Here is a 57,110-nt window from a genome sequence, read left to right on the forward strand (position 1 = left end):
ACGCCTTGGTACTCCGGCAACGTATCGACGGTCTTGCCGATCGCCTTCGCGTACAGCGGCAGCATGTCGGACAGCCGCTTCACGATGTCCTGGCGGCGTGCGGTCGTGTACGGGTGTACATAGATAAAGCCCTGGTCGTGGTTGTTGCGCGTCGCGACGGCGAGCTTGTCCCACAGCGTGACGGCTGCACGCGGATCGTACCCGCTACGCGACGCGATCTCGCTGCCGATCACATCCGCTTCGGTTTCGTCGGCGCGTCCGTATTTCATCTCGAGCAGTTGCGAGCCGATGCCAAGCGGCGACTCGCCGAGGTCCGCGAGTCCGAACAGCTGCGGAATCGGCCCCGAGCCGAGTTGCGCGGCCTGCTGCTCGCCAAGCCGTTCGCGCGCATGCTCGCGTAGCGCGTGCGCGATTTCGTGGCCGATCAGCATGGCGAGCTCGTTGTCGTTGAGTTTGACGCGATCGAGCATCCCGCCATACACGACGAGCTTCCCACCCGGCAGACAGTACATGCGGATATCGGGCGAGCGGATCACCGCGATGTCCCACTTCCAGTGTTTGGTGCGGTCGCTCCACTTGAGCGAATAGGGGATGAGCTTGTCGGTGATCGTGCGCACGCGTTCCACGCGCGGGTCGGTCGGCGGATACAGGCGATGCGCGTGATTGGCGCCGCGCACGATCTCATTGAATTCGTCGGCGGCCTGGCCTTCGAGCATCGACGATGGAATCAGATTGCGAAATGCCGCGAAATTGCCGTAGCGCACTTGCTGGCTCGGCTGGAAGGGCGTCGACATGGCGAGCGTGCCGGAAGCGGCTGCAGCTGAAGCGGCGCTCGCGGGCGCCGTTGCGCCTGAGGGCGTTGCAGCGGCTTCGGATTTCGGTGCGGCCGGGGCGTTGGTGCTGCCTGCCGCGCCGGTGGCGCTGCCGTTCGGTGCATTCGCGGGCGCGGCGTTCGAAGCGTTACCCGTCGCGTTGCCTGCCGCATTTGCGGAGGGATTGTTCGGCGCATTCGCGGGCTTCGCGGCGGGCGACGCTGAAGTCGCATTCGACGTCGATCCGCCCGCGGCGCCGGCTGCCGGATTGCCTGGCGACGCCGCATTCGGAGCAGCATTGGCAGGTGCCGCGCCCGCGCCCGAACTCGCACCCGCGCCGGAACCCGCACTGCCCGCTTCCGCCGCGATCGCACCCGTCGCCGCCGCAAAGGCGCCAGCGCACACGAGCGCGAACAGCACACGCGCCGGATGCATCAGACGAAAACGGCTCCGGCGCGCGTCAGTCCAGGGCTTCAACCATCCTTGCAGCCCATCCGGCCGATCCGGTCGGCCCCTCGCGCATCGGCGAACCTTTTCCGTCACGACGGTCTCCTCCACGGCGCAATCCGGAACAAAAGTAACATACCGGGCACGGCGAGAAGCGTGCATGCGATGAAGTAATGGAACCAGCCGAACTGCGCGACGACGTAGCCGCTTGCGGCCGACGCGAGCGTGCGCGGCACCGAGGCGAGGCTCGTGAAAAGCGCGAACTGCGTGGCCGTATAGCGTGGGTCCGTGGTGCTCGCGATATACGCGGTGAATGCCGCGAGCGTCAGCCCTGTCGCGAAAGTTTCGAACCCGTAGACGATGGCGAGCGCAAAGAGCTTCGGATCGAGTTGCACGCTCCAGTTGGCGCCAAGCCACGACATCAACTGCGTCACGGTATGGCTGATCGACGCCGCGAGATGATAAGTCGGCGCATCGGGCCCGCCGTGGCCGAACTGCGCAAGCCACGCAAAGCCGAGCGTCGACACCATCTGCAGGAATCCGAAAATCCACAGCCCGCGGCCGATGCCGATCTTCATGAGCCAGATGCCGCCGATAATGCCGCCCGCGAGGCTTGCGCCGAAGGCGGTCGTCTTTGCGATCACGCCGATCTCGGTGCGCGAGAAACCGATGTCGAGGAAGAACGAAGTGGACAGCGTGGTCGCCATCACGTCGCCGAGCTTATAGAGAAAGATAAAGCCGAGCACGAACAGCGCGCCGATCCAGCCGTCGCGCAGAACGAATTCGCGGAACGGCTCGACGATCGCCTCGCGCAGGTTCTTCGGCGGCGCGCCGTGCACTTCGGGTTCGCGCACGACGAGCGTCATGATCATGCCCGGCAGCATGAATGCCGCGGTGAATGCAAACACGGTCGCCCACGGCAAATGGTCCGACAGAATCAGCGCGAGCGACCCGGGCACGAGCGCCGCGATCTTGTAGGCATTCACATGCACGGCGTTGCCGAGCCCCTGTTCGGTGTCGTGCAGCAGTTCGCGCCGATACGCGTCGATCACGATGTCCTGGCTCGCGCCGAAGAACGCAACGAGCGCGGTCAGCGCGGCGACGGTCCAGATCGAATCGCGCGGCGACACGATGCCGAGCGAGGCAATCGCGCCGGCCACGAGAATCTGCGTGACGAGCATCCAGCCGCGCCGCCGCCCCGGTCGCCAGCCAGGCAGACGCGGGATGAAGCGGTCCATCAGCGGCGCCCAGACGAATTTCCACGTATAGGGAAACTGGATCAGCGCAAAGAGGCCGATTTCCTTCAGATTGACGCCTTCGGAACGCAGCCAGGCCTGCACCAGGTAGACGAGCGTGAAAAGCGGCAGACCCGACGTAAAGCCGAGAAAGACGCAGATCAGCATGCGCGTGTTCAGGAACGCGCGCCAGCCGGGATGTTCTTCGTGAGCGTTTAGTGCGGGCGCCTCGTGTGGCGGGTTCGACATGAGCGGATGGCGTTAGATTTTCTTGACGCGATAGACCGCAAGACTACCACGCCAGTTCACGCCCCAACGCACGGTCTGGCCGCCGTGCAGCACGACGCGATCGAGAATTTCAATGCCGACTTCGGGCGCGAGCGCCTCGAAGTCCTTGATGGTCAGCACGCGCACGTTCGGCGTGTTGTGCCATTGATAAGGCAGCGATTTGGATACCGGCATCCGACCCTGTGCCACGGCCAGCCGATGCGGCCAGTAGCCGAAATTCGGGAATGACACGATGCACTGCTTGCCCACGCGCACCGTCTCGCGCAGGATCGCCGCGGTCTGGTGAATGGTCTGCAGCGTCTGCGAGAGGATCGCGAAATCGAAGCTGCCGTCTTCGAAAAGACGCAGACCGTCTTCGAGATTCTGCTGGATCACGTCGACGCCGTTCTTCGTCGCGGCCAGTACGCCCGCGTCGTTGATCTCGATGCCGTAGCCCTGCACCTCGAGTTCTTCGGTCAGGAGCGACAGCAGCGAGCCGTCGCCGCAGCCGAGGTCCAGCACCGTGGCGCGCGGCTCGACCCAGCGCGCGATCGCGCGGAAGTCGGCGCGCGTCGACAGGAGTTCGAAGGCTTGCTGGTTCATGCGTTCACCTCGAGCGCGATGCGTTCGTAGTAGGCGCGCATCAGGTTGTGATAACGCGCGTCGTCGAGCAGAAACGCGTCGTGGCCGTGCGGCGCGTCGATTTCGCCATATGTCACATGGCGCTTGTGATCGAGCAGCGCTTTGACGAGTTCGCGCGAACGCGCCGGCGCGAAGCGCCAGTCGGTCGTGAAGCTCGCGATCAGATACTTTGCCGTGGTGTGCGCGAGCGCCGCGGTCAGATCGCCGTCGAATGCCTTGGCGGGGTCGAAGTAGTCGAGCGCACGCGTGATCAGCAGATACGTATTCGCGTCGAAATACTCTGCGAACTTGTCGCCCTGGTAGCGCAGATAGGACTCCACTTCGAATTCGACGTCGAAGCTGAAGTTGTAGACGTCGAGCGCCCCTTCGGCGCGGCGCAGCGCACGGCCGAATTTCGCGGCCATGTCGTCGTCCGACAGATAGGTGATGTGGCCGATCATGCGCGCGACACGCAAGCCGCGTTTCGGCTTGACGCCGTGCGCATAGTAATTGCCGCCGTGGAAGTCCGGGTCCGACAGGATGGCCGAACGCGCGACTTCGTTGAACGCGATGTTCTGTGCGGACAGTTTCGGGGTGGACGCGACCACGATGCAGTGCGCGACGCGCTCGGGATACATCGTGCTCCACGCGAGCGCCTGCATGCCGCCGAGGCTGCCGCCCATGACCGCGGCGAAGCGCTCGATGCCGAACGCGTCCGCGACGCGCGCCTGCGCGTTCACCCAGTCTTCGACGGTAACCACGGGAAAGCTCGCGCCGTACGGGCGGCCGGTCGACGGATCGATGCTCATCGGCCCCGTCGACCCGAAGCACGAACCGAGGTTGTTCACGCCGATCACGAAGAAGCGGTTCGTATCGAGCGGCTTGCCGGGGCCGACCATGTTGTCCCACCAGCCGACGTCTTTCGGATTGTCGGCATAGACGCCGGCCACATGATGCGACGCGTTGAGCGCATGGCAGACGAGTACCGCGTTGCTGCGTTCGCTATTGAGCGTGCCGTAGGTTTCGACCATCAGGTCGTAGTCGGCGAGCGAGCTGCCGCTTTGCAGCTGCAGCGGCTCGGAGAAATGCATTTTCTGTGGAGCGACGATCCCGATCGATTCCATTTATGTCCGCCTGTAACGATTGCTGGGCGGCTAAACGGTGTCGGCGACGCGCAAGAGAGGCGATTTCGCGCTGACGACCTCTTTAGCCGCATTTATGTGAACCGGGACCGTGAGTCCGGCAGGTTCGCGCGCCCGCAATCGAGTCAGCAAATCGGCGCGCTACAACATGTATTCAGGGTACTGCAGAAGGCTTTGTCGCAGCGACGATCCGTCTGCCACCGCGTCAATCAGACGACGAGTATAGCGGAAAACGGGTGGTGGCAGAGTCGGTAGCCTGTAGCGTCGGCCGCCGCGGCACCGCATCGCCGCATGCAGGTCATTGCAGGATCAGCAGCAGTTGGGCGTCTGCGTGTTCGCCGGGTGCGCGCGCGAAGCCGCTTCGCACATAGCGGTGCCAGCGGCCGATGATATAGCTGAGCAACAGATTGGCGCGCACGGCAGGATCGTAGCCAGCCGGCAGGGGGACGGTGATGTCGGGCACCGCGGCGGCATCGGTCGAAACGGCTTGCGTCCCGAGACGGGCGGCGCGGTGCTCGCCGTCCGCACCATCGAGACCGTCTGCTTTGCCTTCTGCCTCGCCGTCTGCCTGGATTACGCCTAACGCGCCGGCGGCCTCTACCGCGCGCACGCTGTCGCCGTTGCGCTGCGCGTGCGCCTCCGTCAAGCCGATGCGCAGGCATTGCTTCAGCGACGTTTCGATGCGCTCCAGTATCTGGTTCACGCGCTCGGTGAGCCGCTCATGCTCGCCGACGAGCGCTTCGCAGGTCAGCACGCGCGTCATGCCGGGATTCTTCGCCGAGAAATTGAGCAGCGTGAGCGCGATCGCGCGCGCCTGCAGCACGCCGTTCGGCTCCTTCGCGACAATCTGGTTGATGAGGCCAAAGAGCGTCTGCTCGATAAACTCGATCAGCCCCTCGAACATCTGCGCCTTGCTCGCGAAGTGCCGATACAGCGCCGCTTCGGACACGCCTAGCCGGGCGGCCAGCGCGGCGGTGGTGATTTTTTCGTTTTTCGGCGCTTCGAGCATCGCCGCGAGCGTTTGCAGAATGTGCACGCGGCGCTCGCCCGGCTTCAGGCGCGTCGCGCGGCCGCCGTTGCCGACGGTATCGCCGTTGCCGCCATGGGCGGCGTCGGCGGCGATGCTGTGATTTCCAGGTTGGTCCGGCTGGTCTTCGGTTACGGCCTCGTCATGCTTGCGGATCGGCTGCATGTCTGTCGTCCCTTCAGTCGCGCCGAGCGGTTGCCCAGTCGTAGCGATTTTAACGAACGAATGCGGCGGTCGACATAATGCGGGCGCCCCGTACCCGGCAACCGCGCCGGAACACCGTTTGCGCCCGTGCGGCGCGGCAGATGTCCGACGATCCATACGGTGCGCAAGCCGAGCCGCTTGTAGCTTTTCAGGTGGCCGCGCGTGTCTTCGACGAGGATCGCATCGGCGGCGCTCACATGCGCGTCGCGCATCGCCTTGCGCAGCATGGCGGGGTCGGGTTTCGCGCGCCAGCCGCGGCGGTCGCGCATATGCTCGACCGCGATCACGCGCTCGAACAGGCGCTCGATGCGCAGTTCGGCGAGCACCGCGCGCGCATACGCCTGGGGGCCGTTCGTCAACACGATCTTGCGGCCCGGCAGCGCGGCGATCAAGCGCGCGAGGCCGCGTTCGCTGCGCAGCATCGAGCGCAGATCACCGGGGAACGTGTGGACGACTTTCAGAAAATCGTGAGGATCGATCGGGTGATGGCGCGCAAGGCCGAGCAGCGTCGCGCCGTAACGTTGCGTGTAGCCGACGCGCAGCCGGTCGGCCTCCTCGTGTTCGACTTGCAGCGCATCGATGATGTACTGCGTCATCGCGGTGTTGATCGCGGGAAAGATCGCGTGCGACGCGCGATGCAAGGTGTTGTCGAGGTCGAACAGCCAGACCGGGCTGCCGGCTTCGATCTTTGGGCGGCGTCTCTTTTGGGCGTGGCGCATTGTTGGAACAGGTGGGGCGGGCGGTCGGCGCCGGCCGGGCGCTGGCACGCGCAGCCTTCGCTCAATGCGAGCGGATCATCGTGCCGAACGGCTGCTCGGTCAGAATTTCGAGCAGCACCGAGTGCTCGATGCGCCCGTCGATGATGTGCACCGAGCGCACGCCGCTCTTCGCCGCGTCGAGCGCCGACGAGATTTTCGGCAGCATGCCGCCCGAAATCGTGCCGTCCGCGAACAGTGCGTCGATTTCGCGCGCGGAAAGATCGGTGAGCAGCGTGCCTTCCTTGTCCATCACGCCTGGGATATTCGTCATCATGACGAGCTTCTCGGCGTTCAGCACGACCGCGAGTTTGCCCGCGACGAGATCCGCGTTGATGTTGTACGACAGGCCGTCTTCGCCGAAGCCGATCGGCGAGATGACCGGAATGAACGCGTCGTCCTGCAATGCCTTGACGACGGCGGGATTGATCGCTTCGACCTCGCCGACCTGGCCGATGTCGATGTACTGCCCCGGGTTGTCCCGGTCGGGCATCATCAGCTTGCGCGCGTGGATGAGGCCGCCGTCCTTGCCTGTGAGGCCCACCGCGTGGCCGCCGAAGTGGTTGATCAGCGTGACGATGTCCTGCTGCACTTCGCCGCCGAGCACCCATTCGACGACTTCCATGGTTTCTTCGTCGGTGACGCGCATGCCCTGGATGAAGGTGCCCTGCTTGCCGATCTTCTTCAGCGCCTGGTCGATCTGCGGGCCGCCGCCGTGCACGATCACCGGGTTGATGCCGACCAGCTTCAGCAGAATCACGTCGCGCGCGAAGCCCTGCTTCAGACGTTCCTCGGTCATCGCGTTGCCGCCGTATTTGATGACCACGGTCTTGCCGTGGTACTGGCGGATATACGGCAACGCTTCGGCCAGAATCTCGGCCTTCAGCGTGGGCGCGATCTGGGACAGGTCGGAAAGCTCGGACATGGCGGCGGCTCGGCGGGGACAAGTGAAAACAAGGGCGAATTGTACAGGAGTGGCGCGCTGCAACAGCGTTTTTGGCAGGGCTGCCGCGCCGCGCGCAGCATGCCGGCAGCGCAAGTTTCGCGGCGCGCGAGGTGCCGCGCGACAGGCAATCCGGCGCTCGTTTTGCCATGCCGCCGCGCGCACCGGTTGCGGCGCAAAAACATGCGCGTCTTCACCGTCGCATGCTCAATACGAAATCGGCGGCATGCGTTCGCCGCCGGTTCTGCTGACCGGCCAGACGTGGCATCATTTCCTCGTCCCCCGACCGGTTTCATCTCGCCGTTTATGAATCCGCCCGTTCCCCGATCGCCTGGCTCGCTTCGCGCGGCCGAATCGCGTGGCCCGAAAAGCGCGCGCTGTCCGCGCTGCGGCCGCGCATTCGATTGCGGGCAGGAGGCGCGCACCGCCGACTGCTGGTGCCGCGCGATGCCGCCGCTGCCGGCCGACAAGCTCAAAGCGGGCAGCCGCTGCCTGTGTCCCGAGTGCCTCGCGGAGGAAATCGCCCGCGCGCAGAACGATCCGGCGGCCGCCGCCGCCGCGGACGACTGAGCGAAGCGAACGCCGCCGCCCGAGTCGTGCCAGCTATACGTGTTGCGCCGGCGACACAATGACGCGGCGCATCGTCAGTGGCCCGAACCGGCCCTTTCAGCGGTTAAACTGACACGATGCACCGCATCATGAACACCGGCCGGGTCAACCTCGAGCATCTTTTCTGGCTGCGCAGCCTCGCCATCATCGGCCAGTTGCTGACCATCGCGTTCGTCCAGACTTTCGTCGGCGTTACGCTGCCGCTGCCCGCGATGCTGCTCGTGATCGGCCTCGAAGTGATTTTCAACGGCTTTACATGGCTGCGCGTCTCGCTGCAGCGGCCCGAATCGAATCTCGAACTGTTCGGGCAGCTGTGGGTCGATCTCGGTGCGCTGTCGGCGCTGCTGTTTCTGTCGGGCGGCACGACCAACCCATTCGTTTCGCTCTACCTGCCATCGCTTGCAATCGCGGCGGCCGTGCTGCCGTGGCATCTGATGATCTGGCTCGCCGCGTTCGCGGTCGCATGCTACGCAGTGCTCGGTTTCGAATCGGTGCCGCTCAACCTCGATAATCCCGCGAATCTTTTCGATTACTACCGCGCCGGCATGTGGGTGAACTTCACGGTCAGCGTCGGGTTGATCGCGTGGTTCGTCGCGCGCATGTCCAAAGCGTTGCGCCAGCGCGATGCGGCGCTCGGCGACGCGCAGCAGCGGTTGTTGCGCGACGAGCGCGCGGTCGCGCTCGGCGTGCAGGCGGCGACCGTCGCGCACGAAATCGGCACGCCGCTGTCCACCATTGCCATGCTCACCGAAGAATTGCGCGATGCGGCGCGCACCGATACGGGGCTCAAACCGTACGCGGCCGACCTCGATCTGCTCGAGCAGCAGATGTCGATGTGCACCTCGGCACTCGCGCGCCTGCGCAGCCGGGCATCGGCGCCGGGCAGCCGCCAGACGGTCGGCGAGTGGCTCGATTCGTTCGTCCAGCAATGGCGGCTGCGGCATCCGCATGTCGAACTCGATACGCTCGCCGCGGCGCCGGCAGGCGCGGTGGTCGACGATACGGTCGCGGTGAGCCAGATTCTCACCATCCTGCTCGACAACGCGGCGCGTGCGAGCCGCGATCACGTCACGTTGAAGGCGTCGCTCGTCGAGCACGGCGGCGCGATCGAATTCGAGGTGTGCGACGCCGGGCCCGGCATTCCCGCGTCGCTGCGCGCGTCGCTCGGTACGGCGCCCGTCGACAGCACGCAGGGCGGTCACGGCGTCGGCCTCTATCTCGCATTTTCGGCGGCGGCGCGCCTGGGCGGCTCGATCGAGCTGACCGACGCGCGCGACACGCGGCCGCGCGAAGTGGCGCCGCGCGGCACGCGCGCGGTGCTGCGGCTGCCGGTCGCCGCTTACGATTCATCCGGCGCGGCCGATAAAGGCCTCGCGTCGTCCAACAAGGAGAAACAAGCATGAGCGATATGAATTTCCTCGTCATCGACGACGACGAGGTATTCTCCGGCATTCTCGCGCGCGGCCTGACGCGGCGCGGCTACACGGTGGCCGAGGCGCACAACGCCGACGACGCGATTCGCCTCGCGAACCAGCAGAAGTTCGGCCAGATCACGGTCGACCTGCATCTGGGCAAGGACTCGGGGCTCAATCTGGTCGCACCATTGCGCGAACTGCAGCCGAATGCACGGATGCTCGTGCTGACCGGTTACGCGAGCATCGCGACAGCGGTGCAGGCGGTGAAGGACGGGGCGGACAACTATCTGGCGAAGCCGGCGAATGTCGAGACGATACTTGCGGCGCTGCAAAGCGAAGCGAGCGCGGTGCAGGCCGAAGAAGCGATCGAGCACCCGACGCCGCTTTCGGTCGCGCGTCTCGAGTGGGAACATATCCAGCGCGTGCTGGCCGAGAACAACGGCAATATCTCGGCGACCGCACGCGCGCTGAACATGCATCGGCGCACCTTGCAGCGCAAGCTCGCAAAACGGCCGGTCAAGCAGTAGTCAGGGAGTAACGAGGCAGCACCGGGACCGTAGCGGGAGGCAGTGGCGCGGCCGGTTACCGGGCATGCGTGGCAAAGAAAACGGGCGGCTTCGCGGGAAGCCGCCCGTTTCGATTTCGCCTCGCTGCGCGACGCGGATGCGTGCTGGCGATTACAGCACGTAGCGCGACAGATCTTCGTCGTCGGCGACTTCGTTCAGCGCACGGTCGACATACGCGCCATCGATCACGACGTTCGTGCCCGCATGGTTGCCAGCCGAGAACGACACTTCCTCGAGCAGCTTTTCGATCACCGTATAAAGCCGGCGCGCGCCGATATTCTCGGTCTTCTCGTTCACCGAGAATGCGATCTCCGCGAGACGCCGGATGCCGTCGTCGGCGAAGTCGAGGTGCACGTCTTCGGTTTCGAGCAATGCCTGGTATTGCTTGACGAGGCTCGCATCGGTGGCGACGAGAATCGCTTCGAAGTCCTTCACCGACAGCGAATCGAGCTCGACGCGAATCGGAAAGCGCCCTTGCAGTTCGGGAATCAGATCGCTCGGCTTGGCCAGATGGAACGCGCCGCTCGCGATAAACAGGATGTGATCGGTTTTCACCATCCCGTACTTCGTGTTGATCGTCGTGCCTTCGACGAGCGGCAGCAAATCGCGCTGCACGCCCTGGCGCGACACCTCGCCGCCGCCCGCTTCGTTGCGCGATGCGATCTTGTCGATTTCGTCGAGGAACACGATGCCGTTCTGCTCGACGTTCTGCACCGAGCGTGTCTTGATTTCCTCGTCGTTGAGCATCTTCGCTGCTTCCTCGTCCGTCAGCAGCTTCAGCGCTTCCTTGACCTTGAGCTTGCGGCGCGATTTCTTGCCGCCGCCCAGATTCGCGAACATCGACCGGATCTGCTCGGTCATGTCTTCCATTCCGGGCGGGCCCATGATGTCCATGCCGGTCGCGGGCGCTTCGATGTCGAGTTCGATTTCCTTGTCGTCGAGCTGACCTTCGCGCAGACGCTTTCGGAATGTCTGACGCGTCGAGCTCGGTTCGTCGTGCGATTCTGAGCCGCCCGAACCGAAACCGACGGGGCGCGCCCCCGGCAACAGGATATCGAGGATGCGGTCTTCGGCCTGGTCCTGCGCTTTGGAGCGCACCTTGCGCATTTCGGTCTCGCGCGTCTGCTTGACCGAGATCTCCATCAGGTCGCGCACGATGCTGTCGACGTCGCGGCCCACGTAACCGACTTCGGTGAATTTGGTGGCTTCGATCTTGATGAACGGCGCGTCCGCGAGCTTCGCGAGACGTCGTGCGATTTCGGTTTTGCCGACGCCGGTCGGTCCGATCATCAGAATGTTCTTCGGCGTGATTTCCTGCCTGAGCGGCTCGGCGACCTGCTGACGGCGCCAGCGATTGCGTAGCGCGACGGCGACGGCCTTTTTCGCGCGGTCCTGACCGATGATGTGTTTGTCGAGTTCCGAGACGATCTCGGCGGGAGTCATGGTGCTCATCGTGGGTCCTTACTCGATCGTCTCGATGACGCGATTGTGGTTCGTATAGATGCACATGTCGCCGGCGATCTCGAGCGACTTTTCGACGATCTCGCGCGGCGACAGTTCAGTGTTGTCCGCCAGCGCCTTTGCCGCGGCTTGCGCATACGCGCCGCCGGAGCCGATCGCGCAGATGCCGCCTTCGGGATCGAGCACGTCCCCGTTGCCCGTGATGACGAGCGTGGCCTGTGCGTCGGCGGCGATCAGCATCGCTTCGAGACGGCGCAGCATGCGATCGGTGCGCCAGTCCTTCGCGAGTTCGACGGCGGCCCGGGTGAGATTGCCCTGGTGCTTTTCCAGTTTCGCTTCGAAGCGATCGAGCAGCGAGAAGGCGTCGGCCGTGCCGCCGGCGAATCCGACCAGCACCTTGCCGTTGTAGATGCGCCGGACCTTTTTGGCGCCGCCTTTCATGACGATGTTGCCGAGGGTGACCTGGCCGTCTCCGCCGAGCGCGACCTTATCGCCTCGGCGCACGGAGACGATCGTCGTGCCGTGAAATTGCTCCATGTGCGTTCCTTCCTTGTGCAAAACAGGTGGTACGCGGTGCTCGCGCTGCGTCACCGCGAAAATCCGTGACAGCGGACCGCGCGCGATGCCTCGACGACGCGCGCGTTCTACGCATTCGGTTTATTTTAGGGCTTACGAGGCCATATCAAGGGCCGTGGCGACGAGACGCACCACAAATGCCGTGCGCAATCGCTATGAATTTCGACAGAAGAATCTGAGTTGACCGGTAAATCGTGCGCGATTTTGCAAGACGATGCCGGTGAAGCTTACCTGTCGTGGGGGCTGCAGTGCGACGGCCATTGCTGGACCCGACACGCACCTGGGACGAAACGCCGGCGAGAACGCGGCGAAAGTGCGATGCACGCGCAAAAGAAAAGAGGCGCACGAACCCGTGCGCCTCTCAAGGAAGCAGCGATAAAGACGCGGACCCCGCGCCGCGCCTGTGACAGACGTTCAGTCGCCGAACAGCTTCTGGCGCAGCTCGCGGCGCTCCTGCGCTTCGAGCGACAGCGTAGCGGTCGGTCGCGCGATGAGGCGCGGAATACCGATCGGTTCGCCCGTTTCTTCGCACCAGCCGTAGTCGCCCGATTCGATCCGCGCGAGCGACTGCTGCACTTTCTTCAGCAGCTTGCGCTCGCGATCGCGCGTGCGCAATTCGAGCGCATGCTCTTCCTCGATCGTGGCGCGATCGGCCGGGTCCGGCACGATCACGGTTTCGCGCAGATTCTCAGTGGTCTGGCCGGCATTGCGGAGAATCTCCGCCTGCAACTGCTCGAGCCGGTTCTTGAAGAAAGCGAGCTGATCCTCGTTCATGTAATCCTTGTCGCTCATCTTCAGGATTTCGGCTTCAGTCAAGAGTCGTTTCGTCGTCATCTGGCTTGCTTCTTCAATGTGAGGCAAACGGTGAGATTTGCCCGCACTTTCGTGTTGCCCGCAAAGGCGCTCGCTTCAAGGCGCTTGAAGACGCTCAATTCTCGCGCCGGCGAACACGGACGGTGGGCTGTCGTGACGCCGAAGCGCCGGTGCGGGGCCGAACTCCTCTGGAAACCGATCTACAGATACAGCTACTCCCGAGGCAATGCTTCCCTGGCAGCGCGCGTTATGAGCCGGCGTGCCTGCCGGCATATCGGCGTATTGCCCGGATAAGGTCTTCCGGCGCCGTTGCTTGCCCGGCACGATTGCGCGCTGACCGGGCGATTCGTTCTCATTCTCCAGCGGGGTCGTATTGTAACTGAATCGCACTGCAGCCCCGCAATCGGGGGCAATCCCTGTCACGACCCCCGGATATCGACAAAATATAACGCGGCAACTGTCAAAAAGCGATGGTTCTACGTGCGTTAGACCGCAGGAATTGCCTGTGTTTCGCGCGGTCGCAACGGCCCGTTGCTCGCGGCCGCGGCGCGAGACGGGCAAGCGGGCTCATATAGCCCGATCAAAATACGATGCAGACGCGAGGCTGCAGACCCGGGCCGCCGAATTCAGTCCGCGAATCCGGGCGGCCTGTTCACACCAGACACGCGTCGAGGCCGTCGGTGATCAGATCCTGCGGCAGCTCGATGCCGATAAAGACCATCTTGCTGGTCTTCTTCTCGGCCGGCAGCCACTTGGCCGCGAGATCGCTGCCCATCATCTGATGAACGCCCTGGAACACCACCTTGCGATCGACACCCTTCATATACAGCACGCCCTTATAGCGCAACAGCCGCTCGCCGTAGATCTGCAGAATACCGCCGAGGAAGTCTTCGAGCCTGTTCGGATCGAACGGTCTATCGCTGCGATACACGAACGATTTGATCTTGTCGTCGTGATGCGCGTGATGGTGGTTGTGATGCGCGTGGTCGTGGCCTTCGTGATCGCAATGGCCGTGCTCGTGATCGCAGCTCGCGTGATCATGATCGTGGTCATGGTCGTGATGCGCGTGGTCGTGCTCGTCTTCGGCGAGGAAGTCGGGGTCGATCTCGAGCTTCGCGTTGAGGTTGAAGCCGCGCAGGTCGAAAATTTCCTTGATGTCGGCATCGCCGAAGTTCACGACCCTGATCGCCGCCTTCGGATTCATGTGCAGCAGACGGTGCCGCAGGTCGCCGAGCGCCGCTTCGTCGACGAGATCCGATTTCGTGACGAACAGACGGTCCGCGAAGCCGACCTGGCGCTGCACGACCTCGTGTTCGTCGAGCTGATGGTTCGCGTGCTTCGCATCGACGAGCGTGATGATCGCGTCGAGCAGGAATTCGTCGGCGATGCTGTCGTCCATGAAGAACGTCTGCGCGACCGGGCCCGGATTCGCGAGGCCGGTGGTCTCGATCACGACGCGGTCGAAATCGAGCTTGCCCGCCTGCCTCTGCGCGGCGAGATCGGCCAGCACGCGCGCGAGGTCGCCGCGGATCGTGCAGCAGATGCAGCCGTTGCTCATCTGGATGATCTGCTCGTCGGACTCCTGCACGAGGATCTCGTTGTCGATGTTCTCTTCGCCGAACTCGTTTTCGATCACGGCGATCTTCATGCCGTGCTGCTCGTTCAGGATGCGCTTGAGCAGCGTGGTTTTGCCGCTGCCCAGAAAGCCGGTGAGAATGGTCACGGGAATCATGTTGGTCGCCATATCGTGTCGCCTGTCCTGTGTGTGGTGAATTCGGTCGGACTCAATGAGCAGACTCAATGAAGAGACTCAATGAGCGGACTAATAAGACCCACGCGTGAATCGGGGGCGGGAACCGCCGGTTTTTGAGCCTTGTAAGCCTCGAGCCGGACGGATCAAGCCGGTTATTGAAACATATCTGCTGGGCCGCTGCCGGACGCCGGTCCCGGACGCTTACACCGGCGCCGTTCGCCCACGGGAAACAGCCAGAACTATGGGCGATCACGCGATTTGCAACAATAGGCCTTTCAGATATTCCCCTTCTGGAAAGGCCGTGAGCAGCGGATGGTCGACGCCGGCCCCGAGGCGCTTGAGGATACGCGCATCGACACGCGCATCGGCGGCCGCGCCGGCGACGATCTTCTGAAACAGCTCAGCATCGATCGCGCCCGAGCACGAATACGTGAACAGCAGGCCGCCCGGGCGCAGCAGCCTGAAGCCGCTCAGGTTGATGTCCTTGTACGCGCGCGCCGCCCGGTCGACGTGCTCGCGCGACGGCGCGAACTTCGGCGGGTCCAGCACGATGAGGTCGAAGCGCTCGCCGTCGTCGGCGAGGCGCCGCAGCGTCCTGAACGCATCGGCGTCGAGCCACGTCGCACGCGCGGCGTCGAAACCGTTTGCCGTGACGTTCTGCTGCGCGAGCGCGAGGGCGTCGCCCGACGAATCGATCGAGACGACGCGCTTCGCGCCGCCTTTGAGCGCCGCCAGCGAAAATCCGCCCGTATAGCAGAAGCAGTTCAGCACGTCGCGATCGTGCGCATACTGCTGGACGAGCGCGCGGTTGTCGCGTTGATCGATGTAGAAGCCTGTCTTGTGGCCGTTACGCACATCGACGTGATAGCGCACGCCGTTTTCGCTCGCGATCAGCGTCGCGGGCGGCGCGTCGCCGGCCATCACGCCGGTGATCGGCTCGAGCCCTTCCTTGTCGCGAATCGATACGTCCGAGCGCTCATACACGTTCGGGCAGCCGGTCGCGCCCGTCAGCGCGGCGACGATCGCGTCTTTCCACGCCTCGACGCCCGCCGCCATGAACTGGCAGACGAGCTGGCCGCGCGCGGCTTCGTCGTCGGCGACGTAGTAGTCGACGATCAGACCCGGCAGGCCGTCCGCTTCGCCGAAGATCAGCCGTACGGCGCCCGTGTCGCGCACCATGGCCTGCCGGTGCGCGAGCGCGCGCTGCACGCGGCGCTTGAAGAACGCGTGGTCGATCGGTTCGGCTTCGTCGAAGCTCCAGACGCGTGCGCGAATCTGCGAATGCGGGCTCCACGCGGCGCGTGCGAGAAAGCGGCCGTCGTGCGCGCGCACGAGCACGGTGGCGCCGGCGCCGGGTTTGCCGTCGACCCGGTCGATCGCGTTCGCGTAGACCCACGGGTGGCGGCGCAGCAGCGATTTTTCCTTCGACGGTTTCAGCGTGACGGTATTCATGAATGTCGTGTGTTTTCAGCAGAATAATGTGCGTTTCGGGGTGGGTTCGGGGCGGATGACGGGAAGCGCTGCGCCTGCTGCCTGCCTCGCCTGATCGAAGCCAGTCCACGGCCGTTGGCCGCCGATCCCGCCTCATAGCGCCTCATAGCGCTTCCTTGCGCGATTCGCGTGACCGGCGCTATCCGCGTTTCTTCGCCCGCGGATGCGCCTGATCGTAGACCCGTGCGAGGTGTTGAAAATCGAGCGCCGTATAGACCTGCGTCGCCGTGATGCTCGCGTGGCCGAGCAGTTCCTGCACCGCGCGCAGGTCGCCGCTCGACTGCAGCACGTGCGTCGCGAACGAATGGCGCAGCACGTGCGGGTGCACGTTGGCCGGAATGCCGGCCAGCATCGCCGCGCGCTTGACGCGCTCGCGCACGACATTGGGCGACATCCGTTTGCCGCGCGCGCTCAGAAAAAGCGGATGCGGATCGAGCTTGACGAACTCGCCGCGCACGCCGAGCCAGGCGCGCAACGCAACGAGCGCCTTGCTGCCGACCGGCACGACGCGCCGGCGGTTGCCCTTGCCGAGCACTTCGACTTCCGCCGCATCGAGCTTGAGCCAGCCCGCCGAGCGGTAGCCGTCGGCATCGGCGAAATGGACGTCGAGGCCGACCAGTTCCGCGAGCCGCAAGCCCGACGAATAGAACAGTTCGAGCATCGCGTGATCGCGCAGGCTTTCGGCGTTGTCGGCGACCGGCGCTTCCATGAGCCTGTGGGTGTCGTCGACCGAGAGCGCTTTCGGCAGCGTCTTCGCCTGCTTCGGCGCGCGCACCGTTGCGACCGGGTTGGCCGGCAGTTCGACACGCCCTGCGAGCCAGCGATAGAACGCGCGCCATGCCGATAGCCGGTGCGCGATCGAGCGCGCCGTGAGGCCGCCCGCATGCGCGCGCGCGACGGCGCCGCGAATGTCGGTGGCCGTCAGGCTTTCCAGCGCGCGGCCATTCGCGAGCTTCTTCAGCTCGTCGAGTTCGTGCGTGTAGCCGCGCAACGTATGCGCGGACAAGCGCCGCTCGTGTTCGAGACTTGCCAGATAGGCGGCGATCGGATCGGCGGGCGTCACGATGGGAACGTTCCGTCAGCGTGCGAGCCGCGGGCTGTCCGTGCCCGTCGAACGGAGCGGCGGCGCATGATCAGCGCGGCAGCAGCCGGCTCAATGCGGCGCTGGCGAGCGTGCCGATCTGCGTGAGAAAGTCGGTCGCCATGCCGTCGTGAAAGCGCCGCGGATCGGCCGAGCCCATCACGAGCAGGCCGAATACGTTGCCGGTTTCGTCGCGCTCCGGATCGCGCAGCGCGATCAGCGAGATCGATTCGATCGCTTCGCTGCCGTTTGCGCCATGCGTTGCGTTCGCACCGCTTGCGCCGTTTGCTCCGCTCGTTGCGTTCGCCGCTTCGGACGCGCCGGACCCTTCGCCCGGCGGCGCAGCCGATACGGCCGACACCGTCGATGCGAGCCATTGCGCGGCCTCGAACCCGGTGTTCGCCCCGCAGTACGGTGTGGCGAGGCTGCCCGCGAAGATGCGCACTTCCTCGCCGACCTGGCGCGTGAAATCGGCTTGCAGATACGGCTCGGCGACATCCCACACGCGCAGCGCCGCCTGCGGCACGTCGAACACCTCGCGCAAGCCGTGCGAGATCGTGCGCGGCAGTGCATACGGATCGCGTTCGGCCATCACACGGGCGGTCCAGCGATTGAATTTCGCCGAGATGCTGTCGTTCTCGTGGCCATAGCGCAGCAGTTCGGCGAGGCGCCGCTCGAGCAGCTTGTTCTTGTCGCGCAGCATTTCCATCTGCCGTTCCTGCAGCGACACCGCAGCCTTGCCGTGCGGGTTCGCAAGCCGGATGGTCGCGAGCAGTTCCGCGTGATCCGCGAAGAATTCGGGGTTGGCGAGCAGGTAGTCGGCGACTTCGCGATCGTTCATGTTTTCAGCCATAAAGCCGCGCAGGCAGTCGCGCCGCGCGGCGGTCAAGAGTCAGTCGGCGAGTTCGATCTCGCCCTCGAACACCGTGGCAGCCGGGCCCGCCATCAGCAGCGGCGCTGCGCCGCCCGCCCACGAGATGGTCAGCACGCCGCCGTGAGTGTGCACGGTGACGGGCGAGTCGAGCAAGCCGCGCCGCACGCCCGCCGCGACCGCCGCGCAGGCGCCTGTGCCGCACGCAAGCGTCTCGCCGGCGCCGCGCTCGTAGACGCGCAGCCGGATCTCGTGGCGCGAGACGATCTGCATGAAACCCGCGTTCACGCGCTGCGGAAAGCGCGGATGCGATTCGATGACCGGACCGTCGGTGGCCACCGGGAAAGCTTCGACATCGTCGACCACCTGGACCGCATGCGGATTGCCCATCGTGACCGCCGAGATCCAGCGTGTCGTGCCGCATACATCGAGCGGCCAGAGCGTGTCGGCGCCCTCAGCGTGTCCATCGAGGCCGCGCGCATCGAACGGCACGCGGGCCGGCTCGAATACGGGCGTACCCATATCGACGGTCACTTCGCCGTTTTCCTGCATCGTCAGCGTGATGACGCCGTTCGGCACCTGCACGCGCACGCTGCGCGCGTCGGTCAGGCCCGTGTCGCGCACGAACTTGACGAAACAGCGTGCGCCGTTGCCGCAATGCTCAACCTCGCCGCCGTCGCAGTTGAAGATGCGATAGCGGAAGTCCACGCCGTCGATGGTCGGCTTTTCGACGAGCAGCAACTGGTCCGCGCCAATGCCGAAATGCCGGTTCGCGAGCGCGCGCACGTGCGCGGCCGTCAGCTCGACGGGCCGCGTAAAGCCATCGAGCACGACGAAGTCGTTGCCTGCGCCGTGCATCTTGGTGAATTTGAGTTTCATGGCGCTATTGTAAGTGACCCGGAACCGCTGCCGTGCGGCGTGCGCGCGCGGCCTCGCGTCAATTCGCGTCAATAGAATCCCGGTTGCCCCGGCGGGCGCGTCTTGAACCGTTTGTGCACCCAGTAATACTGCTCGGGAATGCGCGGAATCTGCTCTTCGAGAAACGCGTTCATGCGGCGCGCGTCGGCTTCGTCGTCGCCGGTCGGGTAGTTGTCCCACGGCTTGAAGACCCGCAGCTTATAACCTTTGTAGTTCGGCAGCACTTCGCCGATAAACGGCACGACCTGCGCATGCCCGACCTTCGCGAGACGCCCGACGGCCGTCAGCGTGCACGTCGGCACGCCGAAAAACGGCACGAAGGTCGAATTGCGCATGCCGTAGTCCATATCGGCGCCGAGCATGACGGGCTTGCGATCGCGCAGCCAGCGCAGCACGATGCGCGCGCTGTCCGCACGGCTCGCCATTTCGGCGTCGAAGCGGCCGCGCGCCTGTTTCGCGACGGCTTCGAGCTCCGGATTCGACATCGGCTGATACAGCGACCCGCACGGCCGCCGCAGCGAGTAATTGAGGAAGATCGAACCCGCCTCGATGCCGACGAAATGAAAGCCGAGAAACAGCGTGGGCGGCAGGTTCGGGTCCGTCAGATCGATGTCGCTCTCGAGCTGCACGAGCTTTTCGAGCTTTTTCGCCGAGCCGAACCACTGGACGCTGCGCTCCAGATAGCTGCGGATCGCATGCCGGAAGTGCTTTTGCGCGACGTCTTCGCGAACCTCGTCGCTCCACTCGGGAAAGCACAGCTTCAGGTTGATATGGACGATGCGGCGGCGCCGGCTCGGAATCTGGTAGAGCAGCCAGCCGAGGCCGTCGCCGAGCCGTGCCACGAAGCCGTAAGGCAAGATCGCAAAGAACTTGAGGAGCCCGATGGCCAGCTTCGGCCCGAAGCGGCTCAGCATGCAGACACTCGGGGCAGATTCGCGGAAAAACGCGCGTGGCGCTGCGCTGCGCAAAACAGGATGCGCGGATCGACCGGGGGGACGAGGGGCGGATAGGAATGCGGCACGCGTGGTTACTCTGTGACGATTAGAAGAAGTCGCTATAATAAGGGCTTCGCCGAGTTAATAGACAACTTGCGGGGCGAAGCCGAAAGCGTTCTGTTTTCGTCAACCATGTGGCTCAAAAAGGCCATGCATGGTTTTCGAAGAGCGCGGCCGGTAAGGAAATCCGCTAAAGCGTCGCCGCTTCAGGCTCTAGAAGTTGGCTACGTGAAACTCAAACCCGTAACCACATAACAAGGAGTCTGCAACGTGGCAAACGATTTTCTTTTCACCTCCGAATCCGTTTCCGAAGGTCATCCGGACAAAGTCGCGGATCAGATTTCCGACGCGATTCTCGATGCGATCTTCACGCAGGACAAATACTCGCGCGTAGCGGCTGAAACGCTGTGCAATACGGGTCTCGTCGTGCTGGCGGGTGAAATTACAACCACGGCCAACGTCGACTACATCCAGGTCGCGCGCGAAACTATCAAGCGCATCGGCTACGACAACACCGATTACGGTATCGACTATCGCGGCTGCGCCGTGCTCGTCGCGTACGACAAGCAGTCGCCCGACATCGCGCAAGGCGTCGATCGCGCACACGACAACAACCTCGATCAGGGCGCGGGCGACCAGGGTCTGATGTTCGGCTATGCGTGCGACGAAACGCCGGAACTGATGCCGCTGCCGATCCACCTGTCGCACCGTCTCGTCGAGCGCCAGGCGAATCTGCGTCGCGACGGCCGCCTGCCGTGGCTGCGTCCCGACGCGAAGTCGCAGGTCACGATCCGTTACGTCGACGGCAAGCCGCATTCGATCGACACCGTCGTGCTGTCCACGCAGCATGCGCCGGAAATCGAACTGTCGACGCTGCGCGAAGCCGTGATCGAAGAAATCATCAAGCCGACGCTGCCGGCCGATCTGATCAAAGGCGACATCAAGTTCCTCGTGAACCCGACCGGCCGTTTCGTGATTGGCGGTCCGCAGGGCGATTGCGGTCTGACGGGTCGCAAGATCATCGTCGACACCTACGGCGGCGCGGCTCCGCACGGTGGCGGCGCGTTCTCGGGCAAGGATCCGTCGAAGGTCGACCGTTCCGCGGCTTATGCGGGCCGTTATGTGGCGAAGAATATCGTCGCGGCCGGTCTCGCCTCGCGTGCGCTGATTCAGGTTTCCTACGCGATCGGCGTGGCGCAACCCACGTCCGTGATGGTCAACACCTACGGCACGGGCCGCGTGTCCGATGCGACGATCCAGCGTCTCGTGCTCGAGCACTTCGACCTGCGTCCGAAAGGCATCGTGCAGATGCTCGATCTGCTGCGTCCGATCTACGAGAAGACGGCTGCGTATGGCCACTTCGGCCGCGAAGAGCCGGAATTTACGTGGGAAGCAACGGACAAGGCGCTCGCACTCGCCGAAGCGGCCGGCACGGAGCCGGTGGTCGCCATCGCCTGACGCAAACCAAACCGTTCGGTAAAGAGCGAGTTTCACGCACCCTGCCAGCGCAACGCGCTGGCAGGGTGCTTTCGTTTACGGGCGGGAATCCGCGGCGTGCGAACTAGCGGCGAACAAACTAGTGGGCGAACACGAACCAGCCCGTGCTCGTCGTCGACATACGGCGCGGACGGCGGCTTGGGCTGCTCGTTGCGCGTGCTGCTGCATCGAATCCGCGCACGACGTTGAGTCCGCCGGCGATGCCCGCGACGCGCAACGGCGTCGGGCGGCGCGAGAGCAGCGAGCGCAGCGAAAAACGACGCGATGTGCGCTGCATTTTCAGCGTCGAGAAGAACGTGCGAAACCACATGCGCACGCCGTCGACAGGGCGGGCGTCGCGCCACTGTTCGGCGAGCGCGCGCGTGCGCGCCGAATGATGACGCAGTGCGCGCACGACGCGGCGGCGCGCGGGGCGCGCTGCGTTGAATGCGGCGCGTGTGAGTCCAGAGTTAAGCAAGGTGTGCATGGCGTGTGTTTTTCAGGCGATATGATGCGCGCAGGGGAAGTGCAGTAACCGTGCCAGCTTCCATCCGAAATTGGACTGGCCGGTGCGCTTACGAATAGGCGTGTAAGCGTGCGCGTAAAAACGCGGGGCATGGCGCGTGAAAACGGCACCGGCGCGCTGCTCGCAAAAGCCTGATGAATGATGAAAGACCGCGCAGAGGGCCGCGAAAGGCCGCGCGCGCAAGAAAGAGCGGATGGTCGCAATCGACATGGACGCAGGCTACACGCGATCGATGACGCGAGGAAGTCGGGTTTTTACCCTTGCGGTCATCGCTTGTACGATGCGAAACCGGCGGTTGGTACGGCATGCTGCATATCGCGGGCGTCCCTTACGTCTGTCAGGTTCCGCGTCGGGTTCGAACGATGTGCATTGTTGCATCCGCAGCGTGCGGCGTGCCCTCATCCGATACTGCCCCATGTGATCGGCCGCGTTTTACAATCGTGATTTAGCAGTCGAACGCCATCGGAAATGTCCATGTCCGTCCATTCGAAAAAGGAACAGGTAGAACTGCTGCGCGAGCAGGGTTTCGTCATCGTTCCGGGTTTGATGTCGCCCGCGCGCTGCGGCGAACTGAAGCAGGTCGCGCAACAGCAACTGAACGAAGCGGCCGCGCCGCTCGAATTCGAAGCAGACTTGCGCTATCCGGGCGCGCCCGATTCGAAGCATGCGCCCGGCGGGCATACGGTGCGGCGCCTGCTCGACGCCTACGCGCGTCATGCGCTGTTTCGCGAAGCGGCCACATCGTCCGATATTCGCAGCTGGATGGAGCTGTACTTCGGCGAGGAGCCGCGTCTTTCGCGTGCACACCACAATTGCATGATGACCAAGCACCCCGCATACGGCAGCCTGACAGGCTGGCATCGCGACGTGCGCTACTGGTCCTTCGAGCGCGACGATCTCGTTTCCGTATGGTTTGCGCTCGGACGCGAGACCGTCGATAACGGCGCGCTGTGGTTAGTGCCGGGCTCGCATACCGCGGCGCTCACGTCCGGGCGTTTCGACGACGCGAAATTCTTCCGCTCGGACTTGCCGGAAAACCAGGCGTTGATTCAAACCGCGGTGTCGCCGGAGTTGAATGTCGGCGACGTGGTCTTTTTTCACTGCAACACGCTGCATTCGGCCGGCAAGAATCTGACGAACGACGTGAAATTTTCGCTCGTGTTCACGTATCACGGCGCGAGCAATGTGCCGCTGCCGGGTTCGCGTTCTGCGTCGAAGCCCGAAGTTGCGTTTTGAACTTGCGTTTTGAGACGTTGCGTTCTTTTGACCTTGCGGTTTGACGTGACGTTTCAAAGCGGCATTCGGACTCGACGGCGAGCACGCGGTTCACATGACCTAGCGTCTGCCGCCGAGCGTCAATCCGATCAATCCGGCAATCGTCGCAATCGCGCCGCCGGCGAGCAGATAGATGGTCTTGTTCGTCGGCGCGCCAGTGAACACGCGCGATACGTCGTTGCTGAACGAGTGAAACGACTGTCCGCCGAAGTACAGCAGCAGGACGCCGCCGACGAGCAATGCAATAGAAACCGCCTTCGTCATTTCCCAATCCTCCCTGATGTGTATCTGACGGGCGCCTGCGTGAAAGCGCAGCAATGCGTCCAGATCGGCGCCCATGGTCCAACCGGACGCGCTATTTTGCCCGATCCCGCAGTGTGGGCCATCGCAGGACGCCCGTGCAGCATACTGGCCGATTGGCTACCATAACGTATTCGTCGTACGAACCTTCGTACGAATGCGTGTAGCGCGTCGCACATGCGATGCCGCGTTCTCTTTCCAGCAGTCCCCCCGCGGTTTTCATCGAGAATTCAAGGATTCGAGCCATGGCTTACGAAGCAGCTTCAGCACGTTATTCCGACATGCAGTACCGCGTTTGCGGCAAGACCGGCCTCAAGCTGCCGGCGCTGTCGCTCGGTCTATGGCATAACTTCGGCGACACGACGCCGCTCTCCACGCAACGTGAAATTCTGCGCACGGCGTTCGACCTGGGCATCACGCACTTCGACCTCGCGAACAACTATGGGCCGCCGTACGGTAGCGCCGAAACCAACTTCGGCCGCCTCTTCAAGGAAGACTTCAAGCCGTATCGCGACGAGCTGCTGATCTCGTCGAAGGCCGGCTACGACATGTGGCCGGGTCCGTACGGCCAGGGCGGCGGCTCGCGCAAATACGTGCTCGCGAGTCTCGATCAGAGCCTCACGCGCATGGGCCTCGACTACGTCGACATCTTCTACTCGCATCGCTTCGACCCGGATACGCCGCTCGAAGAAACGGCTGGCGCGCTTGCGACCGCCGTGCAACAGGGCAAGGCGCTTTATATCGGCATCTCGTCGTATTCGGCGGGGAAGACGCGCGAGATGGTCGCGCTGCTGCGCGAATACAAGGTGCCGCTGCTGATTCACCAACCGGCGTACAACATGCTGAACCGCTGGATCGAACATGAACTGCTCGATGCGCTCGAAGAAGCGGGCGCCGGCACGATCGCGTTCACGCCGCTCGCGCAAGGACTGCTAACCGGCAAGTATCTGAATGGCGTCCCGGCGGATGCGCGCATGAACAAGGCCGGTGGCGATTCGTTCACGCAGCAGCATCTGAGCGCGCAAAACATCGAGCACGTACGCAAGCTCAACGACATCGCGCAGCGCCGCGGTCAGAGCCTCGCGCAGATGGCGCTTGCATGGGCGCTGCGCGATCCGCGCGTGACATCGGTGCTGATCGGGGCGAGCAAGCCCGAGCAGGTGCGCGAAAACGTCGGCGCGCTGCGCAATCTGTCGTTCACGAAAGATGAACTGGCGGAGATCGATCGCCACGCGACCGAAGGCGGGGTTAATCTGTGGGAGAAGCCGTCGACGGATCAGCAGGTCTGAGCGATATCCTGTCGCGAGACCCGTCGGATCGTCCGGTCATCGAAGCCGCCGTCATGCATTGCGATGCACGGCGGCTTTTTTTGATTGCTGTGGACCGCGAACGTTTGCTGCGCTACACGAGCGCCGGCAATCCCTCGACGAGCGCCACCGCGAACACAACGCCTAGCAGTGCGCCCATCACGCGTAGCGAGTTGCGCTTCAGCGCGCTGTTGCACGGCAGGGCGCTAAGAAAAAGCGCGCCGGCCAGCGCCATCGGAATCACCAGAATGAAGTCGCTGATGGTGAAGTAGCCCATATTCGTCTCCTTCTCTATTACTTGTGTCGAGCGGCCGCGCGGTCGTTCTGGTTCTTATGATGCGGCTGCGACGCTCGATTTGAGTATAGGTGACGATGCGGATGCCGAAGCTGGCGTTTTCGCACCGAAGGCACCGTGGCGCTACGGTCCGAGCCCCACGGGACGGGGCTTTCCGCGATTTCTGGCGGTTGTAGGCAACTTTTGAAAAACGTGTTGCTTGCTTACGCAGACCTTTCCGGATATGCGTATCGCAGACCGCGGGCCCAACGCTTAGGTCAACTGGCTTTACGCGCGCCGGCGCGCTCGCGCTGTTGCAGCCATGTTGCACCTGCGATGCCGATCGGTGGACGATGCAGACGAAGAAGGAGCAGCCGAGGCTGCGCCCCGCTTGCATTCCGGCGGTACGGCCACGAACAGGATGTCCCTGAATTCCGGCTGGAGGAAAACGATACGCCGAGCCACAGCCGCTATCGATACTGAGCGCGGCTAACCGCGCGGCGCTTGCACCGCGCTCGCCGGTTTGTCGTCGCCTTCCGGAGGATGAACGATCTGGTCGCCGGTCGGCAGTTGCGATACATCCCAGCCGCCGCCAAGCGCCTTGATCAGCGCGACGCTCGCGGCCATCCGGCGGCGCGCGATCGACACTGCCTGCACTTCGTTGTTCAATGCCGTGGTCTGCGCGACGACGACGTCGAGATACGTGATCGCACCGTTCCTGTACCGGTCATTCAGGATGGCGAGCGAGCGCTCGGCGGCGGACACCGCTTCGTCCTGCGCCTTCGCTTCATGTTCGAGCACGCGCAGCGCGGCGAGGTTGTCTTCGACCTGGCCGAATGCGTCCAGCACCGTTTGACGATACTGCGCGACGCTTTCGTCGTAGTTCGCCTGCGCCTGTTCCTTCTGCGCCGAGCGTCCGCCGAAGTCGAGCAGCGTGCCCGCGAGCGACGGTCCGAGCGACCAGAAACGGCTCGGCGCGAGCAGCCACTGGCTATAGTTGGTCGCTTCGAGGCCGCCCGTCACGGACAGGATCAGATCCGGGAAAAACGCCGCTGTCGCGACGCCGATCTGCGCATTCGTATTGACCATTTGCCGCTCGGCCGACGCGATATCGGGGCGTCGCTCGAGCAGCGACGACGGCACGCCGGCCGGCGCGACGACCGCCACCGCGTTCAGCGGGATGACCGGCAGCGAGAAGCCCGCGGGCGGCTGGCCCGTGAGGATCGCAATCGCGTGTTCGAGTTGCGCGCGCTGCACGCCGAGATCGATCTGCTGCGCCTCGGTCGTGCGCAACTGCGTTTGCGCCTGCGCAACATCGGCATCGGTTGCGATACCGCCGTTGAGCCGGTTCTGCGTGAGCTCGACAGCATCCTTGTATGCGCGAATCGTATCGTCGAGCAGTTGCTGTTCGCGATCGATGCCGCGCAGTTCGAAGTAATCGGTGGCGAGTTCGGCCTGCATCGACAGCAGCACGCTTTGCTCGTCGGCGGCACTGGCCTGCGCGTTGGCCTTCGCGCCCTCGACGGTCCGCGATATGCGGCCCCACAGGTCGGGTTCCCACGACGCGTCCGCACCGATCGAATAGTCGCTCAGCGTCCTGCCCGCGGCCGAGCGGAATTCGATGTTGCGCGACGAGCGCGCGCGCGAGTAGGTGCCCGAGTACGCGATGAGCGGGAAGAACTGCGAGCGGAACTGCGCAACGGCCGCGCGCGCCGAACGGAAGCGCGCTTCGGCTGCCTTCACGTTCTGGTTTGCCGTCGCGACCTGCTCTTCGAGCGCATTCAGTGCGGGATCCTGATAAACCTCCCACCACGCACCGCGCAATGCCGCGTCGGCGGGCTGGGCGGTCTTCCAGCCCGTGCCTTCGAGTTCCTTGTAGGTCGCGGGCGTCGGCGCGGCAGGGCGCACGTAGTCGGGCCCGACCGTGCACGCGGCGAGGAGCGCCGTCGCGGTCGCTGCCGCAAGCGTGGAAAGCGCTGTGGCAAGCGTGCGCCGGCGCGTACGAGCGTAATGACGCATCGGCACTACCCTGCCGCCGCTTGCGCGTTCGCGGAGCCGCTTGCCGCGCTCGCGCCGCTGGCGGGCTGCGCCGCACCCGCCTTCGTTTGCACGATGCGTACCGGCGCACCATCGGCGATCGAATCCTGCGGATTCAGAATGACCCGTTCGCCGCCCGTGAGGCCCGACGCAATCGCGACGCGCGTGCCGTAGTCGGTGCCGAGCTGCACCTTGACGAGCTTCACGCGTTGCTGGTTGTCGACGGTCGCGACGTTCACGCCGTTCGGACGGAACAGCAGCGCGTTGCCGGGCAGCGTGTACGGCGCGCCTTGCGCGCTCAGCGCGAAATGCACTTGCGCATAGGCGCCCGGCAGCAGCGCGCCGTTGCGATTGTCGACTGCGACTTCCACAAGCATCGTGCGCTGCGTCGGATCGACGGCGCCCGACGTGCGTGCGACGGTACCTAGATAGTGCTTGCCCGGCGTTTCGGTCAGCGTCAGATAAGCGGCTTCGTTCGCGTGAATCTGCTGCGAGTACGCTTGCGGCACATTCACGTAGACGCGCAGCCGGTCCGCCTGCGCGACGTGGAACAGTTCCTTCGCGGGGCCGCCCGAACTGCCCGCATCGATCAGCGCGCCGACGTCCACATTGCGCGCGGTCACGATGCCGTCGAACGGCGCATAGACCTTCTGGAACGACTGCGTCTTTTCGAGCCGCGCGACGTTGAAACGCGCCGCATCGAGCGTGCCTTTCTTCGCGAGCATGTCGCCGACCTTCTCGTCGGTTTCCTGCTTCGATACCGACTTGTTCTTCAGCATGTCGGTCCAGCGGTCGGCGGTCGTTTTCGCGAGCTCGTAGTTCGCCTGCGCATTGGTGACATCGGCGCGCGCCGCGCGCAGCTGGTCGTCCACTTCCGGCGTATCGATCTCGGCGAGCAGCTGTCCGGCCTTCACGTGACTGCCGATATCGGCGTACCACTTCTTCAGGTAGCCGTTCGTGCGCGCGTAGATCGGCGTATCGAGGTAAGCCTGCACGTTGCCGGGCAGCACGAGGTCGAGCGCGGCATTCGACTTTTGCGGATGCACGACCTCGACGCTGAGCTGTGCCGTGTGCGCGGCCTCGCGCTCGAGCGTCGCATGCGCTTCGCGGCGCGACCAGATGCCCTGCGCCGCCAGCGCCAGCACGACGACGACCGCGAGCACCGCAATCCAGCGTCCGCGCTTCGTGGCTGCCGCGGGCGGGGCGCCGCGGCCGACCGCGGATTCATCAAGTGGCTTCCCTTCCATCAACGCTCCATATCGAACGACCTCGCGCTCAACGCGCTTGCTGGCACTACGGTCTCTGCACGACATGTTCGGCGGCTTTATGCCGCCGGTCGGCAAGCCGCCGGTAAATCATCGAGAACAGCACCGGCACGAATACGAGCGTGGCGAGCGTGCCGATCGCGAGGCCGCCGATCACCGCGCGGCCAAGCGGCGCGTTCTGTTCGCCGCCTTCGCCGAGGCCGATCGCCATCGGCACCATGCCGATCACCATCGCCAGCGCCGTCATCAGCACCGGGCGGAAACGCGTGAAGCCCGCTTCGATCGCCGCGCGCACCGGGTCGCCGTGCTCGAGCAACTGTTCGCGCGCGAAGCTGACCACGAGAATCGAGTTCGCGGTCGCAATGCCGATACACATGATCGCGCCCGTCAGCGCTGGAATCGACAGCGTCGTATGGGTGAGGAACAGTATCCAGACGATGCCGGCGAGCGCACCGGGCAGCGCGGTGATGATGATGAACGGATCGAGCCATGACTGGAAGTTCACGACAATCAACAGGTACACGAGCACGATCGCAAAGATCAGGCCGGCGAACAGGCCGCTGAACGAGTCGTTCATCGTCTGCACCTGGCCGCGTACCCTGACCGTCGATGTCTGCGGCAGATCGGCCTTCGATTCCTCGATGATCCTGTTGATGTCGTCGGAAACGGCGCCGAGATCGCGGCCGTCGGCCGTACCGTAGATATCGATCGTGGTTTGCGCGTTGTAGTGCGTGAGCACCGCGTTGCCGGCTTCGCGGTGCATCGTCGAGAGCGCGCCGAGAATGTTCGTATGGCCGTTCGCGTTGAGCGGAATATTGGCGAGCGACTGCAGCGAGTCCATCGTGTACTGCGGCGCTTCGGTGATCACGTTGTAGCTCACGCCGTTGCGCGGATTGAGCCAGAACGTCGGCGTCGTCTGCTGGCTGCCCGACAGCGTGATCAGCAGGTTGCGCGCGACGTCGCTTTGCGTGAAGCCCGCCTGCTGTGCGCGCGTGCGGTCGACGTCGATAAAGATGCGCGGCAGGTCCGCCGGCTGCTGGATGCGCGCATCGGCGAGTCCCGGCACGCTGCGCAGCCTGCTCAGCAGCGTGGCTGCGTAGACCCGGTTCGCCTGCACGTTGCGTCCGACCACCTGGATGTCGATCGGCGACGGCATGCCGAAGTTCAGCGTCTGACTCACGATATCGGCGGGCAGGAACGAGAACTGAACGCCGGGGAATTCGTCCGTGAGCGTGCGCCGCAGTGTGCGCACGTAGTCGGCGGTCGGATGATGGTCTTCGTTGAGCGTGATCAGCACGTCCGCATCCGAGGTGCCGATCGTGCCGGTGTTGCTGTACGACAGGTTGATACCCGATACCGGCAGGCCGATGTTGTCGATGATCGAATGCAGTTCGCCGGGCGGAATCAGCTGGCGAATCCTTGAATCGACGCGATCGGTGATGACCGCGGTTTCCTCGACGCGCGTGCCCGTTTTCGCGCGCAGATGCAGTGCGATCGTGCCCGCGTCGACCGACGGGAAAAAGTCGCGTCCGAGAAACGGGATCAACAGCAGCGACAGCAGGCAGCAGACGAGAAAGCCGGCCGAAAACAGGCCGGGTTTGGCCACGCGCGCGACGAGGAACCGGCGATAGCGCTCGCGCAGGCTCGCAAAGCCGCGTTCGAACGCGTAATGCACGCGCATGAACGGATTGCGCGTTGGCGTGTGATGCGAACTGCCTGCCTGATGGTGATGGCGCAGCAGATACTTCGCGAGCGTCGGGACGAGCGTACGCGAGAAGAAGTACGACGCGAGCATCGCGAACACGACCGCTTCGGCGAGCGGAATGAACAGATAGTGCGCGACGCCGGAAAGCAGGAACATCGGCACGAACACGATACAGATCGACAGCGTCGACACGAGCGTCGGCACGGCGATCTGGTGTGCGCCGTCGAGAATCGCCTGTTCGAGATTCTTGCCCTGCTCGAGCTGATGGCTGATGTTTTCGATCGCGACCGTCGCATCGTCGACCAGGATGCCGACTGCGAGCGCGAGGCCACCGAGCGTCATGATGTTGATCGTCTCGCCGAGCGCCGATAACGCGATGATCGACGTGATCATCGAAAGCGGAATCGACACCGCGATGATCAGCGTGGCGCGCCAGTTGCCGAGAAAGAGCAGGATCATGAGGCCCGTCAGGCAGGCGGCGATCAGCGCTTCGCGCAGCACGCCCTGCACGGAGGCGCGCACGAACAGCGACTGGTCTGCGACGGGATCGATTTTCAGCGACGCGGGCACGAGATTGCGCAGCGTCGGCATCATGTTCTTGATGTCGTTGACGATCTCGAGCGTCGACGTATTGCCGCTCTTGTTGATGGTGAGCAGCGATGCGCGCTGGCCGTTCACGCGCACGATGTTGGTCTGCGGCTGGAAGCCGTCGCGCACGTGCGCGACGTCGCGAATATAGATCGTGCCATTCGCGGTGGTCTTGACCGGAATGTTGTTCAGGCCTGCGAGCGAATCGGGGCTCGCGTTCATTTCCACCGCGTATTCGGTCGAGCCGATTTTCGCGGTGCCGGTCGGCACGATCAGGTTTTGCGCGGTGATCGCGTTCACGACGTCGGTCGGCGACAGATTGCGCTCCTGCAGCTTGCGCGTATCGATGTCGATCATGATCTGGCGCTGCTTGCCGCCATACGGCAGCGGCACCGACGCACCGGGCACCGTCGCGAGCTGCGTCTTCAGGAAGTTATTGCCGAAGTCGTACAGTTCCTGCTCGGTCAGCGACGGCGACGACAGTGCAAGCCGCAGGATCGGCACCGTCGATGCGTTGTAGCGCAGGATGAATGGCGGCGTGATGCTGGGCGGCAACGAGCGCAATTGCGATTGCGAGAGTGCCGTGACTTGTGCGAGCGCTTCCTGAATGTTCGCGTGCGGCTGGAAGAAGATCTTGACCACCGCTACGCCGTACAGCGAAGTCGATTCGATGTGCTCGATATCGTTGACCGCCGTCGACAGGCCGCGCTCGTAGTTGAGCACGACGCGTTTTTCCATCTCGTCGGCCGGCAAACCCTGGAAGGTCCAGATGACCGATAGCACCGGAATATCGATGTTCGGGAAGATATCTGTCGGAGTGCGCAGGATCGTGAGCGGCCCGACGATCAGCAGCAGCAGGGCCAAAACGACAAACGTGTATGGGCGCCGCAGCGCGAGGCGAACAATCCACATGTACGGTGCGGTCCGATGAGGGCCGAAGGGGGACGGCGCCGCCGAAGCAGCGGGCGTGTGCGCATGCGTGACGAGCGAAACCCGACCAAAACCGGGCCGGAAACCCGTTGAAACCAGAATGGTGAGTGTCGCGCGCGACAGGAATATAACGCGTATCGTAGTCTACATGTCCAATTTGGAGGGTTCGTCGCCGAACGGTTTATGATGGGCTGTTTACTGCACGTTACAGTTAGCGTTTCGTAAGTCAAATCGACAGAAACAACGTGATATGTGCCGCTTTTTCCGCTATCGCCGCGGCACTCGATGTGGTAACAATGGCGTGGTAGTCATGCGTGTGTCGCTGCCGTTATCGATCGGTGCGCGCGCAACTTTTTCTGTCGAAGCGACGTTTTTCAATCGTCACATTGACCGGCGCAATCCTCCCAAGCCGGCAGACGCAGAACGGGGAAATATCATGCAAGTCGGTTCTATTGTCCGATCCGTTCATATCGCTGTGCCTGCGGGCGCACGCGGGATCGTCATGCGCATTCTGGGCGACATGGCCATGGTGGCGTGGTACGCGGGTGAGCCCGGCACGACGCAGCAGCTCAATACGGAACCCTTTTTCCTTGAAGATCTGATCGACACCGGCGAACTCGTGCGTCCGGCAGGCGCGCCGCTGCACTGAATCACGACGCGGTTTTCAGCGGGACGCGAGCGCGTCCCGGTGCGCCTCAGTGCGTCTTCGCGTCTCTCAGGCCTGCATGCTGCACCGCAAACGCTCGTCTTTGACGGCGGCACGGCGCACAATGCCGGCATGAACGAAGACACTGAGGACATCGGGGACGGCGCCGCCGTCCCCTTCGCCCGGCTTACGCCGGAACGCGTGCTCGACGCGATCGACAGCGTGCTGGCAGGCGCCGGCGCGCGTACCGACGGACGCATGCTGCCGCTCAACAGCTATGAGAACCGCGTCTATCAGATCGGCGTCGAAGACGGCGCGCCTATCGTCGCGAAGTTCTATCGGCCGCAGCGCTGGTCCGATGCGGCGATTCTCGAAGAACATGCGTTCGTTGCCGAACTCGCCGCGCGGGAAATTCCCGCGGTGCCGGCGCGCGCGTTCGAAGGCCGCACGCTGCATGCGTTCGAAGGCTTCCGCTTCGCGCTGTTCGAGCGGCGCGGCGGCCGCGCGCCCGAACTCGAGCAGCGCGACACGCTCGAATGGCTCGGGCGCTTCATCGGGCGCATTCACGCAGTGGGCCGAACGCAGCGCTATACGGAGCGGCCGACGCTCGACATCGGCACGTTCGGCTACGAGTCGCGCGATTTTCTTCTAGCGCAAGACTTCGTGCCTGGCGACCTGCGCGAGGCGTGGCTCACGGTCGTGAATCTCGCGCTCGAAGGCGTCGAACACGCGTTCGAGCGCGCGGGCGACATCGCAGCGTTGCGCATGCACGGCGACTGCCATCCGAGCAACGTGCTGTGGACCGATCGAGGCCCGCATTTCGTCGATTTCGACGACAGCCGCATGGGGCCCGCGGTGCAGGATTTGTGGCTGCTGCTGCCGGGCGAACGCGGCGATGCTTCGCGCGCATTGACGGATCTGCTGGCCGGTTACGAGGACTTCTGCGAATTCGAGCCACGCGAGCTGCACCTGATCGAGGCGCTTCGCACGCTGCGACTCATTCACTATTCGGCATGGCTCGCGCGGCGCTGGGACGACCCCGCGTTTCCGGTCGCGTTTCCATGGTTCAACACGCAGCGTTATTGGGAAGATCGCATTCTCGAGTTGCGTGAACAGATCGGTGCGATGCAGGAAGGACCGCTGTGGCCCGTTTGATGGTGGTTTGAGCGCGTTGGCCTCGGTGATCGATGGATTCGCGCGAAGCGTCTATGGGGTTGACGGACCCGCTTACGGCGTTTCAGCAATGACTTTCTGTGTGGACCGGGACGCACCGTTCGCGCTCCTTTCCGTACTTGCACTCGCGCCATCGCGCGCCACACCGGGTAGCGTCGATCTGACGATCACCTGGGCGCGCACGTCGCGCCCGATCGTTTCGATGCCCGCGCGCATTTGCGCAAACTCATCCGGCGAGCACACTTCGCTGCTGAACCGTGTGCTGCCGTCGCGTGCCATCGTCACGACGTTGGTTTTCGGATCGTACTGATATGTCGAGCGGAAATCGATAAAGCGGTCTTCGGCACGCGCGGCCTCCGGCATATCGAGCACGCGGAAATTCGCCGGCAGCACGATGCGCGCGCGCTCGTGCAACTCGACGTTACGGCAGACAAACGGTTGCGTGCGCTGCCGTTCGCCGAGCCAGTAGCGCGCATCCGACTGGAAGCCGCCGACGAAGCTCGTCAAGGCGGGAATCGATGCGGCCGCGCCCGGCAGCACGAAATCTTCGAGTGTGCCCTTCATCGTGACGATCAGCGGGCCTGCGGACGCATCGAGCGCGTTCGTCGAGAGCATCGCGTTGCCGGTCAGGTTGGCCGCGCGCAACTCGCCCTGAATCGCTTCTTCGCGCTGCGCGGGCGTTTGCAGCCGCAGCATCGCGCGGCCCTGCTCGGCGGCCCAGCCCGTTGCCTGCAAGCGGTAGACGAAGTTCGCGGAGCCGTCCGGCGCGACGGTGATCGTGAGGTCGCTGCTGCGCGCCATCGATGCGGTGGCCGGCGTGTGGCCGAGCACGCCCTCGTCGACGAGGACGGTCGGCCGGTCCATGTCGGTTGACGGCAGATAGCCGAACTCGACGTTCGGCGCGGTGGAATCCGCGTACATCTGCAGGTCGGGCAGATAGGTGATGACGTGATTCAACACGCCGAATCCGGGCACCGACGGCAATGAATAGACCGTACCGCTGTTGATCAACGCGGGTTCGTTGCGGATGCCGACGGCGCCGAGCAGCGCGCCGTAAAGCGCGACGTGATCCTTGCAGTCGCCGTAGCGCAACGCGAGAATCTCGGCCGCGCGATGCGGCACGACCGCGCCGCGCCCGACGTTGACCGCGACGTAGCGGATGTTCTTGCGCACCCAGTCGTAGAGCGTTTTCGCTTTCTCCCGCGGCGTGCTGTCGGCTTCGGTCAGCGTGCGCGCGAGACGGACGATTGCCGGGTCCGATACGCTCGGGTCGACCGCCGATGCCTTGTACGTCTCCGCAAACGCCGCATAGTCGCGATACGTCGACACCATGAGCCGGTCGCCATAGCTCACGTACGAGATCGAACCGTATTCGAGGCGCCCGAAGCGCGCCTTGTCGTAGCGGAACTCGTAGCGCGTGCGGCCGTTCTGCGTCACGGGCGCCGCTGCGCTGAAACCGCGCGCGTCCGCGTAGAGCGGCATATCGGCGGGCAAATCGTAGATAAGGCGGAAGTTGTGCGTCGGCGCGAGATCGGGCGGCGTGAAATCGCTGAAATGGCCGGGCACGATCGGGACCTGCTGTGTTTTCCGGTACTTCAAATGAATGCGTGCACCGGGTTCCACGGCGGGAAACACGATGACTTTTTCGAGGATGTCCTGGAACATCGGCGCGTCGAACGAACGCGCTTCCTGTACGTTGCGAATCTCGTCGGGCTGCACGTCATGCCGCACGCCATCGGCACTGGTCGTATATGCCTCGATCACGTCGACCTTCGCCATATTGCGATTGAACCAGATGTAGTGCTGCGCCACACGCGCGACGCCGGCCTCGGTGTTCACGCGCAACGTCATGTCGTCGAGCTTCGTGAACGAGCCGTCCGCGTTGACAGTGAAAGTTTGCGTTTCCTGTTCGTTCACGTATGGTTCGACAGGACGAGCCGGGCTGACGGTAGAAGCGGGCGCCGGGTCGTTTGCGATGGCCGGAATGTCGGTTGCCACGGTGCTTGCAGCACTGACGTGGCCGGACCAGCACGCAGCCGCGATGAAGACGGGCACAAGAGAACGCATGAGGTGGGGCACGCGCACGATGTCGGATTAAGCGTAGAAATAGACTGAACAGCGCGACTGCGCATGAGCGCGATGCATGCCGGAGCGCCGTACAAACCGGCATGCATCGCGCCAATTGCTATGCGTCGCTTTCCACCACTTCGAAGTTGGTGATCTTCACGTCCCCTTCGGGAAAGACTGCGATGATTTCCAGCTCGCCGCCGAGGCCGCGAATGTGATCGCGCAACGTGGACACATAGGTGTCCGCGCGTTGCTCGAACTTCGCAATGCTCGGCTGCTTCACATGCAGCACAAGGGCCAGGTCTTCCTGAGACATGCCGCGAGCCCGGCGCAGTTCGTGCAGCGCCATTTCCGCCATCAGACGGCGGGCTTTCTCTTCGGAGCGAGCCCGGGACTCGGGCGACATTCCTGCCCGCAGTTCAGTGAACTTCTTGACCATATACCGTTTCCTCCTCTTTCAATTGCTCGATATGCTCGCCGTAAAGCGTGTCTGCGCGCGGGACGTTCCGCTGATACCAGCGGTCGTCACCGCCCTTGTTGCCACCGAGCAGCAAGATGGCAATGCGCGACGGGTCGAACGCGTACAGCACCCGATACGGCTGCCCCTCGTGCTGCACCCGCAACTCTCGCATGTGGCCGCAACGCGAGCCGTGGATATGACTCGAATGCGGATATCGCAAATACGGACCGTATTCTTCAAGCAGCCGCACCGATGCCGCGACCGACTCCTGTTCGGACTCGTTCAAAACTTCCCACCAGTCACCGAAAGCGCTGGTGTATTCGACGTCCCAGTTCATGAGCAATATAACCTCCAAAGAATATTCCGTCAATGGAATAAGTTGCCGGAATGTCAGGGCGCGGCAGTACCGCGACACAGAGGTCATGCTAGGGAGATCGGGACGGTAGCGACAGTCGGCCAAACGGCCAACGCTAAGGAAAGCAGAGGAAATGCAAACGGACAGCGAGCGGCACCGTGCGGCCGCTCGCAGGACACCGAGGCTCGCTACGCGCGTCGCTCGCTGATTTCGTCGGGAATACCGCAGGCCGTGCCCGCGTTTGCGGCGATCTCGCGGGCGGCCTTCGCGCCTTCGACCTGCAGCAGCGTCGGCAGCGACACGCCGTTTTTAGCCGCCGTCACTTCCGCGAGAATCGAGACGGCGATCTCAGGCGGCGTGCGGCTGCCGATATAGATGCCGACCGGCCCGTGCAGGCGTGCGAGTTCCGTGTCGGTCAGATCGAATTCCTTGAGCCGCTCGCGGCGCGCCGCATTGTTGCGTCGCGACCCCAGGGCGCCGACGTAGAATGCCGGCGTTTTCAGCGCTTCCATCAGCGCGAGGTCATCGAGCTTCGGATCGTGCGTGAGCGCGATCACCGCGCAGCGCTCGTCGAGCTTCATCTCGAGCACGGTGTCGTCCGGCATCGTGCGCACGATTTTCGTGCCCGGCACATTCCACTCGTCCGTGTACTCTTCGCGCGGGTCGCAGACGGTGACCTGATAGTCGAGGCCGACCGCAATATTGCAGAGATACCGCGACAACTGCCCGGCGCCGATCACGAGCATCCGGTAGCGCGGGCCATGGATCGTGAGCAGGCGCCGCTCGTCGAAATCGACGCCGTCCGTTGCTTGCGCCGCGCCGTAGTGGACCGCGCCGCTCGCCATATCGAGCGTGCGCGCGACGAGCTTGCCGTCCTCCACCGACCGGCACAATTCCGCGATGCCGCTTTGCTTGCTCAGCGGTTCGAGCACGAGCTGGATCGTGCCGCCGCACGGCAGGCCAAAGCGGTGTGCTTCTTCGGCGCTGATGCCGTATTTCACCGCTTCCGGGTGGGTCTGTTCGATGCCGCGTTGGCGTACGCGATCGATCAGATCGTCTTCGATGCAGCCGCCCGATACCGAGCCGACCACGAGTCCATCGTCGCGTACTGCGAGCATCGCGCCCTCGGGACGCGGCGACGAGCCCCACGTCCTGACAACCGTGACCAGTAGCGCGCGGTGACCTTCGTCGAGCCAGCGTGCACTGGATTTCAGGACTTCGAGATCCACGCTGTCCATGATTTCTTCCTCTTCGGTTCGGCGCCTTCGGTGGTGGATTCCGTTGCGCCTGTCTGTTCTGCCGGGCTTTGCGCTTCAGGTGCGGCGCTGCTATCGACGTTTGCGTCGCTGGCCGTGCCGTCGCCGCCGCCCGTTACCTGCGCGCTGAAGCGCTTGAAAAATTCGCCCGCGATCTTGCGCGCGGCGCCATCGACGAGCCGCGAGCCGATTTGCGCGAGCTTGCCGCCGACCTGCGCACTCGCCGTGTACGCGAGCGTGGTGGCGTCGTCGCCGTCCGGCTCGAGCGTGACCTGTGCGTGGCCTTTGCCGAAGCCCGCCGCGCCGCCCTGGCCCTCGAACACAATCGTATACGTATGCGGCGCGTCGATGTCGGTCAGCAGCATACGCCCTTTGAAGCGCGCCTTAACGGGACCGACCGATGCGCTCATCGAGATCGCGTACGCATTCTCGCCGTCTGCGTCGATACTTTCGCAGCCCGGTATCGAGGCGCGCAGGATCTCGGTGTCGTTCAGCGCTTCCCACGCGCGCTGTTGCGAAACGGGAAGCTTATGGGTTTCGGTCAGGTCCATCGTGTGTCTCCTGCGGGTTTTGGGGTTCGCGCGGCGAGGTCGGCGGGTGCGGCCGGCCGCAGCGCTCGATGGGCCGGCTGCGTGGCGGGCGCAAGCGGCGCAAGCTGCGCGAGATCGCGGGCGAACGCGCTGAGGCTGTCGAGATTATGGACCGGCCGGTGCGCGTCCACATGCGGCAGGATCGCTTGCACGCCGCGCGCTTTCGGCGCGAATTCGCTGTAGCGCAGCAACGGATTGAGCCAGACGATGCGGTGCGCGAAGCGCCGCAGGCGGCTCATTTCAGCGGCCAGCAGATCGATCGCTTCATGATCGAGGCCATCGGTAACGAAGACCACGGTCGCCCTGCCGGTCAGCACGCGTCGTGCCCAGCGCCGGTTGAAGTCGGCCAGCGCCGCGCCGATGCGCGTGCCGCCGGACCAGTCGACCACCTGCTCCGCGAGCGCCGCAATCGCCACATCGGGGTCGCGCTCGCGCAGCGCGCGCGTCGCGTTCGTCAGCCGCGTGCCGAACAGGAACACCTGCAGGCGCTCGCGCGACTGCAGCAGCGCGTGGCAGAAGTACAGCACCGCGCGCGAATAGCTGCTCATCGAACCGGAGATATCGAGCAGCAGGACGAGCGGCGGCTTGCGCTCGACGGCCGCGCGATATTTCCAGACGGTCCAGTCGCCGCCCGCCCGCACCGCGTGCCGCGCGCTCGCACGCAGGTCCGCATGCGTGCCGCGCGATGCGGCTTTGAGGCGGCGTGTCGGTTCCATCGCGAGCGGCAGCCGGTGGCTGCGGATCACATGGCGCAGCGTGCGCCATTCGTCGGCGCTCAGCGTATCGAAGTCGCGGTGGCGCAGCCGTTCTTCCGCGCTGAAGGTGACGTGCGCGTGCAACTCGTGCTGTTCCATTCGCGGCGCGCGCGGCGCGTTGCGCGTGACCGGCGGACGCGCCGCGAGCGCGTCGGCGAGGCGGTTGTTGCGCTTCGGCGGCGGGATCGTGTTGCCGACTTTCGGCAGCAGCAGCGCGCGCATCTTGCCGGCCCAATCGGGATCGCGCCAGAAGAGCTCGAACGCCGCGTCGAACAGTTCGCGTTCGTCGGGCGCACGCACGAGCAGTGCGGCCAGCGCGGCTTGCACGTCGTCGCGGCGCGCGAGTCCGACGTGGCGCAATGCGTCGAGCGCGTCGACGGCCTGTGCCGGCGACATCGGCAGGCCAGCCGCGCGCAGCAGCCGCACGAAATGCACGACGTTGCGCGCGAATGCGGGAAAAGCGTGCGGTGCTTCGTCGGTATCCGGCGTGGCGTTCATCGCGCGTCACTCCGCCGCGGCGATGCACTCGGCGATCTGTTGCGCGTCCATGCGCGCGAGATCGTCCTGATACTTGAGCAGTACGCCCAGCGTATCCTGCACCGATTGTGGATCGAGCTCGGTCACGCAGAGCGCGTTGAGCGCGCGGCACCAGTCGATCGTTTCGGCGATGCCCGGCGCCTTGAACAGATCCATCCCGCGCAACTGATGCACGAAGCCGACCGCATGCCGTTGCAGCGCTTCGCTCGTTTCGGGCGCACGCGCGGCGACGATCGCGAGTTCGCGTTCGCGCTCCGGGTAGCCGATCCATTGATAGAGACAGCGCCGCTTCAACGCATCGTGCACTTCGCGCGTGCGGTTCGACGTCATCACGACAAGCGGCCGCTGCTGCGCGCGCACGGTGCCGTACTCGGGAATCGACACCTGAAAGTCCGAGAGCAGTTCGAGCAGGAACGCTTCGAACGGCTCGTCGGCGCGGTCGATTTCATCGATCAGCAGCACGCGGCGCGCGCCCGGGTTCCGTTCGTCGGGCATCAGCGCCTGCAGCAGCGGGCGCTTGAGCAGGAATTCGCTGCGATAGAGCGTGTCGCTGCCGGGCTTCTCGCCGGACGCTTCGGCGACACGCAGCGCCATGATCTGCCGCGGGTAGTCCCACTCGTACAGCGCGCTGGCCGTGTCGAGTCCTTCGTAGCACTGCAGCCGCAGCAGCGACGTGCCGAGCATGCCGGCCGCGGCCTTCGCGAGCTCGGTCTTGCCGACGCCGGGCTCGCCTTCGACGAACAGCGGCCGCTCCATCCGCAAGGCGAGAAAGAGCGCCGTCGCAAGCTCGCGGCTCGCGAAGTAGTCCTGTTCGGTCAGTCGCGCGAGCGTGTCGTCGATGGAGGCGGGTTGCATGCCGCGTCGACCCGCTGCTATGCCTTCGCGCGTTCGACCGCGCGCGCCGCGAGGATCGGAATCAGATGAGCGCGATATTCGGCGCTCGCGTGCAGATCCGTATTGAGGCCGTCGGCCGAAACCGTCACGGCGCGCGCCGCCGCCGGCGAGAAGTCGGCCGATAGCGCCTGTTCGAGCTCGGGCACGCGAAACACCGACGGCGCCGCGCCCGTCACCGCGACGCGCACGCCGCCTGCCTGCTTCGCGACGAACACGCCGACGAGCGCGAAATGCGACGCCGGATTCCTGAACTTCTCGTACGCGGCGCGCTCCGCGAACGGAAATTCGACCGACACGATCAGTTCGTCCGGGGCGAGCGCGGTCTCGTACATGCCGACGAAGAAGTCTTCGGCCGTGATGCGGCGGCGATCGGTCACGACCGTCGCGTCGAGGCCGAGCACGGCGGCCGGATAGCAGGCAGCCGGGTCGTCGTTCGCGAGCGAGCCGCCGATCGTGCCGAGCGCGCGCACCTGACGATCGCCGATGTGCGCAGCGAGATCGGCAAGCGCGGGCAGCGCGTGGCGCACGTCCTCGTTCGCCGCGACGTCTGCGTGACAGACGGCGGCGCCGATCGACAGCGTCCTGTCGCCTGCGCGGATCTGCTTGAGCTCGGGAATGCGCGTGACGTCGATCAGCTGCGAGGGCTGCGCGAGACGCAGGCGCATGGTCGGCAGCAGGCTTTGGCCGCCGGCCAGAAACTTCGCGTCGACGTCCGCGGCGAGCGCCGATACCGCGGCCTTCGGATCGGCCGCACGTTGATAGTCGAATGTGTACATGTGGGCTCCTCCGCTCAGGCCGGTTTGGACGACGTGCGTTGCGACGCTCCCGCGGCTTGCATCGCCGACCAGATCCGATGCGGCGTCGCCGGCATCTGCAGGTCGGTGACGCCGAGCGGCGCGAGCGCATCGATGATCGCGTTGATCACCGCCGGCGGCGAGCCGATCGCGCCCGCTTCGCCGCAGCCTTTCACGCCGAGCGGATTGTGCGTGCACGGCGTGCCTTTCGCGGTTTCGACCGTGAACTGCGGCAGATCGGACGCATGCGGCATCGCGTAGTCCATATACGAACCCGACAGCAGCTGGCCGCTTTCGGTGTCGTACACGCAGCGCTCGAGCATCGCCTGGCCGATGCCCTGGCCGAGGCCGCCGTGCACCTGTCCTTCGACGATCATCGGGTTGATCACGTTGCCGAAGTCGTCGATCGCGGTGAAGCGTTCGATGCGCGTTTCGCCCGTATCGACGTCGACTTCGACTTCGCAGATATAGGCGCCGGCCGGATAGGTGAAGTTGGTCGGATCGTAGAACGCGCTTTCGTCGAGGCCCGGTTCGAGCTTGTCGAGCGGATAGTTGTGCGGCACGTAGGCGGCGAGCGATATGTCCGTGAAGGTTTTCGTGCGATCGGTGCCGGCCACGCGGAACGTGCCGTCCTTGAACTCGATGTCGTCGGGCGACGCCTCGAGCAGATGCGCGGCGATCTTCTTCGCTTTCGCTTCGATCTTGTCGAGCGCCTTGACGATCGCCGAGCCGCCGACCGCAATCGAGCGCGAGCCGTATGTGCCCATGCCGAACGGAATGCGCCCGGTGTCGCCATGCACGACCTCGACGTTTTCGATCGGCACGCCGAGCCGGTCCGCCACCACTTGCGCGAAAGTCGTCTCGTGACCCTGGCCGTGGCTGTGCGAGCCTGTGAACACGGTCACGGAGCCGGTCGGATGCACGCGGATTTCGCCTGCTTCGAACAGACCCGCACGCGCGCCGAGCGCGCCGGCGACATTCGACGGCGCGAGTCCGCACGCTTCGATGTAGCACGAGTAGCCAAGGCCGCGCCGCTTGCCTTTCTGCTCCGAGGCCTGCCTGCGCGCAGCGAAGCCTTCGACGTCGGCCAGTTCGATGGCGCGCGCCAGAAGCGTTTCGTAGTCGCCGGTATCGTAGGTGAGGCCGACCGGCGTCGCGTACGGGAACGAACGGATGAAGTTGCGGCGGCGCAGTTCGGCCGGGTGAATGTTGAGTTCGCGCGCCGCGCTTTCGACGAGCCGCTCGACCACGTAAGTCGCTTCGGGGCGCCCGGCGCCGCGATACGCGTCGACGGGCACCGTGTTCGTGAAGACCGCTTTGACTTCCGCGTAGATCGCGGGCGTCGCGTACTGGCCCGCGAGCAGCGTCGCGTACAGCACGGTCGGTACGCTCGAGGCGAACGTCGACAGATACGCGCCCATATTGGCGATCGTGTGCACGCGCATCGCGAGGAACTTGCCGTCCTTGTCCATCGCAAGTTCGGCCTTCGTGACGTGGTCGCGGCCGTGCGCATCGCAGAGGAACGATTCGGAGCGCTCGGCGGTCCATTTGACGGGGCGCCGCACCTTCTTCGACGCCCACGTCACGGCGACGTCTTCGGCATACAGAAAGATCTTCGAGCCGAAACCGCCGCCGACGTCCGGTGCGATCACGCGCACCTTCGATTCGGGCAGCGCGAGGACGAACGCAGCCATCAGCAGCCGTTCGACGTGCGGGTTCTGATTCGCGACGTAGACGGTGTAGCTGTCGTCGTATGGCGACCAGGCGGCGTTCGCCGCGCGCGGCTCGATTGCGTTCGGCACGAGCCGGTTATTGACGATATCGAGGGTCGTCACATGCGCGGCGTTGGCGAAGGCGGCGTCGGTCGCAGCCTTGTCGCCGTGGCCCCACGTGAAGCAGGTATTGTTGGGCACTTCGTCGTGCACGGCGGGTTGGCCCGCGTCGGCTGCATGTGCGGTGTCGACGATCGCGGGCAGTTCGTCGTAATCGACTTCGATCAGTTCGAGCGCATTTTTCGCCGCGTTGACCGAGTCGGCGATCACGAGCGCGACCTGGTCGCCGACGTGCCTGACCTTCGTATGTGCGATCACCGGATGCGGCGGCTCGTGCATCGGCGTGCCGTCGATGCTGTGGATCAGCCAGCCGCATGGCAGGCCGCCGACGTTGTCCGCCGCGAGGTCCGCGCCGGTGAAGATCGCGACGACGCCCGGCGACTGCTTCGCCGCCGTCGTGTCGATGCGCTTGATGCGCGCATGCGCATGCGGCGAGCGCAGAAACACCGCGTACGACTGATTGGGCAGGACCACGTCGTCCGTGTACTGGCCGGTGCCGGTGAGGAAGCGGGCGTCTTCCTTACGTTTGACGGAAGCGCCAATGATGCGATGGGTTTCGGGTGCGTTCATTGTCGGGCTCCTCGGCATCGATCAGGCGGTGGCCTTCGCGGCGGTTTGCGTTTGCGCGTGTGCTTGTGCCGAACCCGCGTCCGACGCCATGGCCGCCGCGCCCTCGACGATCGCCTTGACGATGTTGTGATAGCCCGTACAGCGGCACAGGTTGCCGTCGAGCTGTGCACGCACGTCGGCTTCGCTGGGCTGCGGATGGGTCGCAACGAGTGCGGCGGCGCTCATTACCATGCCCGGTGTGCAGAAGCCGCACTGGAGCCCGTGGCACTCCTTGAACGCGGCTTGCATCGGATGCAGCTCGCCGTTCGGGGAGAGTCCTTCGATCGTGGTGATGTCCGCGCTATCGGCCTGCACGGCGAGCATATTGCACGACTTGATCGCGCGCCCGTTCAGATGGATCGTGCATGCGCCGCACTGTGCGGTATCGCAGCCGATATGCGTGCCGGTCAGGCGCAGCTGATCGCGCAAAAATTGAACAAGTAGCGTATTGGGCTCGACGTTAGCGGTGACGGGCGCGCCGTTCACCGTCAGGCTGATGCTGATCGTCATGAACTGTCTCCTTCGCTTTTGTGCGGGGATAGAGACCGGCTCGGGCCCACGTTCACTACCTACCGCCTGCCTGCTGTGAGGGTCCGGCTCGGTTGGTGCTGTTTGTGATTTGTGCCGGACAGTAAAGCACAAATCGGCGGGGGCGGCTATCGGGGGAAATCGTCGCGGCCGCGCATTGCCTTGCTGCGCGGCCATGCTCGATCAGTGCGGACGCACACCATGCGCGATCAGTGCGGATGCACACCATGCGCGAGCTTCGAGCGCCGGCGCGAATAACCGAAATAGATCGCCATGCCGAGCACGAGCCAGACGACGAACGCCATCCACGTGACGCCCGCGAGATTCACCATCAGGAACAGGCACGATGCGACCGCGAGCACCGGCACGACGGGCACGCCGGGACAGCGGAATGCTCGCGGCAGTTCGGGGTGCGTGCGGCGCAGGACCAGCACCGCGATCGAGACCATCGAGAACGCGGCGAGCGTGCCGATATTGATCAGTTCGGCGAGCACGTCGAGCGGCACGAGCGCACCGATCAGGCCGAAGAAGATGCCGCACAGCCAGGTGGTGAGAAACGGCGTCGCGAAGCGCGGATGCACGCGCGACAACGCGGCAGGCAGCAGGCCGTCGCGCGACATCGCGAAGATCACGCGCGTCTGGCCGTACGCCATCACGAGAATGACGGTCAGCATGCCGAGCACGGCGCCGAGATCGATCAGGCCGGCCACCCACGGCTGCCCCGCTACCTGCAATGCATAGGAAACCGGATGCGAGATATGGGCGAACTGCGCGTACGGCACGATGCCGGTCACGATCGCGGCGACCGCGACGTAGAGCACCGCGCAAACGACGAGCGACGCGATGATGCCGATCGGCAGGTCGCGCTTCGGATTCTTGACTTCCTCGGCCGCCGACGACACCGAATCGAAGCCGATAAACGCAAAGAACATGACGGCAGCCGCGCCGAACACGCCCGACCAGCCGTTCGGCATGAACGGCTGCCAGTTCGCCGGCGTTACGTGAAATACGCCGACGGCAATCACGAGCAGCACGACGGTCACCTTGATCGCAACCATCAGATTATTGACGCGCGTCGACTCGCGTACGCCGACCGACAGTAGCGTGGTGATCGCCATCATCACGAGGAAGGCGGGCAGGTTGAAGAGCGTGGCGTGGCCCGGCAGCGCGCCGGGTGCCGCGGTCAGCGCAACCGGCAATGACATGCCGAAACCCGCGAGCAGCGATTGCAGATAGCCGGACCAGCCGACCGACACCGCCGACGTCGCGAGCCCATATTCGAGCATCAGGTCCCAGCCGATGATCCACGCGGCGAGCTCGCCGAGCGTCGCGTACGAGTACGTGTAAATCGAGCCGGCGACCGGAATGGTCGATGCGAATTCGGCGTAGGCGAGCGCTGCGAAGCCGCACGCGATGGCGGCGATAACAAACGAAATGGTGAGCGCGGGACCGGCCTGTACTGCGCCCGTGCCGGTGAGAACGAAAATGCCGGTGCCGATGATGGCGCCGACGCCGAGAAACGTCAGATCGAGCGCGCCGAGCGCTTTCTTGAGGCCGGCGGCTTGCGCGCCGGCGATCATGTGTTCGACGTTTTTCTTTCGGAATACAGACATTGCCAGAAGGTCTCATGAGCGGCGCGTTGTGCATCGCGCGCCGGGTGCGGGAAACCTTCGATTTTATCCGATCGCCGAAAGGTAGCCGTCAGGCTGAAAGTCAGGCCGCAACTCAGGCGGCAAGTCAGGCCGTCATGGCCGGGTTCAGATCGACGAGCCGGTTCGTCATCACATAGAACGTGAGTTCCGCATTGTTGTGCAGCTTCATTTTTTCGAGGAGCCGTGTGCGGTACACGCTGACCGTCTTCACCGATAGCGACAGGGCGTGCGCGATGTCGGTGAGCCGTTTGCCCGACGCGAGCATGCAAAGCGTCTGGTATTCGCGGTCCGACAGCTTTTCATGCGGCATCTGCTCGCCGTCGAACGACACGTAGTTCGCGAGCGCCTCGGCCATCGCCGGGCTCACGTATTTGCGGCCCGCGGCGACCTGCTGGATCGCGGCGATCATCTGCGTGGCGTCGACGGTTTTCGACAGATAGCCGGCCGCCCCCGCCTTGAGTGCGCGGACCGCGTACTGGTCCTCGCGATACATCGAGAACATCAGCACCGGCACGCGCGGCACCTTGCGCTTGAGGCGCTTGAGCACTTCGACGCCGTTCAGGTCCGGCAACGAGATGTCGAGCAGGATCACGTCGTACGAGTGCCGTCCCGCTTCCATCAGCGCTTCGGCCCCGGTCTGGGCTTCCGCCACTTCCGCGGCGACGCCGCGGTCGAGCAGCAACTGGCGTACGCCCTGGCGAACCACGGCGTGATCTTCGGCGAGGAGGATGCGCAGGTTCATCGTGCTTGTCGGCTATCGGGTCATGAACGTGCGGCGTGGCGCCGCGCGTCGGGTTCAGTGGTAGCCAGCAACGCGCGCCATGCGAAGCGCGCGTGCAGCGCGGTGCCGGGCAGCGTACCGCGCGAGTTTTTCCTGGGTTTCTTCGGCCGCGATGTGTTCGCAATGGCGAATTCGCCTTCGAATGCTTCGCAGCGCGCGCGCATGCCGGACAGGCCGAAGCTGCGCTCGCGACGGTTCGCCGCGAGGTTGGCCGCGAGCTTGCCGGCGGCGCGCGGCAGGCCGATGCCGTCGTCGGCGACGATGAGGATCAGATGCTCGGCATCGGTCTCGATGCGCACGTCGGCGCTCGACGCGCGCGCGTGCTTCGCGACGTTGTTCAAGGCTTCCTGCGCGACGCGGAACACTGCAAGCGCGGCGTCGCCTGGCAGGCGCGTCAAACGTGCGTCGGCCGCACAGACGAAGCTCGTGCGCAGGCCCGTGCGGGCCGCGAAGCTGCCGGTCCATTGAGACAGTGCGTGCACAATGCCGCTTTCGAACGACGGCGCATGGAGTTCGTCGATCGCATGGCGAGTGGCGTCGGAGACCGCGTCGAGCGAACGGTTCGCCACGGCCAGCGACGCCGCGCATTGCGGCGGCGCATCGGCCGGCAGCCATGTTTGTACGTTGGCGAGCGCGAAGCGCGCCGCAGTCAGTTCGGCGCCGGTGCTGTCGTGCAATTCCTGCGCGAGCGGGCGGCGCACCGCTTCCTGCGCGCGCACGACCTCGGCCGCGAGTTCGCGTACGCGTTCGCGCAGGCGCGCGATCTCGGCATGGTCGGCGTGCGCGCCGATCGGTACCACGGTCGACGTATCCATTGCGCCCCTGTCAGAAAGTAGCGTGGCCGGCAAACCGGCTGTGCGTCGACAGCGCAATCACGGAAAAACGCATGCGGACCCTTGGCCTCCAGATGCGCCCGCCGCGATCGGCGCCGTGACGGACAATCGCTACGCGATGACGTAACGAAATTTACATTCGGTAACAAGTCGTCGGCACCCGGTGGCAGGTGCCGTGTAGGCGTACTGCGCCGCGATGATATCCTAAAAAAAGAAAATAATGCAGGCAGAGCAAGGCTCGGCGCGTAAAATTCACCTGTCGCGCACTTTTTTTCTGACGCATTTTGTAGGAAAAATGCTTACAGCCTAAAGACGTTTCTGTGTGTCAATTTGTAACGTCTAGCCGACAGTGGCGACCCTCACGGTCATCGCGTAGTTTGGCTCTCTGTGCAAGGCAAGCGCGGCGAAGGCGAAATGAAAGTGAAATCGTAGCGACAAAAAAAGACCGGGACGTGTCCCGGTCTTGTTGTTTTTACGCTGATTCACGGCGCGAGGCTGTGGCCTTCGAGGTCGGACGTCAGCCAATCCGCATCGGCGTTATCAGCCCACGAAGGCCTTTTCGATCACATAGTGGCCCGGCGAGTTGTTGCTGCCTTCTTCGAAGCCCATGCTGTCGAGCAGTTCGCGCGTGTCGCGCAGCATGTGCGGGCTGCCGCACAACATGATGCGATCGTTCTCTTTCGAGAAATGCGGCAGGTCGAGGTCGGCGAACAGCTTTTGCGTCTCGATCAGTTCGGTAATGCGGCCGCGGTTCTGGAATGCTTCGCGCGTGACGGTCGGGTAGTAGACGAGCTTGTCGCGGATCAGCTCGCCGATGTGCTCGTGCGCCGGCAGGTGGTCCGTGATGTATTCCTTGTACGCGAGTTCATCGACGAAGCGGCACGTATGCGTGAGCACGACGCGCTCGTAGCGGTCATAGACGTCCGGGTCCTTGATGATCGACATGAACGGCGCGAGACCCGTGCCCGTGGACAGCAGCCACAGCGTCTTGCCGGGCAGCAGGTTGTCGGCCACGAGCGTGCCGGTCGGCTTCTTGCCGATCAGGACCTGGTCGCCGACCTTCAGGTGCTGCAGCCGCGACGTGAGCGGGCCGTCCTGCACCTTGATGCTGAGAAATTCGAGGTTCTCTTCGTAGTTCGCGCTCGCCATGCTGTAGGCGCGGATCAGCGGCTTGCCGTCGACCTCGAGGCCGACCATCGTGAACTGGCCATTCTCGAAACGAAACGACGCGTCGCGCGTGCACGTGAAGCTGAAAAGCGTGTCGGTCCAGTGGTGGACGCTCAGGACGGTTTGTGAATTCAGGTTGCTCATGGCTTCTTTGGATGAGGCGAAAACAAGGGCGGCCTTGACGACGGCCTTATGGTGGCATCGTGGCCTCGCAGCCGCCGGCGCTTCGATGCGCCATTCCTGTCGCGACCCTGACAAGGCCGGGTTGCACGGAAAAAGTGCTGCGCAGTCCGCTATTTTACCGCGTTACCGGTTCGCAGGCCGGTGGGCGGCAAACCGGCTGGCGCGGCTGCCTGATTTTGCACACACCCGGCTGCCTGATTTTGCACACACCCGTTTGCGCACCGTTTGTACGCAACATTTGACCAGGGCCATGGCGTGCGGCGCGGCGACAGCTTCGATGCTGCAACGCGCGGCCGCTGCATCGGACGACGGCGATGCGATGACGTGCACAGCGCAACAACCGATGCTCGGGATGGCAAACCAGAGACCGGCGATGATACCGAAACCCGGAACGCATCGCAGTATTGACCCTGCTCGCAAAGCTGGAACCCGGCGGGAGACGCCGTTTTTACCGTACCGCGCTTATTGGGCCACGCCACTGGGCCGCGCTTGCCGCGCCGCGCGATTATTTTTCGTCTAACGTTTCGCGACGAGCGTGGCGCCGAGGCCCATCGACGCCGCCCCGCATAGCGCGTCGATCGGCCGGCGCAGCTTGCGCTATTCGATGCGCAGGCGCGCCATATAAGGCAAATGATCGGAGAGCCACGCGGTTTCCTGGGCGGGCTGGATCCATTCGACCGGTTGCATGCCGCGCACGAACATCTTGTCGAGCGCAAGCGCGGGCGAAAACGCGGGAAATGTGCGCCCCGATTCGCCGAGCAGCGTCGCCACCTCGTTCATCCCGAGTTCGGCGAAGAGCGGCACCGAGTCGTTGCGCCAGTCGTTGAAGTCGCCGGCGAGCACGAGCGGTCCTTCGGCCGCTTCCTTCGCGATCCAGTGCGCGATCCAGCTCATTTGACGCAAACGCGCCTGGCGCGTGAGTGCGAGGTGCGCGCACAGCAGCGTGACCGAGCGTCCCGCGAACGTCGCGCGCGCGACGAGCAGTCCGCGCCGTTCGAAACGGTGAGCCGAAATGTCCCAGCGGCCGCCGAGATCGAGCGGATGCGGCGACAAGATCGCATTGCCGTGACGCCACGATGGTTTGAACACGTTGGTTCCGAGCGCGATCTGCAACTCGAGCGCGCGCGCGATTTCAGTCGCCTGGCAATGCCAGATATCGTCGCTCGGTTCGCCGAGCGGCGCGCCGAAATTGCTGGCAAGCACCGGCGCCGGCATGCGGCGCGCCATCGCTTCCTGCAGAAAATAGGCGTCGGCGTGCGTCGATTGCACCCAGCGCTGCATCGCCTGCCAAGCCTGGAATCCGAGCGGCGAGCGGCCTTTGTGCAGGTTCCAGCTCACCGCGATGAAGTCGCGGTTCGGTTCGTCCCGCAGCGCAATGTCCGGCCCGGGCGCGTCGCGCTCCAGTTTTTCGACGCCGGAACCGTTCTGTCGTGCGGGTTCGCGTATCAGTTCTTCGGGGTTTCGCATGCCGCGTTGTCCACGTTGTTCATTGCTGTGCCGGGTTGCTGGCGACGCTCGCGCGCACGCGATAAACGAGCTGCGGGTCTTTGTCGACGAGCGTCCAGCTGGTCCAGTCGCTGCCCGTCGCCTTCAGGCCCGGATGACTCGCGCTCACCTGGCGCGGCTGCGGCGGAATCTTGCATCCCGACGCCGACGTGCGCTGCGTGCTCGTGTCTTCGAGCGTTTCCTGCGCCTCGATCGCAAGCGTCACGCCGCTTGCGTCCGCTGCGATCGGCGAAACGGTGAGCGTGCGCTGCAGGTCGATATCGCCGGCCGGCTGATCCTTGCAGCCGACGTTGTGCTGCACGACGTGATGATGCGTGTCCGTGCGCGCCTGGCCGACGGTCGTCGTGCCGTCGAATGAATCGATCTGCTGGCCGTTCTGCATCACCTGCAACTGCCATTGCACGACCGGCGCGCTTGCGGCCGGCTGCTGCGCAAACGCAGCCAGGGGCATGCAGATCAATACGGCGGCGATGCGGGTTTTCCACATGAATGAGGTCTCCGGAATCGTTGCGGCCGCGCTTTGTCCGACAGCCGATCATCTTACGCCTGATGGGGGAACCTCTCTGACCCCCGATCCGCGGCCAGGGTTCAGCAACAATATCGTGCAAATTGTGACGCAGTCCCGCGCATTCAAGCGGTATTAGCAGCAACCCCGCGTGGCTGCTGGCTTGCAAGCCGGTCGCGCATCGTTACACTGAAATCGGGACGGGGCCGGCGGGCGCCGTACGGACAACGAGCAAGATCGACGCGCAACATTTGCACGACGGGGTGAGCGATGACAACGGCAGTGGTCAAACAGGAGATCGCGGTAGCGTCCTTCAGCAAGGTGTACGACCTCGAGCAGGTCGAAGCCGCGCTCAACGATCTGAACGACAGCGCGAACGAAGCCTTGCGCGCGACCTACGAAAAAATGCTGAAAATCGGCAACCTGCGGTTTTGCGTGAAGCCGAACCGGATGCCGTCCATCGACGACCTGATCGGCACCTTGCCGAACTTCGCCGAGCCGCTCGACGACGTGCGCAAGCAGGTCGCGCTGTGTATCGAAACCGACGACCGGCTCGAGCTGATGCCGATTCTGCTGCTGGGCGACCCGGGCATCGGCAAGACGCATTTCGCGAAGCAACTCGCGCGCTTGCTCGGCACGTCTTATCACTACGTCGCGATGGGCGCACTGACGGCAGGGTGGATTCTGTCCGGCGCGTCCTCGCAATGGAAAAACGCGAAGCCGGGCAAGGTGTTCGACGCGCTCGTGCACGGCAGCTACGCGAACCCGGTGATCGCCGTCGATGAAATCGACAAGGCAAGCGGCGATTCGCAATACGATCCGCTCGGCGCGCTCTATGCGCTGCTCGAGCACGATACCGCGCAGAGCTTTATCGACGAGTTCGCGGAAGTTCCGATCAATGCGGGGCACGTGATCTGGATCGCTACCGCGAACGACGCGCGCGCGATTCCCGAGCCGATTCTGAACCGCATGAACGTCTACGAAATCCCGGCGCCCGATTGCGACGGCGCGCGGCGTATCGCGCAATCGATTTACGACGAGATACGCAGTGCACACGGCTGGGGTCAGCGCTTTCCCGCTTGTCTTTCGGATGCGGCGCTCGAACCGTTGCAGCGCGCGTCGCCGCGCGCGATGCGCCGCGCGATTCTGAACGGCTTCGGGGCCGCGCGCATCGACGGACGCGACGAGATCGTAGCGGACGACATCCGGCTCGATCATCAGGCGCGGCGCAAGCCGATCGGTTTTCGCGCTCGCGATTGAGTCGCTCGCGTGGCGAAGCGCCGGACGGAAACGCGAATATGGCAGCGTCCCGAGGCGCTACGTTTCGCGTGAGGCAACGGTGAGCCCGCCGCGAGTCGCCGTGAATCCGGCGTGAATCCGGCATGAGTTTCGCGCGACTACGGTTAATTCCGTTTATTGAGGCGAGAGTCGCGATAGCCGAGCCATGTGCGACGGCGTCGCGCATTCGCCATCGGCGAAAACGGCACGCACGCGTTCGCGCAAACGATTGGCTTCTCGCCGCGATGCGTCGATCGCATGCGGGCACGTGAAGTGCAAATCATCGGATTGGTCCGCTAAACCACACATGCGCTTCACGCGAGCCCCCCATGCGCGGCCTTGACGGCGTACACTCCGACAACGCTGGTGTTGTGGTTGAGCGTTGAAGATCGCCATGCCCGCAGCCGTTTCCGGCTTCGGGCTTTTGCGTCTCTGGAGCGTCGTACAATTTTCCGTGGCCGTACGCGATCTTCATCTTCACCAGGTGGACGAGGCAAAACGCGGTGCATGACCGGCTGCGTCAATACGAATATGGATCAAATCGAATGTGTGGTGATCGGCGCCGGCGCGATCGGTCTCGCCGTGGCGCGCGCGCTTGCGGCGCGTGGCCGCGAGGTGATCGTGCTCGAAGCGGCCGAGGCGATCGGCGTCGGAACGAGCTCGCGCAATAGCGAAGTCATTCACGCGGGCATCTACTATCCGCGTGGCTCGCAGAAGGCCGCGCTGTGCGTACGCGGCCGCGAACTGCTGTACGAATACTGTGCGGCGCGCGGCGTGCCGTATCAGCGCTGCGGCAAGCTTCTCGTCGCGACTGCGCGCAATCAGATTCCGCAGCTCGAAAGCATCCTTGCGCGCGGCCGCGAAAATGGCGTGCTCGACCTCATGCGCATCAGCGGTGCGGAAGCGCAGGAACTCGAGCCCGCGCTCGAATGCGTCGATGCCGTGTTCTCGCCGCACACGGGCATCGTCGACAGCCATCAGTTGATGCTCGCGTTTCAGGGCGATGCGGAACGCGACGGCGCCGTGATCGCATTTCATGCGCCGGTCGAATCAATCGAAGCGTCGAGCGGGCGCTTTGTCGTGACGGTCGGCGGCGCCGCGCCGACGACAATCGGCGCGGCCTGCGTGATCAACAGCGCGGGCCTCCATGCCAATGCGCTTGCGCGGAAGATTCGCGGCCTGAATCCGCGTTATGTGCCGCCGCTTTATTTCGCGCGCGGGAACTACTTCAGCATGTCGGGGCGCGCGCCGTTTAGCCGGCTCATCTATCCGATGCCGAATGAAGCGGGACTCGGCGTGCATCTGACCATCGACCTCGGTGGTCAGGCGCGTTTCGGCCCGGACGTCGAATGGGTCGATTCGATCAACTACGACGTCGACCCGCGCCGCGCCGATTCCTTTTACGCGGCGATTCGCGCGTACTGGCCGGCGCTGCCCGATCACGCCTTGCAACCCGCGTATGCGGGCATCCGGCCGAAGCTGTCCGGACCCGGCGAACCGGCTGCCGACTTCCTTATCCAGGGCGCGGCGGCGCACGGCGTGCGCGGCCTCGTGAATCTGTTCGGCATAGAGTCGCCGGGGCTCACGGCGTCCCTCGCGATCGCGCAGCGCGTCTGCGAACTGCTGGGGCGCGCGTAACAACGCCGCGCGGTCCTGCGTCCATCTGTCGCAGCACCGCGGGGCGCGGGTGGCCATGATTCTCTGACGACGTTGCATGCGGCGCTCGCCGTACCCGGCGCGGCGTGCTCCGCGTCGTGCAATCTCCGCTGTGAATTCGCTTATGACCGGCATCGAAGCCGCCCGCGCGCCGGCTTCGTTGTTATGCTTGGGGACCGCTGTCGACAGAACGGCGGACCAATCAGGATCAAGACATAAACGGAGCAAGTCCCCATGAAATCATCCCGTCGTACGTTTCTGATCACGAGTATCGGCGCCGTGTCGGCGCTCGCGTTGTCGCGCGAGGCGCTGGCCGACGCACCGAAGGTCGCCGAAAGCGACCCGACTGCCCAGGCGCTTGGCTACAAGCTCGATGCGACGCAAGTCGACAAGGCCAAGTACGCGAAATACACGGCCGGCGAAGACTGCGGCAACTGCAGCTTCTACCAGGGCAAACCGACCGATGCGTTCGCGCCCTGCCCGATGTTCGCGGGCAAGCAGGTGTCCGCGAAAGGCTGGTGCAGCGCATACAACAAGAAGGCCTGAGCGCCGGCGCAGTCGCGGCGTTATGCGGCGAGCGCCGAGTTCGGCGCTCGCCGCCCGGTTACCGGGTCACCGTCCGATGCTCGAAAAACGTCCGTTGCGAACTGCGCGACGGACGTTTTTTTTGCCTGGAGAGACGCGAAGCGCTCGTACACTCGCATCCAGGTTTCAAACGTGCACGAACGACGACTGCTCGTCGCCGCGCTACTCGCTGGCCGGCATCAGCGGCGGGCGCCGGTTGAACCACGGGCGCGCCGCTTCGAGTTGGGCGGCCAGCCGGAACAAGGTTGCTTCGCCGCCGCTGCGCGTCGCGAACTGCGTGCCGATCGGCAGTCCACGCGCATTCCAGTAAAGCGGCACCGACATCGCGGGTTGCCCCGTCATATTGAAGATTTCCGTGCAACCGGCCCATGCGAACGCTTTGTCGGACGCTTCGGCCAGCAGCCTTTTCATCAGCGCTTCGATGCGCAGCGTGGTGACCACGCGCATCTGCATTCGTTCGATCGCCGTCGGCTGCATCTCGCCGATCTTGATCGGCGCGGCCGCGAGCGTCGCGCACAGCAGCACGTCGAAGCGGTTCAGCAGATCGGTGAGCTTCGCGGTCAGCTTGCGCTGTTCTTCGAGCGCGTCCGGCAACAGGCGTTCGCCGAACTTGCGGCCGATGTGCGCCATGGTCCACGTCGAGACTTCGAATTCGTCGCGCACCGGTTTGCGTCCGGTGATGCGATCGGCGTTGAACACAATGGCCTCGGCGCTGACGGAATACATCGCGAGAAACGCGCTGCGCACCGTGCTGAAGTCGATGCCGAGCGAGACCGGTTCGATCCGGTGTCCGAGCGACTGCGCGAGCTGTGCGGCATCGTCGAGCGCGGCGCGCGCATCGGCCGATAGCGTGTGCGCGAACATCGGGTCCGTCACGTAGGCGATATGCAGCGGCTTGCCGTGCGGTTCGGCCAGCGCGCCGAGGAAGGTGCCCGGCGCGCCGGGCGGCACATCGGCACGGCCCGAGGTCAGATCGAGCAGCAACGCGCTGTCGCGCACACTGCGCGAGACGGCGTGCTCCACGCCCATATCGCCGGGCGACGGTTCGCCTGCCAGCGGTTGCCGGCCGCGCGATGGCTTGAGCCCGAACAGCCCGCAGCACGATGCCGGAATGCGGATCGAGCCGCCGCCGTCGCTTGCATGCGCGAGCGGCACGATGCCGGCGGCGACCGCCGCGGCCGCGCCGCCGCTCGAGCCGCCCGGCGTGTGATCGAGACTCCACGGATTGCGGCACGCGCCGAACAGTTCGGGCTCCGTATAAGGCATCAGCCCGATCTCGGGCGTGTTGGTCTTGCCGAAGATATTGAGGCCGGCCGCGCGCGTACGTGCAATCAGCGGCGCATCTTCGGCGGGCACGAAGTGCCGGTAATGGCGGCTGCCGAGCGACATGCGCAGCCCGGCTACCGGCGCGAACAGGTCTTTGATCAGATAGGGAACGCCCGCGAGCGGCCCGGCGCCGAGGTGATCGGGACTGCCGCCGTCGGCGCGTTCGCGCGATGCGCGGCGGCGCGCCGCATCGTAGTCCTTCAGCACGATCGCATTGATCGCGGGGTTCGTGGCTTCGGCGCGTGCAATTGCGGCGTCGATCAGCTCACGCGCGCTGACTTCGCGTTTTCTGACGAGCTCGGCAAGGCCGATTGCGTCGTGGGCAAGATAGTCGGATTGCACGGCTCGATCGTCTCCCGATGAGCGGCGCGCGTGGTGCGCGCCGCGACGACAAGCTTAGCGGAACGAGAGTGTTTACAGACGTTCGCCGAGGAACGTAAGCGTGCGGCCATGCGCAAGCGCCGCCGAATGCTGGTGATAGCTTGCGCGATCGGTACAGTTGAAACCGTGATCGGCGTTCGGGTAGATATGGAATTCGACGTCGTCGCGCCCGGCGAAGCGCTCTTTCACTTCACCGACCGCCGACATCGGAATGCCCGAGTCGAGTTCGCCATAGTGGAACTGCATCGGCACCTTGATCTTCGGGGCGAGTTCGAGCTGGTTCTGGATGCCGCCGCCATAGTACGCAACCGCGGCGTCCACGGTGCCCTGCGCGGCCGCCAGATACGCGAGCCGGCCGCCGAAGCAGTAGCCGATCGCCGCGACCTTGCCCGTCACTTCGGGCATCGCGCGCAGCGCGGCCGCGGTCGCGCCGATGTCGGCAACGGCGAGGTCGACGTTCGTCTTTTGCAACAGTTCGATGCCCTTGTCGCGATCGGCGCCGGCGTAGGTCAATTCGACGCGCGGCTGCGTGCGCCAGAAAATGTCCGGCGCGATGGCGACGTAGCCGTCCTGCGCATATTGTTCGGTGACGGCGCGAATATGGCCGTTCACGCCGAAGATTTCCTGAATGATGATGACGGCAGGCCCTTTGCCGCTCTTGGGCAACGCCAGATAGGCGCCGAAACTGTCGGAGCCGGCGGGGATATCGATCCAACGGGAAGTGACGCTCACGTTCATTCTCCTCTACGAAGCGGTGGGCCAAAAACCTGGCCGAAAACGGCGCCCAGTTTGCCACCAAAAGAAGAGCACTGCAGCGCGACAGCGCGGTGCCGATAAACCCGCGCCGGCAATGGCGCGGCGAAAGCCGGCCTTGCCGTAAGCGGATTGAAACAGCACGGTTATCGATTATCGGATCACGGACGGCACTGTTTTTGTCATGAATCGCGAAATGCTTCGGATTGCGTTCTGGCGCATCGGAGCAGGGCCGCGGCACTGGTTCCGGCAACGTTGCGGCGATTGTCTATTAACGGCGTTTTGAAGCGCATCTTTAGAAAAGCCAGTCGAAACCGCGTGCC

Annotated in this window: 51 protein-coding genes (1 of these 51 cut by a window edge); 11 read left to right on the forward strand and 40 right to left on the reverse strand. The window is 64.4% G+C overall.

The genetic code is table 11. The annotated features are described in order from the left end of the window. The 7 genes from BTO02_RS01275 to argB all read right to left on the reverse strand — a co-directional run. On the reverse strand, positions 1-1,247 hold the 5' portion of the coding sequence (locus BTO02_RS01275) for a M48 family metallopeptidase (RefSeq protein ID WP_075155477.1). It extends 34 nt beyond the left edge of the window; only the first 1,247 of its 1,281 coding nucleotides appear in the window; its start codon is at positions 1,245-1,247; its stop codon lies off the left edge, out of view. Between the two features lie 104 nt (positions 1,248-1,351). After that, positions 1,352-2,743, reverse strand: a complete 1,392-nt coding sequence (locus BTO02_RS01280; protein WP_075155478.1) for an AmpG family muropeptide MFS transporter — start codon at positions 2,741-2,743, stop codon at positions 1,352-1,354. Between the two features lie 12 nt (positions 2,744-2,755). Beyond that, complete coding sequence (metW, locus tag BTO02_RS01285; protein WP_075155479.1) at positions 2,756-3,364, reverse strand: methionine biosynthesis protein MetW; 609 nt, start codon at positions 3,362-3,364, stop codon at positions 2,756-2,758. Further along, complete coding sequence (gene metX / locus BTO02_RS01290) at positions 3,361-4,506, reverse strand: homoserine O-succinyltransferase MetX (RefSeq protein WP_075155480.1); 1,146 nt, start codon at positions 4,504-4,506, stop codon at positions 3,361-3,363. The genes metW and metX overlap by 4 nt, the downstream gene beginning before the upstream one ends. A gap of 316 nt (positions 4,507-4,822) precedes the next feature. Further along, positions 4,823-5,716 carry a nucleoid occlusion factor SlmA gene (gene slmA / locus BTO02_RS33765; RefSeq protein WP_156883728.1) on the reverse strand — a complete coding sequence of 298 codons (894 nt, stop codon included), beginning with the start codon at positions 5,714-5,716 and terminating at the stop codon, positions 4,823-4,825. Then, a complete protein-coding gene (locus BTO02_RS01305) occupies positions 5,683-6,474 on the reverse strand; it encodes a pyrimidine 5'-nucleotidase (protein WP_075155481.1) in 792 nt (263 codons plus the stop codon). Before BTO02_RS01305 ends, slmA begins: the two co-directional genes overlap by 34 nt. Positions 6,475-6,535: 61 nt before the next feature. Next, the gene (gene argB, locus BTO02_RS01310) at positions 6,536-7,435 is read right to left on the reverse strand and encodes an acetylglutamate kinase (RefSeq protein WP_075155482.1); all 900 of its coding nucleotides are present in this window, start codon (positions 7,433-7,435) and stop codon (positions 6,536-6,538) included. Between the two features lie 324 nt (positions 7,436-7,759). Between argB and BTO02_RS01320 the strand changes: the two genes are divergently transcribed. The 3 genes from BTO02_RS01320 (at position 7,760) to BTO02_RS01330 (ending at position 10,004) form a co-directional block, all read left to right on the forward strand. Beyond that, positions 7,760-8,023 carry a cysteine-rich CWC family protein gene (locus tag BTO02_RS01320; protein WP_075155484.1) on the forward strand — a complete coding sequence of 88 codons (264 nt, stop codon included), beginning with the start codon at positions 7,760-7,762 and terminating at the stop codon, positions 8,021-8,023. Between the two features lie 116 nt (positions 8,024-8,139). Next, the gene (locus tag BTO02_RS01325) at positions 8,140-9,465 is read left to right on the forward strand and encodes an ATP-binding protein (RefSeq protein ID WP_075155485.1); all 1,326 of its coding nucleotides are present in this window, start codon (positions 8,140-8,142) and stop codon (positions 9,463-9,465) included. After that, a complete protein-coding gene (locus BTO02_RS01330; RefSeq protein WP_075155486.1) occupies positions 9,462-10,004 on the forward strand; it encodes a response regulator transcription factor in 543 nt (180 codons plus the stop codon). Before BTO02_RS01325 ends, BTO02_RS01330 begins: the two co-directional genes overlap by 4 nt. 150 nt (positions 10,005-10,154) lie before the next feature. On the opposite strand, the gene hslU is transcribed toward BTO02_RS01330, so the two are convergent. The 9 genes from hslU to BTO02_RS01375 form a co-directional block, all read right to left on the reverse strand. Further along, entirely contained in the window at positions 10,155-11,495 is a 1,341-nt protein-coding gene (hslU, locus tag BTO02_RS01335; protein WP_075155487.1) for an ATP-dependent protease ATPase subunit HslU, read from the reverse strand. Between the two features lie 9 nt (positions 11,496-11,504). Next, positions 11,505-12,041 carry an ATP-dependent protease subunit HslV gene (gene hslV, locus BTO02_RS01340; RefSeq protein ID WP_075155488.1) on the reverse strand — a complete coding sequence of 179 codons (537 nt, stop codon included), beginning with the start codon at positions 12,039-12,041 and terminating at the stop codon, positions 11,505-11,507. A gap of 453 nt (positions 12,042-12,494) precedes the next feature. Then, complete coding sequence (dksA, locus tag BTO02_RS01345; RefSeq protein ID WP_075155489.1) at positions 12,495-12,914, reverse strand: RNA polymerase-binding protein DksA; 420 nt, start codon at positions 12,912-12,914, stop codon at positions 12,495-12,497. Between the two features lie 631 nt (positions 12,915-13,545). Further along, complete coding sequence (locus BTO02_RS01350) at positions 13,546-14,625, reverse strand: CobW family GTP-binding protein (protein ID WP_198039222.1); 1,080 nt, start codon at positions 14,623-14,625, stop codon at positions 13,546-13,548. Between the two features lie 270 nt (positions 14,626-14,895). Continuing rightward, positions 14,896-16,098 carry a class I SAM-dependent rRNA methyltransferase gene (locus BTO02_RS01355; protein WP_075155491.1) on the reverse strand — a complete coding sequence of 401 codons (1,203 nt, stop codon included), beginning with the start codon at positions 16,096-16,098 and terminating at the stop codon, positions 14,896-14,898. Positions 16,099-16,276: 178 nt separating this feature from the next. Continuing rightward, a complete protein-coding gene (gene xerC / locus BTO02_RS01360) occupies positions 16,277-17,200 on the reverse strand; it encodes a tyrosine recombinase XerC (RefSeq protein WP_075155492.1) in 924 nt (307 codons plus the stop codon). Positions 17,201-17,270: 70 nt separating this feature from the next. After that, positions 17,271-18,059 carry a DUF484 family protein gene (locus tag BTO02_RS01365; RefSeq protein WP_075158509.1) on the reverse strand — a complete coding sequence of 263 codons (789 nt, stop codon included), beginning with the start codon at positions 18,057-18,059 and terminating at the stop codon, positions 17,271-17,273. Positions 18,060-18,110: 51 nt separating this feature from the next. Beyond that, on the reverse strand, positions 18,111-18,968 hold the full coding sequence (dapF, locus tag BTO02_RS01370) for a diaminopimelate epimerase (protein ID WP_075155493.1): 858 nt from the start codon (positions 18,966-18,968) through the stop codon (positions 18,111-18,113). Between the two features lie 68 nt (positions 18,969-19,036). Continuing rightward, on the reverse strand, positions 19,037-19,975 hold the full coding sequence (locus BTO02_RS01375; RefSeq protein ID WP_269667981.1) for a lipid A biosynthesis lauroyl acyltransferase: 939 nt from the start codon (positions 19,973-19,975) through the stop codon (positions 19,037-19,039). Positions 19,976-20,272: 297 nt separating this feature from the next. Here BTO02_RS01375 and metK point away from each other — a divergent pair, with 297 nt between their 5' ends. After that, positions 20,273-21,460 carry a methionine adenosyltransferase gene (gene metK / locus BTO02_RS01380; protein ID WP_075155495.1) on the forward strand — a complete coding sequence of 396 codons (1,188 nt, stop codon included), beginning with the start codon at positions 20,273-20,275 and terminating at the stop codon, positions 21,458-21,460. A 118-nt stretch (positions 21,461-21,578) separates the two neighbouring features. Here metK and BTO02_RS01385 read toward each other — a convergent pair whose 3' ends face one another. Beyond that, positions 21,579-21,965, reverse strand: a complete 387-nt coding sequence (locus BTO02_RS01385) for a hypothetical protein (RefSeq protein ID WP_075155496.1) — start codon at positions 21,963-21,965, stop codon at positions 21,579-21,581. Between the two features lie 513 nt (positions 21,966-22,478). On the opposite strand from BTO02_RS01385, the gene BTO02_RS01390 reads away from it, so the two are divergent. After that, positions 22,479-23,240: a phytanoyl-CoA dioxygenase family protein gene (locus BTO02_RS01390; RefSeq protein ID WP_075155497.1), complete on the forward strand. Its 762-nt coding sequence runs from the start codon at positions 22,479-22,481 to the stop codon at positions 23,238-23,240. A 99-nt stretch (positions 23,241-23,339) separates the two neighbouring features. Here BTO02_RS01390 and BTO02_RS01395 read toward each other — a convergent pair whose 3' ends face one another. Beyond that, entirely contained in the window at positions 23,340-23,543 is a 204-nt protein-coding gene (locus BTO02_RS01395) for a DUF3185 family protein (protein ID WP_075158510.1), read from the reverse strand. 281 nt (positions 23,544-23,824) lie between these two features. Here BTO02_RS01395 and mgrA point away from each other — a divergent pair, with 281 nt between their 5' ends. Beyond that, on the forward strand, positions 23,825-24,868 hold the full coding sequence (mgrA, locus tag BTO02_RS01400) for an L-glyceraldehyde 3-phosphate reductase (protein WP_075155498.1): 1,044 nt from the start codon (positions 23,825-23,827) through the stop codon (positions 24,866-24,868). Positions 24,869-24,980: 112 nt separating this feature from the next. Here mgrA and BTO02_RS01405 read toward each other — a convergent pair whose 3' ends face one another. The 4 genes from BTO02_RS01405 to BTO02_RS01420 form a co-directional block, all read right to left on the reverse strand. Further along, positions 24,981-25,163, reverse strand: coding sequence for a hypothetical protein (locus BTO02_RS01405; RefSeq protein ID WP_075155499.1), 183 nt, complete (start codon positions 25,161-25,163; stop codon positions 24,981-24,983). A 486-nt stretch (positions 25,164-25,649) separates the two neighbouring features. Further along, positions 25,650-27,179 carry an efflux transporter outer membrane subunit gene (locus BTO02_RS01410; RefSeq protein ID WP_075158511.1) on the reverse strand — a complete coding sequence of 510 codons (1,530 nt, stop codon included), beginning with the start codon at positions 27,177-27,179 and terminating at the stop codon, positions 25,650-25,652. 5 nt (positions 27,180-27,184) lie between these two features. Beyond that, positions 27,185-28,444 carry an efflux RND transporter periplasmic adaptor subunit gene (locus BTO02_RS01415; RefSeq protein ID WP_075155500.1) on the reverse strand — a complete coding sequence of 420 codons (1,260 nt, stop codon included), beginning with the start codon at positions 28,442-28,444 and terminating at the stop codon, positions 27,185-27,187. A 46-nt stretch (positions 28,445-28,490) separates the two neighbouring features. Further along, a complete protein-coding gene (locus BTO02_RS01420) occupies positions 28,491-31,667 on the reverse strand; it encodes an efflux RND transporter permease subunit (protein WP_075155501.1) in 3,177 nt (1,058 codons plus the stop codon). Positions 31,668-32,121: 454 nt separating this feature from the next. On the opposite strand from BTO02_RS01420, the gene BTO02_RS01425 reads away from it, so the two are divergent. Together BTO02_RS01425 and BTO02_RS01430 are read left to right on the forward strand one after the other, a co-directional pair. Beyond that, positions 32,122-32,334, forward strand: coding sequence for a hypothetical protein (locus BTO02_RS01425; RefSeq protein WP_075158512.1), 213 nt, complete (start codon positions 32,122-32,124; stop codon positions 32,332-32,334). A gap of 129 nt (positions 32,335-32,463) precedes the next feature. Then, positions 32,464-33,486 (forward strand): serine/threonine protein kinase, encoded by a 1,023-nt coding sequence (locus BTO02_RS01430; RefSeq protein ID WP_075158513.1) that lies wholly within the window; start codon positions 32,464-32,466, stop codon positions 33,484-33,486. Positions 33,487-33,558: 72 nt separating this feature from the next. On the opposite strand, the gene BTO02_RS01435 is transcribed toward BTO02_RS01430, so the two are convergent. The 16 genes from BTO02_RS01435 to BTO02_RS01510 all read right to left on the reverse strand — a co-directional run bounded on the left by BTO02_RS01435 (position 33,559) and on the right by BTO02_RS01510 (position 50,790). After that, complete coding sequence (locus tag BTO02_RS01435) at positions 33,559-35,502, reverse strand: DUF3857 domain-containing transglutaminase family protein (protein ID WP_232243420.1); 1,944 nt, start codon at positions 35,500-35,502, stop codon at positions 33,559-33,561. A gap of 187 nt (positions 35,503-35,689) precedes the next feature. Further along, positions 35,690-36,010, reverse strand: coding sequence for a helix-turn-helix domain-containing protein (locus tag BTO02_RS01440; RefSeq protein WP_075155502.1), 321 nt, complete (start codon positions 36,008-36,010; stop codon positions 35,690-35,692). Then, positions 35,991-36,368 carry a type II toxin-antitoxin system RelE/ParE family toxin gene (locus BTO02_RS01445; protein ID WP_075155503.1) on the reverse strand — a complete coding sequence of 126 codons (378 nt, stop codon included), beginning with the start codon at positions 36,366-36,368 and terminating at the stop codon, positions 35,991-35,993. The genes BTO02_RS01440 and BTO02_RS01445 overlap by 20 nt, the downstream gene beginning before the upstream one ends. 206 nt (positions 36,369-36,574) lie before the next feature. After that, the gene (locus BTO02_RS01450; protein ID WP_075155504.1) at positions 36,575-37,624 is read right to left on the reverse strand and encodes an XdhC family protein; all 1,050 of its coding nucleotides are present in this window, start codon (positions 37,622-37,624) and stop codon (positions 36,575-36,577) included. Beyond that, positions 37,597-38,193: a CoxG family protein gene (locus tag BTO02_RS01455; protein WP_075155505.1), complete on the reverse strand. Its 597-nt coding sequence runs from the start codon at positions 38,191-38,193 to the stop codon at positions 37,597-37,599. Before BTO02_RS01455 ends, BTO02_RS01450 begins: the two co-directional genes overlap by 28 nt. Next, positions 38,184-39,485, reverse strand: a complete 1,302-nt coding sequence (locus BTO02_RS01460; RefSeq protein ID WP_075155506.1) for a vWA domain-containing protein — start codon at positions 39,483-39,485, stop codon at positions 38,184-38,186. The genes BTO02_RS01455 and BTO02_RS01460 overlap by 10 nt, the downstream gene beginning before the upstream one ends. A gap of 6 nt (positions 39,486-39,491) precedes the next feature. Then, entirely contained in the window at positions 39,492-40,379 is an 888-nt protein-coding gene (locus BTO02_RS01465) for an AAA family ATPase (RefSeq protein ID WP_075155507.1), read from the reverse strand. Positions 40,380-40,396: 17 nt separating this feature from the next. Beyond that, on the reverse strand, positions 40,397-41,194 hold the full coding sequence (locus BTO02_RS01470) for an FAD binding domain-containing protein (protein WP_075155508.1): 798 nt from the start codon (positions 41,192-41,194) through the stop codon (positions 40,397-40,399). Between the two features lie 14 nt (positions 41,195-41,208). After that, entirely contained in the window at positions 41,209-43,614 is a 2,406-nt protein-coding gene (locus tag BTO02_RS01475; protein WP_075155509.1) for a xanthine dehydrogenase family protein molybdopterin-binding subunit, read from the reverse strand. Between the two features lie 21 nt (positions 43,615-43,635). Continuing rightward, positions 43,636-44,163 (reverse strand): (2Fe-2S)-binding protein, encoded by a 528-nt coding sequence (locus BTO02_RS01480; protein ID WP_075155510.1) that lies wholly within the window; start codon positions 44,161-44,163, stop codon positions 43,636-43,638. Between the two features lie 227 nt (positions 44,164-44,390). Next, complete coding sequence (locus tag BTO02_RS01485) at positions 44,391-45,794, reverse strand: amino acid permease (protein WP_075155511.1); 1,404 nt, start codon at positions 45,792-45,794, stop codon at positions 44,391-44,393. A 124-nt stretch (positions 45,795-45,918) separates the two neighbouring features. Further along, positions 45,919-46,575, reverse strand: coding sequence for a response regulator transcription factor RqpR (gene rqpR / locus BTO02_RS01490; protein ID WP_075155512.1), 657 nt, complete (start codon positions 46,573-46,575; stop codon positions 45,919-45,921). Between the two features lie 20 nt (positions 46,576-46,595). Continuing rightward, positions 46,596-47,429 (reverse strand): sensor histidine kinase, encoded by an 834-nt coding sequence (locus BTO02_RS01495; RefSeq protein WP_075155513.1) that lies wholly within the window; start codon positions 47,427-47,429, stop codon positions 46,596-46,598. 558 nt (positions 47,430-47,987) lie between these two features. Next, a complete protein-coding gene (locus BTO02_RS01500) occupies positions 47,988-48,758 on the reverse strand; it encodes a ferredoxin--NADP reductase (protein WP_075155514.1) in 771 nt (256 codons plus the stop codon). A 636-nt stretch (positions 48,759-49,394) separates the two neighbouring features. Continuing rightward, positions 49,395-50,264 (reverse strand): endonuclease/exonuclease/phosphatase family protein, encoded by an 870-nt coding sequence (locus BTO02_RS01505; protein WP_198039171.1) that lies wholly within the window; start codon positions 50,262-50,264, stop codon positions 49,395-49,397. A gap of 19 nt (positions 50,265-50,283) precedes the next feature. Then, positions 50,284-50,790: a hypothetical protein gene (locus BTO02_RS01510; RefSeq protein ID WP_075155515.1), complete on the reverse strand. Its 507-nt coding sequence runs from the start codon at positions 50,788-50,790 to the stop codon at positions 50,284-50,286. Positions 50,791-51,078: 288 nt separating this feature from the next. On the opposite strand from BTO02_RS01510, the gene BTO02_RS01515 reads away from it, so the two are divergent. The 3 genes from BTO02_RS01515 (at position 51,079) to BTO02_RS01525 (ending at position 54,288) form a co-directional block, all read left to right on the forward strand. Then, positions 51,079-52,068 carry an AAA family ATPase gene (locus tag BTO02_RS01515; protein WP_075155516.1) on the forward strand — a complete coding sequence of 330 codons (990 nt, stop codon included), beginning with the start codon at positions 51,079-51,081 and terminating at the stop codon, positions 52,066-52,068. A 549-nt stretch (positions 52,069-52,617) separates the two neighbouring features. Beyond that, positions 52,618-53,724, forward strand: a complete 1,107-nt coding sequence (locus BTO02_RS01520; protein ID WP_075158515.1) for an NAD(P)/FAD-dependent oxidoreductase — start codon at positions 52,618-52,620, stop codon at positions 53,722-53,724. 252 nt (positions 53,725-53,976) lie between these two features. Next, positions 53,977-54,288, forward strand: a complete 312-nt coding sequence (locus BTO02_RS01525; RefSeq protein WP_075155517.1) for a high-potential iron-sulfur protein — start codon at positions 53,977-53,979, stop codon at positions 54,286-54,288. 201 nt (positions 54,289-54,489) lie between these two features. Here BTO02_RS01525 and BTO02_RS01530 read toward each other — a convergent pair whose 3' ends face one another. Both BTO02_RS01530 and BTO02_RS01535 read right to left on the reverse strand, forming a co-directional pair. Then, complete coding sequence (locus BTO02_RS01530) at positions 54,490-55,995, reverse strand: amidase (protein ID WP_075155518.1); 1,506 nt, start codon at positions 55,993-55,995, stop codon at positions 54,490-54,492. A gap of 72 nt (positions 55,996-56,067) precedes the next feature. Continuing rightward, positions 56,068-56,766: a dienelactone hydrolase family protein gene (locus BTO02_RS01535; protein WP_075158516.1), complete on the reverse strand. Its 699-nt coding sequence runs from the start codon at positions 56,764-56,766 to the stop codon at positions 56,068-56,070. Positions 56,767-57,110 lie beyond the last annotated feature (344 nt).

The organism is Paraburkholderia sp. SOS3 (assembly GCF_001922345.1).
Classification (GTDB): Bacteria; Pseudomonadota; Gammaproteobacteria; order Burkholderiales; family Burkholderiaceae; genus Paraburkholderia.

What these genes read in the sequence shown, in the direction of transcription:
- BTO02_RS01330 (WP_075155486.1), top strand. Translation starts at nt 9,462, where the DNA reads ATGAGCGATATGAATTTCCTCGTCATCGACGACGACGAGGTATTCTCC.
- BTO02_RS01320 (WP_075155484.1), top strand. Translation starts at nt 7,760, where the DNA reads ATGAATCCGCCCGTTCCCCGATCGCCTGGCTCGCTTCGCGCGGCCGAA.
- BTO02_RS01480 (WP_075155510.1), bottom strand. Translation starts at nt 44,163, where the DNA reads ATGACGATCAGCATCAGCCTGACGGTGAACGGCGCGCCCGTCACCGCT.
- BTO02_RS01325 (WP_075155485.1), top strand. Translation starts at nt 8,140, where the DNA reads ATGCACCGCATCATGAACACCGGCCGGGTCAACCTCGAGCATCTTTTC.
- BTO02_RS01415 (WP_075155500.1), bottom strand. Translation starts at nt 28,444, where the DNA reads ATGGAAGGGAAGCCACTTGATGAATCCGCGGTCGGCCGCGGCGCCCCG.
- BTO02_RS01485 (WP_075155511.1), bottom strand. Translation starts at nt 45,794, where the DNA reads ATGTCTGTATTCCGAAAGAAAAACGTCGAACACATGATCGCCGGCGCG.
- BTO02_RS01410 (WP_075158511.1), bottom strand. Translation starts at nt 27,179, where the DNA reads ATGCGTCATTACGCTCGTACGCGCCGGCGCACGCTTGCCACAGCGCTT.
- slmA (WP_156883728.1), bottom strand. Translation starts at nt 5,716, where the DNA reads ATGCAGCCGATCCGCAAGCATGACGAGGCCGTAACCGAAGACCAGCCG.
- BTO02_RS01505 (WP_198039171.1), bottom strand. Translation starts at nt 50,264, where the DNA reads ATGCGAAACCCCGAAGAACTGATACGCGAACCCGCACGACAGAACGGT.
- BTO02_RS01445 (WP_075155503.1), bottom strand. Translation starts at nt 36,368, where the DNA reads ATGAACTGGGACGTCGAATACACCAGCGCTTTCGGTGACTGGTGGGAA.
- BTO02_RS01495 (WP_075155513.1), bottom strand. Translation starts at nt 47,429, where the DNA reads ATGGATACGTCGACCGTGGTACCGATCGGCGCGCACGCCGACCATGCC.
- BTO02_RS01510 (WP_075155515.1), bottom strand. Translation starts at nt 50,790, where the DNA reads ATGTGGAAAACCCGCATCGCCGCCGTATTGATCTGCATGCCCCTGGCT.
- BTO02_RS01500 (WP_075155514.1), bottom strand. Translation starts at nt 48,758, where the DNA reads ATGAGCAACCTGAATTCACAAACCGTCCTGAGCGTCCACCACTGGACC.
- BTO02_RS01525 (WP_075155517.1), top strand. Translation starts at nt 53,977, where the DNA reads ATGAAATCATCCCGTCGTACGTTTCTGATCACGAGTATCGGCGCCGTG.
- argB (WP_075155482.1), bottom strand. Translation starts at nt 7,435, where the DNA reads ATGTCCGAGCTTTCCGACCTGTCCCAGATCGCGCCCACGCTGAAGGCC.
- BTO02_RS01475 (WP_075155509.1), bottom strand. Translation starts at nt 43,614, where the DNA reads ATGAACGCACCCGAAACCCATCGCATCATTGGCGCTTCCGTCAAACGT.
- BTO02_RS01440 (WP_075155502.1), bottom strand. Translation starts at nt 36,010, where the DNA reads ATGGTCAAGAAGTTCACTGAACTGCGGGCAGGAATGTCGCCCGAGTCC.
- BTO02_RS01390 (WP_075155497.1), top strand. Translation starts at nt 22,479, where the DNA reads ATGTCCGTCCATTCGAAAAAGGAACAGGTAGAACTGCTGCGCGAGCAG.
- hslU (WP_075155487.1), bottom strand. Translation starts at nt 11,495, where the DNA reads ATGAGCACCATGACTCCCGCCGAGATCGTCTCGGAACTCGACAAACAC.
- BTO02_RS01455 (WP_075155505.1), bottom strand. Translation starts at nt 38,193, where the DNA reads ATGGACCTGACCGAAACCCATAAGCTTCCCGTTTCGCAACAGCGCGCG.
- BTO02_RS01365 (WP_075158509.1), bottom strand. Translation starts at nt 18,059, where the DNA reads ATGAACGATCGCGAAGTCGCCGACTACCTGCTCGCCAACCCCGAATTC.
- dksA (WP_075155489.1), bottom strand. Translation starts at nt 12,914, where the DNA reads ATGACGACGAAACGACTCTTGACTGAAGCCGAAATCCTGAAGATGAGC.
- BTO02_RS01470 (WP_075155508.1), bottom strand. Translation starts at nt 41,194, where the DNA reads ATGTACACATTCGACTATCAACGTGCGGCCGATCCGAAGGCCGCGGTA.
- BTO02_RS01430 (WP_075158513.1), top strand. Translation starts at nt 32,464, where the DNA reads ATGAACGAAGACACTGAGGACATCGGGGACGGCGCCGCCGTCCCCTTC.
- BTO02_RS01350 (WP_198039222.1), bottom strand. Translation starts at nt 14,625, where the DNA reads ATGATTCCCGTGACCATTCTCACCGGCTTTCTGGGCAGCGGCAAAACC.
- hslV (WP_075155488.1), bottom strand. Translation starts at nt 12,041, where the DNA reads ATGGAGCAATTTCACGGCACGACGATCGTCTCCGTGCGCCGAGGCGAT.
- BTO02_RS01450 (WP_075155504.1), bottom strand. Translation starts at nt 37,624, where the DNA reads ATGGACAGCGTGGATCTCGAAGTCCTGAAATCCAGTGCACGCTGGCTC.
- metX (WP_075155480.1), bottom strand. Translation starts at nt 4,506, where the DNA reads ATGGAATCGATCGGGATCGTCGCTCCACAGAAAATGCATTTCTCCGAG.
- BTO02_RS01395 (WP_075158510.1), bottom strand. Translation starts at nt 23,543, where the DNA reads ATGACGAAGGCGGTTTCTATTGCATTGCTCGTCGGCGGCGTCCTGCTG.
- BTO02_RS01420 (WP_075155501.1), bottom strand. Translation starts at nt 31,667, where the DNA reads ATGTGGATTGTTCGCCTCGCGCTGCGGCGCCCATACACGTTTGTCGTT.
- BTO02_RS01385 (WP_075155496.1), bottom strand. Translation starts at nt 21,965, where the DNA reads ATGCACACCTTGCTTAACTCTGGACTCACACGCGCCGCATTCAACGCA.
- BTO02_RS01405 (WP_075155499.1), bottom strand. Translation starts at nt 25,163, where the DNA reads ATGGGCTACTTCACCATCAGCGACTTCATTCTGGTGATTCCGATGGCG.
- BTO02_RS01425 (WP_075158512.1), top strand. Translation starts at nt 32,122, where the DNA reads ATGCAAGTCGGTTCTATTGTCCGATCCGTTCATATCGCTGTGCCTGCG.
- BTO02_RS01355 (WP_075155491.1), bottom strand. Translation starts at nt 16,098, where the DNA reads ATGAATACCGTCACGCTGAAACCGTCGAAGGAAAAATCGCTGCTGCGC.
- dapF (WP_075155493.1), bottom strand. Translation starts at nt 18,968, where the DNA reads ATGAAACTCAAATTCACCAAGATGCACGGCGCAGGCAACGACTTCGTC.
- metW (WP_075155479.1), bottom strand. Translation starts at nt 3,364, where the DNA reads ATGAACCAGCAAGCCTTCGAACTCCTGTCGACGCGCGCCGACTTCCGC.
- BTO02_RS01515 (WP_075155516.1), top strand. Translation starts at nt 51,079, where the DNA reads ATGACAACGGCAGTGGTCAAACAGGAGATCGCGGTAGCGTCCTTCAGC.
- BTO02_RS01280 (WP_075155478.1), bottom strand. Translation starts at nt 2,743, where the DNA reads ATGTCGAACCCGCCACACGAGGCGCCCGCACTAAACGCTCACGAAGAA.
- mgrA (WP_075155498.1), top strand. Translation starts at nt 23,825, where the DNA reads ATGGCTTACGAAGCAGCTTCAGCACGTTATTCCGACATGCAGTACCGC.
- BTO02_RS01520 (WP_075158515.1), top strand. Translation starts at nt 52,618, where the DNA reads ATGGATCAAATCGAATGTGTGGTGATCGGCGCCGGCGCGATCGGTCTC.
- BTO02_RS01465 (WP_075155507.1), bottom strand. Translation starts at nt 40,379, where the DNA reads ATGCAACCCGCCTCCATCGACGACACGCTCGCGCGACTGACCGAACAG.
- rqpR (WP_075155512.1), bottom strand. Translation starts at nt 46,575, where the DNA reads ATGAACCTGCGCATCCTCCTCGCCGAAGATCACGCCGTGGTTCGCCAG.
- BTO02_RS01460 (WP_075155506.1), bottom strand. Translation starts at nt 39,485, where the DNA reads ATGAACGCCACGCCGGATACCGACGAAGCACCGCACGCTTTTCCCGCA.
- BTO02_RS01305 (WP_075155481.1), bottom strand. Translation starts at nt 6,474, where the DNA reads ATGCGCCACGCCCAAAAGAGACGCCGCCCAAAGATCGAAGCCGGCAGC.